Source organism: Amycolatopsis vancoresmycina, assembly GCF_000716785.1.
Taxonomy (GTDB): Bacteria; Actinomycetota; Actinomycetes; order Mycobacteriales; family Pseudonocardiaceae; genus Amycolatopsis; species Amycolatopsis vancoresmycina.
Genome location: NZ_JNYY01000003.1, coordinates 343,586 through 398,740, shown reverse-complemented (window position 1 = coordinate 398,740; position 55,155 = coordinate 343,586). Strand labels below are relative to the sequence as shown.

Annotated in this window: 61 protein-coding genes (2 of these 61 only partly in view); 23 read left to right on the top strand and 38 right to left on the bottom strand. The window is 70.8% G+C overall.

The window, feature by feature from the left end:
- Positions 1-97 carry the 5' end (the start) of a class F sortase gene (locus tag OO60_RS09375; protein WP_003094861.1) on the bottom strand. It extends 545 nt beyond the left edge of the window, so only the first 97 of its 642 coding nucleotides appear in the window; its start codon is at positions 95-97; its stop codon lies beyond the left edge, outside the window.
- Positions 98-1,186, bottom strand: a complete 1,089-nt coding sequence (locus OO60_RS09370; protein ID WP_033261191.1) for a hypothetical protein — start codon at positions 1,184-1,186, stop codon at positions 98-100. It lies immediately after the preceding gene.
- Between the two features lie 267 nt (positions 1,187-1,453).
- Between OO60_RS09370 and OO60_RS09365 the strand changes: the two genes are divergently transcribed.
- Together OO60_RS09365 and OO60_RS09360 are read left to right on the top strand one after the other, a co-directional pair.
- Positions 1,454-1,810 (top strand): ArsR/SmtB family transcription factor, encoded by a 357-nt coding sequence (locus OO60_RS09365; protein WP_004560924.1) that lies wholly within the window; start codon positions 1,454-1,456, stop codon positions 1,808-1,810.
- Positions 1,810-2,223: a Fur family transcriptional regulator gene (locus OO60_RS09360; protein ID WP_004560925.1), complete on the top strand. Its 414-nt coding sequence runs from the start codon at positions 1,810-1,812 to the stop codon at positions 2,221-2,223. Before OO60_RS09365 ends, OO60_RS09360 begins: the two co-directional genes overlap by 1 nt.
- Positions 2,224-2,363: 140 nt before the next feature.
- Here the strand turns inward: OO60_RS09360 and OO60_RS09355 are convergent, their stop codons facing one another.
- The 20 genes from OO60_RS09355 to OO60_RS09260 all read right to left on the bottom strand — a co-directional run bounded on the left by OO60_RS09355 (position 2,364) and on the right by OO60_RS09260 (position 20,716).
- Positions 2,364-3,080, bottom strand: a complete 717-nt coding sequence (locus OO60_RS09355) for a TIGR03943 family putative permease subunit (protein ID WP_004560926.1) — start codon at positions 3,078-3,080, stop codon at positions 2,364-2,366.
- Positions 3,077-4,084: a permease gene (locus tag OO60_RS09350; RefSeq protein WP_162146257.1), complete on the bottom strand. Its 1,008-nt coding sequence runs from the start codon at positions 4,082-4,084 to the stop codon at positions 3,077-3,079. The genes OO60_RS09355 and OO60_RS09350 overlap by 4 nt, the downstream gene beginning before the upstream one ends.
- Before the next feature lie 126 nt (positions 4,085-4,210).
- The gene (locus OO60_RS09345; protein ID WP_004560928.1) at positions 4,211-4,636 is read right to left on the bottom strand and encodes a YbjN domain-containing protein; all 426 of its coding nucleotides are present in this window, start codon (positions 4,634-4,636) and stop codon (positions 4,211-4,213) included.
- Positions 4,633-5,448, bottom strand: coding sequence for an isoprenyl transferase (locus OO60_RS09340; protein WP_004560929.1), 816 nt, complete (start codon positions 5,446-5,448; stop codon positions 4,633-4,635). Before OO60_RS09340 ends, OO60_RS09345 begins: the two co-directional genes overlap by 4 nt.
- Before the next feature lie 41 nt (positions 5,449-5,489).
- Positions 5,490-6,251, bottom strand: a complete 762-nt coding sequence (recO, locus tag OO60_RS09335) for a DNA repair protein RecO (protein ID WP_004560930.1) — start codon at positions 6,249-6,251, stop codon at positions 5,490-5,492.
- A gap of 57 nt (positions 6,252-6,308) precedes the next feature.
- Entirely contained in the window at positions 6,309-6,785 is a 477-nt protein-coding gene (locus tag OO60_RS09330) for a CD225/dispanin family protein (RefSeq protein ID WP_004560931.1), read from the bottom strand.
- A gap of 64 nt (positions 6,786-6,849) precedes the next feature.
- Complete coding sequence (locus OO60_RS09325; RefSeq protein ID WP_004560932.1) at positions 6,850-7,890, bottom strand: RDD family protein; 1,041 nt, start codon at positions 7,888-7,890, stop codon at positions 6,850-6,852.
- A 114-nt stretch (positions 7,891-8,004) separates the two neighbouring features.
- Positions 8,005-8,460, bottom strand: a complete 456-nt coding sequence (locus tag OO60_RS09320; protein WP_004560933.1) for a DUF2752 domain-containing protein — start codon at positions 8,458-8,460, stop codon at positions 8,005-8,007.
- Positions 8,460-8,813, bottom strand: coding sequence for a CD225/dispanin family protein (locus OO60_RS09315; RefSeq protein WP_004560934.1), 354 nt, complete (start codon positions 8,811-8,813; stop codon positions 8,460-8,462). Before OO60_RS09315 ends, OO60_RS09320 begins: the two co-directional genes overlap by 1 nt.
- A 26-nt stretch (positions 8,814-8,839) precedes the next feature.
- Entirely contained in the window at positions 8,840-9,211 is a 372-nt protein-coding gene (locus OO60_RS09310) for a CD225/dispanin family protein (RefSeq protein WP_004560935.1), read from the bottom strand.
- A gap of 189 nt (positions 9,212-9,400) precedes the next feature.
- Positions 9,401-10,297: a GTPase Era gene (gene era / locus OO60_RS09305; RefSeq protein ID WP_004560936.1), complete on the bottom strand. Its 897-nt coding sequence runs from the start codon at positions 10,295-10,297 to the stop codon at positions 9,401-9,403.
- On the bottom strand, positions 10,294-10,632 hold the full coding sequence (locus tag OO60_RS09300) for a hypothetical protein (protein ID WP_004560937.1): 339 nt from the start codon (positions 10,630-10,632) through the stop codon (positions 10,294-10,296). Before OO60_RS09300 ends, era begins: the two co-directional genes overlap by 4 nt.
- Complete coding sequence (locus OO60_RS09295; protein WP_033261189.1) at positions 10,625-11,968, bottom strand: hemolysin family protein; 1,344 nt, start codon at positions 11,966-11,968, stop codon at positions 10,625-10,627. Before OO60_RS09295 ends, OO60_RS09300 begins: the two co-directional genes overlap by 8 nt.
- Positions 11,969-11,977: 9 nt before the next feature.
- Positions 11,978-12,541: an rRNA maturation RNase YbeY gene (gene ybeY, locus OO60_RS09290; protein WP_003091162.1), complete on the bottom strand. Its 564-nt coding sequence runs from the start codon at positions 12,539-12,541 to the stop codon at positions 11,978-11,980.
- Positions 12,538-13,605, bottom strand: coding sequence for a PhoH family protein (locus OO60_RS09285; RefSeq protein ID WP_003091160.1), 1,068 nt, complete (start codon positions 13,603-13,605; stop codon positions 12,538-12,540). The genes ybeY and OO60_RS09285 overlap by 4 nt, the downstream gene beginning before the upstream one ends.
- An 86-nt stretch (positions 13,606-13,691) precedes the next feature.
- Entirely contained in the window at positions 13,692-14,054 is a 363-nt protein-coding gene (locus OO60_RS09280) for a histidine triad nucleotide-binding protein (RefSeq protein ID WP_003091158.1), read from the bottom strand.
- A 450-nt stretch (positions 14,055-14,504) separates the two neighbouring features.
- The gene (locus tag OO60_RS09275) at positions 14,505-15,257 is read right to left on the bottom strand and encodes a 16S rRNA (uracil(1498)-N(3))-methyltransferase (RefSeq protein WP_003091156.1); all 753 of its coding nucleotides are present in this window, start codon (positions 15,255-15,257) and stop codon (positions 14,505-14,507) included.
- A 2-nt stretch (positions 15,258-15,259) separates the two neighbouring features.
- On the bottom strand, positions 15,260-16,426 hold the full coding sequence (gene dnaJ, locus OO60_RS09270; protein WP_003091147.1) for a molecular chaperone DnaJ: 1,167 nt from the start codon (positions 16,424-16,426) through the stop codon (positions 15,260-15,262).
- Positions 16,427-16,457: 31 nt separating this feature from the next.
- Complete coding sequence (gene hrcA, locus OO60_RS09265) at positions 16,458-17,483, bottom strand: heat-inducible transcriptional repressor HrcA (protein ID WP_003091142.1); 1,026 nt, start codon at positions 17,481-17,483, stop codon at positions 16,458-16,460.
- Between the two features lie 323 nt (positions 17,484-17,806).
- A complete protein-coding gene (locus OO60_RS09260) occupies positions 17,807-20,716 on the bottom strand; it encodes a tetratricopeptide repeat protein (protein ID WP_033261188.1) in 2,910 nt (969 codons plus the stop codon).
- Between the two features lie 165 nt (positions 20,717-20,881).
- On the opposite strand from OO60_RS09260, the gene OO60_RS09255 reads away from it, so the two are divergent.
- Positions 20,882-21,376: a hypothetical protein gene (locus OO60_RS09255; protein WP_003091138.1), complete on the top strand. Its 495-nt coding sequence runs from the start codon at positions 20,882-20,884 to the stop codon at positions 21,374-21,376.
- Between the two features lie 68 nt (positions 21,377-21,444).
- Here OO60_RS09255 and OO60_RS09250 read toward each other — a convergent pair whose 3' ends face one another.
- Positions 21,445-22,488: an aldo/keto reductase gene (locus tag OO60_RS09250; protein WP_003091136.1), complete on the bottom strand. Its 1,044-nt coding sequence runs from the start codon at positions 22,486-22,488 to the stop codon at positions 21,445-21,447.
- A gap of 114 nt (positions 22,489-22,602) precedes the next feature.
- Between OO60_RS09250 and OO60_RS09245 the strand changes: the two genes are divergently transcribed.
- A complete protein-coding gene (locus OO60_RS09245) occupies positions 22,603-23,442 on the top strand; it encodes a helix-turn-helix transcriptional regulator (protein WP_003091134.1) in 840 nt (279 codons plus the stop codon).
- A 26-nt stretch (positions 23,443-23,468) separates the two neighbouring features.
- On the opposite strand, the gene OO60_RS09240 is transcribed toward OO60_RS09245, so the two are convergent.
- A complete protein-coding gene (locus tag OO60_RS09240; protein WP_003091132.1) occupies positions 23,469-24,959 on the bottom strand; it encodes a CoA-acylating methylmalonate-semialdehyde dehydrogenase in 1,491 nt (496 codons plus the stop codon).
- Between the two features lie 132 nt (positions 24,960-25,091).
- Between OO60_RS09240 and OO60_RS09235 the strand changes: the two genes are divergently transcribed.
- Positions 25,092-26,729, top strand: a complete 1,638-nt coding sequence (locus OO60_RS09235; protein ID WP_003091130.1) for a PucR family transcriptional regulator — start codon at positions 25,092-25,094, stop codon at positions 26,727-26,729.
- A 58-nt stretch (positions 26,730-26,787) separates the two neighbouring features.
- Positions 26,788-27,120, top strand: coding sequence for an SSI family serine proteinase inhibitor (locus tag OO60_RS09230; protein WP_003091128.1), 333 nt, complete (start codon positions 26,788-26,790; stop codon positions 27,118-27,120).
- Between the two features lie 92 nt (positions 27,121-27,212).
- On the opposite strand, the gene OO60_RS09225 is transcribed toward OO60_RS09230, so the two are convergent.
- From OO60_RS09225 to OO60_RS09215, 3 genes are all read right to left on the bottom strand, one after another.
- Positions 27,213-28,727: a DUF4153 domain-containing protein gene (locus tag OO60_RS09225; RefSeq protein ID WP_033261187.1), complete on the bottom strand. Its 1,515-nt coding sequence runs from the start codon at positions 28,725-28,727 to the stop codon at positions 27,213-27,215.
- A 343-nt stretch (positions 28,728-29,070) separates the two neighbouring features.
- Positions 29,071-30,060 carry a HAMP domain-containing sensor histidine kinase gene (locus tag OO60_RS09220; protein WP_003091123.1) on the bottom strand — a complete coding sequence of 330 codons (990 nt, stop codon included), beginning with the start codon at positions 30,058-30,060 and terminating at the stop codon, positions 29,071-29,073.
- Positions 30,057-30,728: a response regulator transcription factor gene (locus tag OO60_RS09215; protein WP_003091121.1), complete on the bottom strand. Its 672-nt coding sequence runs from the start codon at positions 30,726-30,728 to the stop codon at positions 30,057-30,059. The genes OO60_RS09220 and OO60_RS09215 overlap by 4 nt, the downstream gene beginning before the upstream one ends.
- Positions 30,729-30,969: 241 nt before the next feature.
- On the opposite strand from OO60_RS09215, the gene OO60_RS09210 reads away from it, so the two are divergent.
- The 6 genes from OO60_RS09210 to OO60_RS09185 all read left to right on the top strand — a co-directional run bounded on the left by OO60_RS09210 (position 30,970) and on the right by OO60_RS09185 (position 38,614).
- Positions 30,970-32,526, top strand: a complete 1,557-nt coding sequence (locus OO60_RS09210; protein ID WP_003091120.1) for an NCS1 family nucleobase:cation symporter-1 — start codon at positions 30,970-30,972, stop codon at positions 32,524-32,526.
- Between the two features lie 10 nt (positions 32,527-32,536).
- Positions 32,537-33,319 (top strand): nitrilase-related carbon-nitrogen hydrolase, encoded by a 783-nt coding sequence (locus tag OO60_RS09205; RefSeq protein WP_003091118.1) that lies wholly within the window; start codon positions 32,537-32,539, stop codon positions 33,317-33,319.
- Positions 33,319-34,701, top strand: coding sequence for a dihydropyrimidinase (gene hydA, locus OO60_RS09200; RefSeq protein WP_003091110.1), 1,383 nt, complete (start codon positions 33,319-33,321; stop codon positions 34,699-34,701). The genes OO60_RS09205 and hydA overlap by 1 nt, the downstream gene beginning before the upstream one ends.
- A 7-nt stretch (positions 34,702-34,708) precedes the next feature.
- A complete protein-coding gene (locus tag OO60_RS09195) occupies positions 34,709-35,707 on the top strand; it encodes a TIGR03842 family LLM class F420-dependent oxidoreductase (protein ID WP_003091108.1) in 999 nt (332 codons plus the stop codon).
- A 71-nt stretch (positions 35,708-35,778) separates the two neighbouring features.
- Complete coding sequence (locus OO60_RS09190) at positions 35,779-37,200, top strand: alpha/beta fold hydrolase (protein WP_033261186.1); 1,422 nt, start codon at positions 35,779-35,781, stop codon at positions 37,198-37,200.
- A gap of 244 nt (positions 37,201-37,444) precedes the next feature.
- Positions 37,445-38,614: a type I restriction endonuclease gene (locus OO60_RS09185; RefSeq protein ID WP_033261185.1), complete on the top strand. Its 1,170-nt coding sequence runs from the start codon at positions 37,445-37,447 to the stop codon at positions 38,612-38,614.
- Between the two features lie 74 nt (positions 38,615-38,688).
- Here OO60_RS09185 and OO60_RS09180 read toward each other — a convergent pair whose 3' ends face one another.
- The 4 genes from OO60_RS09180 to OO60_RS09165 all read right to left on the bottom strand — a co-directional run bounded on the left by OO60_RS09180 (position 38,689) and on the right by OO60_RS09165 (position 41,546).
- Positions 38,689-39,918 (bottom strand): serine hydrolase domain-containing protein, encoded by a 1,230-nt coding sequence (locus tag OO60_RS09180; RefSeq protein ID WP_003091104.1) that lies wholly within the window; start codon positions 39,916-39,918, stop codon positions 38,689-38,691.
- A 9-nt stretch (positions 39,919-39,927) separates the two neighbouring features.
- On the bottom strand, positions 39,928-40,740 hold the full coding sequence (locus OO60_RS09175; protein WP_033261184.1) for a siderophore-interacting protein: 813 nt from the start codon (positions 40,738-40,740) through the stop codon (positions 39,928-39,930).
- Between the two features lie 63 nt (positions 40,741-40,803).
- Positions 40,804-41,139, bottom strand: coding sequence for a hypothetical protein (locus OO60_RS09170; RefSeq protein WP_240490723.1), 336 nt, complete (start codon positions 41,137-41,139; stop codon positions 40,804-40,806).
- A complete protein-coding gene (locus OO60_RS09165) occupies positions 41,136-41,546 on the bottom strand; it encodes an SgcJ/EcaC family oxidoreductase (RefSeq protein ID WP_033261183.1) in 411 nt (136 codons plus the stop codon). Before OO60_RS09165 ends, OO60_RS09170 begins: the two co-directional genes overlap by 4 nt.
- Before the next feature lie 80 nt (positions 41,547-41,626).
- Here OO60_RS09165 and OO60_RS09160 point away from each other — a divergent pair, with 80 nt between their 5' ends.
- On the top strand, positions 41,627-42,328 hold the full coding sequence (locus tag OO60_RS09160) for a TetR/AcrR family transcriptional regulator (RefSeq protein ID WP_003091100.1): 702 nt from the start codon (positions 41,627-41,629) through the stop codon (positions 42,326-42,328).
- Here the strand turns inward: OO60_RS09160 and OO60_RS09155 are convergent.
- From OO60_RS09155 to OO60_RS09145, 3 genes are read right to left on the bottom strand one after another with little or no spacing between them, the layout of a single operon-like run.
- Complete coding sequence (locus OO60_RS09155; protein ID WP_033261182.1) at positions 42,325-43,245, bottom strand: NADP-dependent oxidoreductase; 921 nt, start codon at positions 43,243-43,245, stop codon at positions 42,325-42,327. The two genes, OO60_RS09160 and OO60_RS09155, sit on opposite strands and share 4 nt — an antisense overlap.
- Before the next feature lie 60 nt (positions 43,246-43,305).
- Positions 43,306-44,538, bottom strand: coding sequence for a radical SAM family heme chaperone HemW (gene hemW, locus OO60_RS09150; RefSeq protein WP_081911172.1), 1,233 nt, complete (start codon positions 44,536-44,538; stop codon positions 43,306-43,308).
- A 46-nt stretch (positions 44,539-44,584) separates the two neighbouring features.
- Positions 44,585-45,001 carry a VOC family protein gene (locus tag OO60_RS09145; protein WP_003091096.1) on the bottom strand — a complete coding sequence of 139 codons (417 nt, stop codon included), beginning with the start codon at positions 44,999-45,001 and terminating at the stop codon, positions 44,585-44,587.
- A gap of 147 nt (positions 45,002-45,148) precedes the next feature.
- On the opposite strand from OO60_RS09145, the gene OO60_RS48400 reads away from it, so the two are divergent.
- From OO60_RS48400 to OO60_RS09115, 7 genes are all read left to right on the top strand, one after another.
- Positions 45,149-45,259, top strand: a complete 111-nt coding sequence (locus OO60_RS48400; protein WP_420835565.1) for a putative leader peptide — start codon at positions 45,149-45,151, stop codon at positions 45,257-45,259.
- Positions 45,260-45,365: 106 nt separating this feature from the next.
- Positions 45,366-47,054 carry a nitrite/sulfite reductase gene (locus OO60_RS09140; protein WP_003091095.1) on the top strand — a complete coding sequence of 563 codons (1,689 nt, stop codon included), beginning with the start codon at positions 45,366-45,368 and terminating at the stop codon, positions 47,052-47,054.
- Positions 47,051-47,206 (top strand): eL43 family ribosomal protein, encoded by a 156-nt coding sequence (locus OO60_RS47730; RefSeq protein ID WP_003091094.1) that lies wholly within the window; start codon positions 47,051-47,053, stop codon positions 47,204-47,206. Before OO60_RS09140 ends, OO60_RS47730 begins: the two co-directional genes overlap by 4 nt.
- Positions 47,203-47,898, top strand: a complete 696-nt coding sequence (locus OO60_RS09130) for a phosphoadenylyl-sulfate reductase (RefSeq protein WP_003091093.1) — start codon at positions 47,203-47,205, stop codon at positions 47,896-47,898. Before OO60_RS47730 ends, OO60_RS09130 begins: the two co-directional genes overlap by 4 nt.
- 11 nt (positions 47,899-47,909) lie before the next feature.
- Positions 47,910-48,830, top strand: coding sequence for a sulfate adenylyltransferase subunit CysD (gene cysD / locus OO60_RS09125; RefSeq protein WP_003091092.1), 921 nt, complete (start codon positions 47,910-47,912; stop codon positions 48,828-48,830).
- Entirely contained in the window at positions 48,830-50,092 is a 1,263-nt protein-coding gene (locus tag OO60_RS09120; RefSeq protein ID WP_003091091.1) for a sulfate adenylyltransferase subunit 1, read from the top strand. The genes cysD and OO60_RS09120 overlap by 1 nt, the downstream gene beginning before the upstream one ends.
- Positions 50,089-50,826 (top strand): sirohydrochlorin chelatase, encoded by a 738-nt coding sequence (locus OO60_RS09115; RefSeq protein WP_003091090.1) that lies wholly within the window; start codon positions 50,089-50,091, stop codon positions 50,824-50,826. The genes OO60_RS09120 and OO60_RS09115 overlap by 4 nt, the downstream gene beginning before the upstream one ends.
- Here the strand turns inward: OO60_RS09115 and OO60_RS09110 are convergent.
- Entirely contained in the window at positions 50,823-52,232 is a 1,410-nt protein-coding gene (locus tag OO60_RS09110) for an RICIN domain-containing protein (RefSeq protein WP_033261180.1), read from the bottom strand. The two genes, OO60_RS09115 and OO60_RS09110, sit on opposite strands and share 4 nt — an antisense overlap.
- 282 nt (positions 52,233-52,514) lie before the next feature.
- On the opposite strand from OO60_RS09110, the gene OO60_RS09105 reads away from it, so the two are divergent.
- Both OO60_RS09105 and OO60_RS09100 read left to right on the top strand, forming a co-directional pair.
- Entirely contained in the window at positions 52,515-53,144 is a 630-nt protein-coding gene (locus OO60_RS09105) for a hypothetical protein (protein ID WP_003091087.1), read from the top strand.
- Between the two features lie 85 nt (positions 53,145-53,229).
- Positions 53,230-53,997, top strand: coding sequence for an enoyl-CoA hydratase family protein (locus OO60_RS09100; protein WP_003091086.1), 768 nt, complete (start codon positions 53,230-53,232; stop codon positions 53,995-53,997).
- A gap of 56 nt (positions 53,998-54,053) precedes the next feature.
- Here the strand turns inward: OO60_RS09100 and OO60_RS09095 are convergent, their stop codons facing one another.
- Genes OO60_RS09095 through OO60_RS09085 form a run of 3 tightly spaced genes read right to left on the bottom strand, consistent with a single transcriptional unit; the run spans position 54,054 to position 55,086 of the window.
- The gene (locus OO60_RS09095) at positions 54,054-54,419 is read right to left on the bottom strand and encodes a barstar family protein (protein WP_003091083.1); all 366 of its coding nucleotides are present in this window, start codon (positions 54,417-54,419) and stop codon (positions 54,054-54,056) included.
- Positions 54,416-54,874, bottom strand: coding sequence for a guanyl-specific ribonuclease (locus OO60_RS09090; RefSeq protein WP_003091082.1), 459 nt, complete (start codon positions 54,872-54,874; stop codon positions 54,416-54,418). The genes OO60_RS09095 and OO60_RS09090 overlap by 4 nt, the downstream gene beginning before the upstream one ends.
- A gap of 11 nt (positions 54,875-54,885) precedes the next feature.
- A complete protein-coding gene (locus tag OO60_RS09085) occupies positions 54,886-55,086 on the bottom strand; it encodes a hypothetical protein (protein WP_003091081.1) in 201 nt (66 codons plus the stop codon).
- Between the two features lie 59 nt (positions 55,087-55,145).
- Between OO60_RS09085 and OO60_RS09080 the strand changes: the two genes are divergently transcribed.
- Positions 55,146-55,155 carry the 5' end (the start) of a quinone oxidoreductase family protein gene (locus OO60_RS09080; RefSeq protein WP_003091080.1) on the top strand. Its footprint extends 956 nt past the window's final position, so only the first 10 of its 966 coding nucleotides appear in the window; its start codon is at positions 55,146-55,148; its stop codon lies off the right edge, out of view.

The following is a 55,155-nucleotide window of genomic DNA, read 5'->3' as shown; positions in this document are numbered from 1 at the left end:
TGGTGGCCGGCGGCAGCCAGGTCAGCACGATGATCCCGGCCGCGAAGGCGGCCACGGCCAGCGCCGCCGAGACGGCGGCCAGCGCGGTGCGCAGCACCTAGTCCGTCCCGGACTTGCGCCGCCGGCCGAGCAGCAGGGCGACCGCGGCGAAGAACACCCCGCCGAAGAGCAGGCCGAGGCCGAGCGGGATGCGGGAGCCGTCGCCGTCCGTGGCGGGCGCGGCCGCGCCCAGGTACCCGGCCGGGACCTGGGTCGGCACGGGGGCCTGCGTGGCGGTCGCGCCGCCGGTGGGACCGGCGGCCTTCGCGACGAACCCCTTCGGCACCGAGCAGCTGACCCCGCCGAGGACGATGGTGGTCCGCACGTCCTGCAGCGCGGCACCCTGGGCGTCCTTGACGTGGGTGGTGATCTCGATCCGCCAGCCGGCGACCGCGGTGAAGTCGCCGCCGCGCCAGCCGTCCTGGCGGATCAGCTGGTCGAAGGCGGCGACGCGGGTCAGCTTGACGTCGGAGACCGTCGTCGCCCGGTCGGCGTTCGCGATGTCGCCGGGCGGGCCGAGCCGGAGGTTCGACAGCTGGAGGCCGGCGGTGCCGCCGGGCATCGGGACGATGCCGAGCCCGCCGCCGGCCTGGCGCACCCACAGCCGCGTCACCGTGCCGGCCGAGGAAAGTTTCGCGGGGCCGGTGCAGTCGACCGAGGTCTTGGCGCCCTCCAGGACGAGCACGGTGTTGTCGACCGGCCGGGCGCCGCCCTGCCAGTTGTCGCGCAGCGCGTAGTTCGTTTCCGCGACGGCGTTGGGGACGGTGGTGGCCTGCAGCGCGGCGAAGACGTTGTGGTCCCGGCTCGGGACGCCCGGCGGGTACGGGTTCTGTGACGCGCTGTAACGGCCGAGGTCGATCTGGTAGTGCCCGCCGAAGGTGGCGCGCTCGCCGTCGTCCTTGGGCACCGAGACGCGGTCCGCGCCGAGCTTCGACTGGCCGGGCAGCAGCGGCGACCGTTGCGTTTCGGTGATCAGGGCGCCACCGCGCTGGCCTTCGGCCCCGATCCGCACCGAGGCGATGTTCGCGAACGAAACCGGGCCGGTCTTCTCGTCGACGGCCTGGCTCTGCGCCCCGGCGACACCCACTCCGGCCAGCGGAAACACGACGGCCGTCACGGCGGCCGCTCTCGTCACGAAACGCCTCATGTCTCCCCACTGCTCTGCTCAGGCGGGTCGTCAGCGTACGAGAAGCGACGAAACTCTCCGCGACAACCTTGCACCGTCGGCCACCGCATGCGAAGCGGAAGGGCCAATATCCCACGAACTCACCCGGATGGGGTAATACGACCGGCCGTACCCCGCAGCTCGGCGCCGAGGCGGAGGTCACGGCCGGGGGAACACTAGGATGGGCGGCGCCGTTATCGGCAATGACTACGGAATTCATGGTCGCGGACGAGCGCGTGGGAGGCGGGAATGGCGACGGTGACCGGCAGCGACGGCCGGCCGGGGCTCGCGGAGTGCACCCCGGCGTCCCCGGCCCGGCTGTCGCCCGCGGTCCTCGGCGACGCCGGTGACCTGCTGCGCGCCCTCGCGGCGCCGGTCCGGATCGCGATCGTGCTGCAGCTGCGCGAGGGCGACCGGTGCGTGCACGAGCTGGTGGACGCCCTCGACGTCGCGCAGCCGCTGATCAGCCAGCACCTGCGGGTGCTGAAGACGGCCGGGGTGGTCCAGGGCGAGCGCCGCGGCCGCGAGGTCGTCTACCGGCTCGCCGACGACCACCTCGCGCACATCGTGGTCGACGCCGTCGCCCACGTGCAGGAAGGAAAGTGATGAACACGGCCCCGTCGCGCAGCCAGGCCCCGGTGCCCGGGCGCCGATCCACCCGGCAGCGGGCCGCGGTCGTCGAGCTGCTCAGCACCATCGACGACTTCCGGTCGGCCCAGGAACTGCACGACGAGCTGCGCAAACGCGGCGACGGCATCGGCCTGACGACGGTGTACCGCACCCTGCAGTCCCTGTCCGAGGCCGGCGAGATCGACGTGCTGCGCACGGACTCGGGCGAGGCGATCTACCGCCGGTGCTCGGCCCACCACCACCATCACCTGGTGTGCCGGCTGTGCGGGCGCACGGTCGAGGTCGAGGGCCCGGCGGTCGAGCGCTGGGCCGAGAAGATCGCGGCCGAGCACGGCTTCTCGGAGATCTCCCACACGGTGGAGATCACCGGCACCTGCGCCGAGCACTGACCCACCGGACGACACGCGTACCTGCACGGACGACACGCGTACCTGGGCGGACGACACGGCCCCCAGCACCCCGGCCAGCTCGTGTCGTCCATCGAGGTACGCGTGTCGTCCTTCTGGGTACGCGTGTCGTCCGGCTGGGTTCAGTATTCGTACGGGTCTTTGGGGGTGGGGACCGTGGTCACCGAGGCCGGGGTGAAGTCGGGGGTGTAGTTGTTCGCCTTCGTAGCCGTGCCCGGGACCACCTGGCCCGTCACCTGGATCCAGGCGTCGCTCGCGAAGTGGTCGGCTTCGCCGCCGCGGAGGCGGACCGTCACCGGGAACGCGTCCGCCGCGCAGCAGCTGATCACCAGGCGGGCCAGCAACGTCCGGCCTTCCGCGTGCACGACGAACCCCGTCAGCGACACCGTGCGGCCGTTCAGCGTGCCCGCCGCGTCCCAGCCCGCGCGGCTGACGAAGTCGTTCACCGGCAACGGGACCACGTTCCCGGCCGGCAGCGGCGGGAACGCCGCCGCGTTGGCCGCGGCCGCGCTCGCCGGGACGCGGGCCTCCGTGCGGATCACCGAGTCCGCGCCCAGGGCCGGCGGCGCGACCAGGAACACCGCCAGCACCGGCACCAGCAGCAGCCAGGCCGGCCGCGCCGAGTGCGAGTGGCCGTCGTGCTCGTCCGGGACAGCCCGCCGGGCCAGCAGGTCGCGCACGATGGCGACCGCGCCCAGCAGCACCATCACCGCGCCGCCGGCGATGATCCACGGCTGCTGCGCCGGCTTGACGTACCGCAGGTAGTCGCCGTTGAGCGCGATCTTGACCAGCGCCCCGCCGAGCAGGATCAGCAGGATGTTCTGGGTCTCCCGTTTCACGCGACCCCCACCAGGAATCCGGCGCCGAGGGCGCACACCACCGCCACCACGAACGTCACCGGCGCGAACCGGGCCGCGAACGACCGGCCGAACGTCCCCGCCTGCAACGCGAACAGCTTGACGTCGATCGCCGGCCCGACGACCAGGAACACCAGCTTCGGCAGCAGCGGCAACGCCGTCAGCGACGCCGCCACGAACGCGTCCGCCTCGCTGCACAGCGCCAGCACCACCGCCAGCACCGCCATCACCACCACGCCCAGCACCAGCTGACCGCCCAGCACGCCGAACCAGCGAGCCGGCACCAGCACGTTCAGCGCCGACGAAATCAACGCCCCCAGCACCAGGAAACCGCCCGCCTCCACCAAATCCGTGCGCGCGGTCTCGGCGAACACGCGCCACCGCCGGCCACCCGCCACGTCCGGCAGCCGTTGCAGGGCACGGGAAGTGATCCACTCGAGCTTGCCCCAGCGGGCCCACAGCCAGCCCATCACCATCGCCGTGGCGAGCGAGCCGGCGAACCGCGCGAACACCATCTCCGGCTTGCCGGGGAACGCGACCGCGGTGGCCACCAGCACCACCGGGTTCACCGCCGGCGCCGCGAGCAGGAACGTCAGCGCCGCCGCCGGGGCCACGCCCTGCCCCATCAGCCGCCGCGCCACGGGCACCGAAGCGCACTCGCAGCCCGGCAGGGCGACCCCGGCCAGCCCGGCGACGCCGACGGCCGCACCGGCCCGGCGCGGCAGCACCTTCTCCAGCACGCGGGCGGGCACGAACGCGGCGATGGCCCCGCTGATCAGCACCCCCAGCACCAGGAACGGCAACGCCTGCACGCAGACGGCGACGAACACGGTCGAGCCGGTGCGCAGCGCGGGCACGTCGAACACCTGCTGCAGCCAGCCCTGCGCGAGGATGGCGACCAGCAGGATCGCGCACAGCACTTCGACCGAGCTGATCCGGAACCGGCGCGTGCGCCGGCCGGGCTCGGCCGCGGTGTCGGAAACGATGTTCACGACGGCGATGATGCCAGGGCCGTCCGACACCGGACGACCCGCACGGGCCGCGAACGGAGGATCACGGTCCGTTTCGGTACGGAATCCTCCGTTCGCGGCGGAAAATCCACCCCGGACGGGTCAGTCGCCGGGCACGATTCCGGGCAGATCGGTCCGCAGCTGCGACGCCGTCGACACGACCAGCATCAGCAACGTCCCGAGCGCCGCCTCGTCCAGCCCGGCCGCGGGGAACGCGTACCGCAGCGTCACGTCTACGCCGTTGTCCGAGTGCCCGATCCCGAGCGTCCCGAACAGCCCCTGCCCGGCCCGCTCGGCCACGGCGATCGAAAGCGCGGGCTCGTCCGCGAGGTCCCAGCCGACCACGCACGTCAACGTGAGCACGGTGAGGCCCTCGCCGAGCCGGGTCGCCTGGATCACGCACGGGACGCCGCCGTGGGAGAACGTCAGTGCGCCGTCGTCGTCGACGTGCACCTCGAGGTAGCGCTCCAGGGCCTCCCGGGCCCGCGTCAGCAGTTCCGCGGTCTCGACCGCTTCGGTGGCGCTCACGAAGAAGCCGCCTGGTCGACCGCGCCACCGAAGCGGCGGTCCCGCTTCGCGAACTCCAGGCAGGCCCGCCAGAGGTGGGTCCGGTCGAAGTCCGGGAACAGCGTGTCCTGGTAGACCATCTCCGCGTAGGCCGACTGCCACAGCAGGAAGTTCGACGTCCGCTGCTCGCCGGAGGGCCGCAGGAACAGGTCCACGTCCGGCATCTCGGGCTGGTACAGGTACTTCCCGATGGTCTTCTCGTTCACCTTGCCGGGATCCAGCTTGCCGGCGGCGACGTCCTGCGCGATCCGCTGCATCGCGTCACCCAGCTCGGCGCGGCCGCCGTAGTTGACGCACATGGTCATGTTCAGCGCCGTGTTGTGCTTGGTCTTCTCCTCGGCCGCCTGCAGCTCCTTGATCACCGACGCCCACAGCTTCGGCCGCCGCCCGGCCCAGCGGATGCGCACGCCGATCGAGCCGAGGTAGTCGACCTGGCGGCGGATGGTGTCGCGGTTGAAGCCCATCAGGAACCGCACCTCTTCGGGGCTGCGCTTCCAGTTCTCCGTCGAGAACGCGTACACCGACAGCCACTTGACGCCGAGCTCGACCGCGCCGCTGGCCACGTCGATCATCACGGCTTCGCCGCGTTTGTGGCCTTCGATCCGCGGCAGGCCGCGCTGGTTGGCCCAGCGCCCGTTGCCGTCCATGACCAGCGCGACGTGCTTGGGCACCAGCTCGCGCGGGATCTCCGGGGGTTTCGCGCCCGACGGGTGCGGATCCGGGGCCCGCAGCTCGTATCGCGACGCCTTGTTCTCGCGTCCCCTGCGCAGCACTGCGAGCCTCCCTGGATGGGTGAAACCGGTCGGGCCCGACCCTACTGCCCGGGCACCACGCTCTCCCGGGCGCGTCGCTCGACCAGGGGCAGCGACCTCAGCTGCCGCTCCAGGTGCCACTGCAGGTGGGCCGCGACCAGGCCGCTCGCGTCACGGCGGGTGCCGGGCAGGGTCGACTCGGCCAGCAGCCATTCGCCGTGCAGCAGGGCGGTGAGCAGGTCCAGGACCTCGGGCGCCGGGTGCACGGACCCCGGGACGCGGCAGTCCTGGCACATCGAGCCGCCCGCGGCGACGCTGAACGCGGTGTGCGGACCGGGCAGGCCGCAGCGGGCGCATTCGGTGAGCGCGGGCGCCCAGCCGGCGTAGGACATCGCGCGGAGGAAGAACGCGTCGAGCACGAGGGAGCAGTCGCGCTGCCCCTCGGCCAGCGCCCGCAGCGCGCCGACGACGAGGAGGTACAGCTTGAGCACCGGCTCGCCCTCTTCGGCCGAGAGCCGGTCCGCGGTTTCGGCGATCGCGCTGGCCGCGGTGTAGGCCTGGTAGTCGGCGACCAGCGGCAGCTGGAACGCGTCGACGGTCTCGACCTGCGTGATCACGTCGAGCGTGCGCCCGGTGTAGAACTGCACGTCGACGTGGCCGAACGGCTCCAGCCGCGCCCCGAAGCGCGACGACGTTCGCCGTACGCCCTTCGCCACGGCGCGGACCTTGCCGTGCCGCCGGGTCAGCAGGGTGACGATCCGGTCGGCTTCACCCAGCTTGTGCGTGCGCAACACCACCCCGGTGTCGCGGTAGAGGTTCACCACCCCGACATCGTCCCACTTCCGGGCGATGCCGGGGTGGAGCGCCCCGCGTGAACCGGCTCAGGAAACGCCGTACGCGATCAGCGGGATGAGGAACGCGAACAGCACCAGGACGCAGCTGAGGCCACCCAGGATCGAGGAGACCAGGCAGAGCGTCTTGGTCGTCCGCGACGCCTGCTCCGCCATCATGTAGTTGCCCTGCATCTTGTACGTGCCGACCTCGTTGGACTTCATGATCGCGAAGATCCCGAGGATGATGCCGCCGAGGAACAGCGAGGCGATCGCCCAGCCCTTGTAGTCCTTGATCTGGTTGATGTCGCCGCCGCCGGGCATGCCGTACCCGGGGGTGCCGTAGCCCGGCGCGCCGAAGCCGCCGGTGGGCGGCTGGCCGTAGGGCTGCTGCTGCCCGTACGGCGCGGGCTGCCCGTACGGCGCCGGCTGGCCGTAGGGCGCGGGCATGCCGCCGGACGGCGGGCCGTAGCCGGGCTGCTGCGGCTGCTGGCCGTAGGGCTGCTGCTGGCCGTAGGGATTGGTCATGACGTTGTACCCCAACTATTCGTGAACTTCCGCCGGGAGGCCCCGGCGGTGGTGCGGAAAGCTGTCAGCGCTGCTCGTTCGGCGGCTGCCCGAACTGGCCCGGCTGGATCTTCTGGGTCGCCTCGGGTTCGCCCGCCGCGTCCGGGCGCAGCATCTGCGTCCGCTCGGCCTGCTCGTCGAAGGCCGGGCCGCTCCCGGCGCCCGGGCGCAGCATCTGGGTGCGCTCGGCCTGCTCGTCGAACGCCCCGCCACCCGGCGGCGGGGCCAGCGGCTGCGGCGGCTGGGCCCCGAAGCCTCCGGAGGACGGCGGCTGGCCGAACCCGCCCGGCTGCGGCTGGCCGAAGCCACCCGGTGCGGGCTGCTGCTCGAACCCGCCGGAGGGCGGCTGGGCCCCGAAGCCACCGGACGGGGGCTGCTGCGGGAACCCGCCGGAGGACGGCTGGCCGAACTGGCCCGGCGGCGGGAAGCCGGCGGCGGACGACGACGCGCTCTGCTGCCCGAACGGCGCGGCCGCGTCGTCGGCGTTGACCACGACGGTGCCGATGATCTTGTCGGCGAGGGTCTGGCTCTTGTCGTCCCAGAGCGGCCACAGCCAGCCGACGTAGCAGATGACGTTGTCGACGATGTGGGCGAGATCGCGCACGAACGCCATGCCGGGGCCGACCGGCTGCCCGGTGTCCTCGCGGACCAGCTTGATCTTGGCGACCCGCTTGCCGATCGACTGACCGGTGTTGCCCTGCTGGATCCACCGGTTGTAGACCGACCAGCCGATCCAGGCCAGCGCGACGAGCAGGCTCAGCATCGAACCGCCGTTCCCGCTGAACGACAGCGGGATGATGATCGCGTACAGCAGGACGACGGGCCCGAAGTCGATGAGCGCGCCGAGCGCGCGCTGGCCCCAGCTCGCGTAGTTGCGCGGCGGCCCGAAGGGGTTGCCCTGCTGGCCGAACGGCGCGGGCTGGCCATACGGCGCCGGCTGCCCGTAGGGCGTCGGCTGGCCGTAGGGCGTGGGCTGCCCGTACGGCTGCCCCGGCTGCGGCTGCCCGAACGGCTGCTGGCCACCGGGCTGCTGCCCGAACGGCTGCTGACCGTAGGGATCGGTCATGGGTCTCCCCCTCGCTGGTCACTCCGCCGCACGGCCCGTGCAGGACCCGGACGTACGGCACGGTCCGCGGGAGCGTACTCGGTTCGCCCCCGCCCGCGCTGCTCAGGCTGCAGCTCAGACGCGCAGGCCGGTGAACGGGGCGAACGGGAGGTTGCGGATGACGAACCAGACGACGAACACGACGGTGAACGCGAGGGGCGTCCACTTCCAGTGCAGCCAGCTGTTCATCGCGCGGCCGCGCAGCCGCCCGAGGGTCCACGCGGCCATGCTCCACACGAACAGGAGCACGAAGACGAACGACACGGCGTTGTAGTGCAGGGCCGCCGGGATGTTCCCGTGCATCAGGCTGTACGCCATCCGCATGCCGCCGCAGCCCGGGCAGTCGATGCCGAGCAGGGCCTTGGTCGGGCAGAGCGGCAGGAAGCCGCCGGGGGTGGTCGGGTCGCCGACCCAGACCACCACGCTGCAGACGCCGAGCCCGGCCACGACGGCCAGCGGCGGGGCGAGCGCCCGCAGCTTCTCCCGGGCGCCGTGCGCGGGGACTCCCGTGTAGACGGTCGGGGCCGTCACTACCGGAACCCCGCCGAAGAGACGCCGATGCCCAGGATGACGACGAAAACGACGATGTAGAGCAGCAGGAGGACCCCGGTCGAGATGGCCGACCACATCGCCCACTTGCGGGCGTCGTCGGCCGCCTTCTGCGCCTCGGCGTGGAAGCCCTGGAACCACAGCGAGTTCACCTGGCTGGACTTCACGATCGCGACGACGCCCAGGGGCAGGCAGCACAGCACGGTGCTCAGGATCGCCCACACCATGCCGTTCTCCGGCGGCGGCCCGTAGTTGGGCGGGTAGCCATAGCCGTAGCCGTAGCCGGGTGGCGGTCCGCCCGGGGGCGGGTACGGCGGCGGGTACTGGTCGGTCACCGGGTTCCTCCTGCTGCTCGGTTACGTCAGTATCGCGAAGGCACCGTCGCGTTGAACGTGAACGCGCCCGCGATCAGCAGGATGATCCACAGCACGTTGAGCACGACACCGACGATCGCGGCGATGATCGCCCACTTCTTGGCTGAGTCGGCGGCCTCCTGCGCGGCCGCGGTCTGACCCTGCGCCCACAGGCCGTTCACCTTGGTGGCCTGCACGATCGACACGATGCCGAACGGGAGGCAGCAGAGGATCGTGGTGAGGATCGCCCACACGAGGTAGTTGCTCGGGGGCGGGCCCGGCTGGTAGCCACCCGGCTGCCCGCCGGGGTAGTGCGGCTGCCCGCCGGGCTGGTTCGGCTGGTCGCCGGGGTAGTTGGGCATGCCCTGGCTGTCGGTCATGATCGGTTGTTCCCCTTCGTCGTGCTCCAGAGACGACCACCGGGTCCGCTGCCTCCCCGACCGGCCGCGGTGTGGTCGAAGCCGCGACTGTAGGGGGCGGCGTGGCCGCGCGTCCGGTGATTGCTCCCGCCGCGACCGAATCGAGACCGAGAATTCCGCTGATCCTCCCCCGCGCGGTGAACGCGCCGGTCAGAAGCCCAGGCGACGCAACTGACGGGGGTCGCGCTGCCACTCCTTGGCCACCTTGATGTGCAGGTCGAGGTAGACCTTCGAGCCGAGCAGCCGCTCGATGTTCCGGCGGGCGGCGGCGCCGACCTCGCGCAGCCGTTCGCCCTTGTGCCCCAGGATGATCCCCTTCTGGCTGGGCCGTTCCACGTACAGGAACGCGTGCACGTCGATGAGGTCGTCGCGGCCTTCGCGGGGCAGCATCTCCTCGACGGTGACGGCGATCGAGTGCGGCAGCTCGTCGCGGACGCCTTCCAGCGCCGCCTCGCGGATCAGCTCGGCGACCAGGGTCTGCTCGGGCTCGTCGGTGAGCTCGCCGCCCGGGTAGAGCTGCGGGCCCTCGGGCAGCCGCTGGACCAGCAGGTCGGCCAGGGTGGCGACCTGGAAGCCGTCCACTGCGGACACCGGGACGAGCTCGGCGAACTCCATCACTTGCTGCAGGGCAAGCAACTGTTCGGCGACCTGCTGGGGCTGGACGAGGTCGGTCTTGGTGACGATGCCGATCACCGGGGTTCGCTTGGCGATCTTCTGCAGCTCGGCGGCGATGAACTTGTCGCCGGGGCCGATCTTCTCGTTCGCCGGGACGCAGAAGCCGACGACGTCCACTTCGGACCACGTCGTGTGCACGATGTCGTTGAGCCGCTCGCCGAGCAGGGTGCGCGGGCGGTGCAGGCCGGGCGTGTCGATGAGGACGAGCTGGGCGTCCTCCCGGTGGACGATGCCGCGGATGGCGTGCCGGGTGGTCTGCGGCTTGCTGGAGGTGATCGCGACCTTGGTGCCGACGAGGGCGTTGGTCAGCGTCGACTTGCCGGCGTTGGGCCGGCCGACGAAGCAGGCGAAGCCGGAACGGTGCTCGCTCATCGCTCGAGCACCTCGAGCACCGTGCCGTCCGGGCCGGCGAGGATGATCGGCGCGTACTTCGCGATGTCGCGGACCGCGTGCACGGACGCGCCCTTGAGCAGCCCCTCTTCGCTGACGACGGCGGCGGCTTCGATGCCCTCGGCGCCGCTGGACAGCGCGGCGGCGACCGCGGCCTGGAGCGCGGTGAGCTTGAACGACGGCTGGTCGACCGTGCCGGCGGCGTAGGTGCGGCCGTCGGTGTCGCGGACCGCGGCGCCCTCGGGGGCCTGGATGCGGGCGCGCGAGGACCGGGCCAGCGTGACGAGTTTCTGGTCCTCGGCCTCGAGGTCAGGCATGTTCGACGCTCCTGTCGCGTTCGTCGGGGTGGGGCAGGCGCGTGCGGCGGCGCGTCCGGTCGACGGGGTCCGTCATGGCCTCGGCGTCGGCCGGGTGCACGACCACGGAGGTGATCCGCATGCGGCCGCGCCGGTCCTTGCCCCCTTCGGCGAACAGCCGAAGGCCGGCGACCTCGGCTTCGGCCCCCGGCAGCGGGACCCTACCCAGTCGTTCCGCGAGCAGCCCGCCCACCGTCTCCACGTCGTGGTCTTCGAGGTCGATGCCGAACAGTTCGCCCAGGTCGTCGACGGTCATCCGGGACGAGACGCGGACCGCGCCGCCGTCGAGCTCCTCGACTTCGGGGCGCTCGTCGGCGTCGGACTCGTCGGTGATCTCGCCGACGATCTCTTCGAGAACGTCCTCGATGGTGAGCAGGCCCGCCGTGCCGCCGTACTCGTCGACCGCGATCGCCATGTGGTTGTGCGAGCGCTGCATCTCCTTGAGCAGCTCGTCCAGGCGCTTCGAGTCGGGGACGAAGGACGCCGGGTTCATCACCGAGTCGACGACCGTGCTCGGCCCGTCCGGGTCGAGGTAGCCGGTCATCAGGTCCTTGATGTTGACGACGCCGACGATGTCGTCGACGGACTCGTCGATCACCGGCAGCCGGGTGAACCCGGTGCGCAGGGCGAGGGCGAGGGCCTGCCGGACGGTCTTGGTGCGTTCGATCCAGACGATCTCGGTGCGCGGGACCATGACCTCGCGGGCGACGGTGTCGCCGAGCTCGAACACCGAGTGGATCATCTCGCGCTCGGAGTCCTCGACGACGCCGCGTTCCTGGGCCAGGTCGACGAGCTCGCGCAGCTCGACCTCGGAGGTGAACGGACCTTCGCGGAAGCCCTGGCCAGGGGTGATCGCGTTACCGATGAGGATGAGCAGCCGGGACAGCGGGCCGAGGACCGAGCCGAGGACGCGGACGGGCCCGGCGACGTACCGGCCGATGCGGTAGGGGTGCTGGCGGCCGAGGGTGCGGGGGCCGACGCCGATGAGGACGTAGCTGACGACGACCATCACGACCGCCGCGACCAGCACGGCGAGGCCGAGCGGCGCCAGCCGGGTGCCGACGAACACCGTGACCAGCACGGTGGCCGTGAGCTCGCAGCCGAGGCGGAGCAGGAGCAGCAGGTTGATGTGCCGCCGCCGCTCGGCGACGACGGCGGCGAGGTGGCGGGCGCCGGGCAGCCCGAGCCGGGCGAGGCCGTCGGCCCGGGCCTGCGAGACGGTGCTGACGGCCGCGTCGGCCGCCGCGAACACGCCGGCCAGGAGGACGAGCGCGATCGCGAAGAAGAGCTGTTCCATGGCTGGCGCCTAGGGCGTTTCCCCGGCGGCGGGTGGTTCGGCGGGGGCCTCGAGGCCGGCGATGCCGAGGACGCGGTCGTCGGTGCTGCGCTGGGCGTCCCGCTTGTCCAGGGCGGCGACGGCGTCCTGGTACTCGCCGAGGATGCGCTTCTGGAGCGCGAACATCTCGCGTTCCTCGGCGGGTTCGGCGTGGTCGTAGCCGAGGAGGTGGAGCACGCCGTGCACGGTGAGCAGGTGCAGCTCGTCGATCAGGGCGTGGCCCGCGGTCTTGGCCTGGTCCTTGGCGAACGCCGGGCAGAGCACGATGTCCCCGAGCAGGGCCGGCGACGCGTCGGGCGCGTCGGGGCGGCGGGAGGAGTCGAGCTCGTCCATCGGGAAGGCCATGACGTCGGTGGGGCCCGGGAGGTCCATCCAGCGTTCGTGCAGGTCTTCCATGACGTCGAGGGTGACGAGCAGGATGGACAGCTCGGCGAGCGGGCTGACCTCCATCTTGTCGAGGGCGTAGCGGGCGGCGGAGACGATGGACGTCTCGTCGACGTCGACGCCGGACTCGTTGGCGATTTCGATGCTCAACGCCGGTTGCCCTTCCAGCCGTCGTTCTGCTGGGCGTCCTGCACGGCCTGCCACTTCTCGTAGGCGTCGACGATGCTCGCGACGAGCCGGTGCCGGACGACGTCCTGGCTGGTCAGTTCGGCGAAGTGGAGGTCGTCGACGCCGGTGAGGATGTCGCGCACGACCCGCAGGCCGCTGCGCTGCCCGCTGGGCAGGTCGACCTGGGTGATGTCGCCGGTGACGACGATCTTGGACCCGAAGCCGAGCCGGGTGAGGAACATCTTCATCTGCTCGGGCGTGGTGTTCTGGGCCTCGTCGAGGATGATGAAGGCGTCATTGAGCGTCCTACCGCGCATGTAGGCCAGTGGGGCGATTTCGATCGTCCCGGCCTGCATGAGCCGCGGAATCGACTCCGGCTCGACCATGTCGTGCAGGGCGTCGTAGAGCGGCCGCAGGTAGGGGTCGATCTTCTCGTTCAGGGTGCCCGGCAGGTAGCCGAGCCGCTCGCCCGCCTCGACGGCGGGGCGGGTCAGCACGATGCGGGTGACCTGCTTGGCCTGCAGGGCCTGGACGGCTTTCGCCATGGCCAGGTACGTCTTGCCGGTGCCGGCGGGGCCGATGCCGAAGACGACGGTGTGCTTGTCGATGGCGTCGACGTACCGCTTCTGGTTCAGCGTCTTGGGCCGGATGGTCTTCCCGCGGCGGGAGACGATGTTGAGGCTGAGCACCTCGGCGGGCGAGGCGTCGCCGGTGGAGAGCATGCCGACGGTGCGGCGCACGGTGTCCGGCCCGACCTGCTGCCCGCCGGCGGCGAGCTGCACGAGCTCGGCGAAGACGCGCTCGGCGAACGCGACGTCGGCGGGGGTGCCGGTCAGGGTGACTTCGTTGCCGCGGACGTGCACGTCGGCGGCGAGGAGTTCCTCGGCGACCCGCAGGTTCTCGTCACGCGAGCCGAGCAGGCTCAGCGCGGCGGCGTCGGGAATGGGAAACCGGGACTGCGCGGCCTGGACGGAGGCATCCTCGGTCTTGGCGACGTCCCCGGGGACGTCGGGTCGGGCGGCACCACCCGGTACGGTTCCGGCCACGTGGCCTCAGGCCTGCTTTCTCGGTGAGGGAGAACGGACCCCACCGATGCTACTGGCACCCACCGACAGGACGCAGGCCGGTTTCCCTAGTCCTCCTCGGGAGCCCCGAACAACCCCAGCGGCTCGCCGCCGAGCACATGGGCATGAACGTGGAAGACGGTCTGCCCGGCATCGGAGTCGGTGTTGAAGACAACCCGATACCCACTCTCGAGGATCCCCTCACGCTCCGCAACCTTCCGGCAGGCAAGAGCAACATCGGCCAGAAGCTGCGGATCCCCGGCAGCAAGCTCCCCAAGATTCCGGTACCGCTTCCGGGGCACAACAAGCACATGAACCCGAGCCTGCGGCCGAATATCCCGAAAGGCAAAGGTAGAAGCATCCTGATGGACGACATCAGCAGGGATCTCCCCACCAATGATCCGCTCGAAGAGAGTCTCATCCTCACTCATGACCAAACCCTACCGACCCACCCCAACCGACCCAACGGACCCAACCGACCCAACGGACCCAACCCAACCGAGCGAGAAGGCCGAAGGCCGCCGAGCAGCCAACACGCCGAACGCAAAGCACCCACAGCGGCAGCCGCGGGGGTCCGGGGCTCGCCCCGGCTGGGGGTCTGGGGGTTTGACCCCCAGAAAACACAACGAACGCGAAGCGGCATCTGAGACCCGAGCGAAGCGAGGGGCTGAAGATGCCGCGGCGCGGTAGACCCTGGGGGTCGATCTACCGCAACCGCGGCGGCCGCCGGACCGAGGGGGGAGGTGCCCGGCGGGGTCCGTGTTCTTCCCAGTGGCGCGCCGAGAACGGTGTGTGGCGCGTTAGTAAACGAGAGTAACGGGTCGGAGTGTGATCGCGCCATAACTGGGCGCAAAATCAGGGGGTCTTTTTTAGGTGATCTTTCACCGCCAGCGGGTGGTGAGGGCTCCCAGCGCGCCCAGGGCCACCGCGGCGGCCGTCGAGGTGCGCAGGACGGTGGTCCCGAGGCGCACGGCCCGTGCCCCGGCGTCTTGCAGGGTGCGGAGTTCCTCGTCCGTGATGCCGCCCTCGGGTCCGACGACCAGCAGGACGTCTCCGGTGTCGGGCAGGGGCAGGTCCGTCAGCCGCTCGGGGACGTCGGACTCGAGCACGATCGCCAGCGACATCGTGGCGACGAGCCCGGCGAGTTCGCGCGTGGTCACCGGTTCGGTGACGTCCGGGATGTGGGCGCGCCGGGCCTGCTTGGCGGCTGCCCGGGCGGTGGCGCGCCAGCGGGCGAGGGCTTTGTCGCCGCGGCCGCCGTCCTCCCACTTGGCGACGCTGCGGGCCGCGCGCCACGGGACGATCGCGTCGGCCCCGGCTTCGGTGGCGAGCTCGACGGCGAGTTCCCCGCGGTCGCCCTTGGCCAGTGCCTGCGCGACCAGGACCCGCAGCGCGGGTGGCTCCTCGGTCCAGGACGACTCGACCGCCAGCGTCAGCTGCGGGTCCCGCCCGGCCTGGACGCCTTCGACGACGCACCGCGCCATCGCGCCGGCGCCGTCGGACAGCACCAGCCGCTCCCCCGCCCGCAGGCGGCGCACCGTGGCCGCGTGCCGGGCTTCCTCGCCGTCGAGGACCGTGCGGCCCGACGCCGGGACCGACGCGGCGAGGAAGACCGGCAGGGTGGTGTCGGGCACGGTCAGCGGTGGTTCTTGGCGCGGAGCTTGGAGAACAGCCCGCCGTGCTTGCTGCCGTTGGACGCCAGCGTCGGGACCTCTTCGCCGCGCTGCTGGGCGAGCTCGACGAGGAGCTCGCGCTGGGCGTCGTCGAGCTTGGTCGGGACCACGACGTCGATGTGGACGTGCAGGTCGCCGCGGCCGTCAACGCGGCCGGAGGACCGCAGCCGGGGCATGCCCTTGCCGGTGAGCACGAGCTCGGCGTTGGGCTGCGTGCCCGGTTCGACGTCGAGCTGGTAGTCGCCGTCGACGAGGGTCGAGATGGGCACCGTGGCGCCGAGCGCGGCGGTGGTCATCGGGATCCGGAAGTTGCAGTGCAGGTCGTGGCCCTGCCGGACGAAGACCTCGTGCGGGGTTTCGTCGATCTCGACGTACAGGTCGCCGGCGGGACCGCCGCCGGGGCCGACCTCGCCCTGGCCGGAGAGCCGGATGCGCATGCCGTCGCCGACGCCCGGCGGGATCTTCGCCGTGACGTTGCGGCGGGCGCGGATGCGGCCGTCGCCGCCGCACTGGCGGCAGGGGTCGGGGATGACCTCGCCGAAGCCGCGGCAGACCGGGCAGGGGCGGGCCGTGACGACCTGGCCGAGGAACGACCGCTGGACGGACTGGACCTCGCCGGCGCCGCCGCAGGTGTCGCACGTCTTGACCGAGGTGCCCTCGCTGGTGCCCGCGCCGCGGCAGAGGTCGCAGACGATCGCCGTGTCGACCGCGATTTCCTTGTCGACGCCGGTCGCGCACTCCTCGAGCGTCACGCCGAGCCGGATCAGGGCGTCGGAGCCGGGCTGGACGCGGCTGCGCGGGCCGCGCCCGCGACCGCCGCCACCGCCGGCCGCGCCGAAGAAGGCGTCCATGATGTCGCCGAGGCCGCCGAAGCCGGCGAACGGGTCGCCGCCACCGCCGCCGCGCGCGCCACCGTCCATCGGGTCGCCGCCGAGGTCGACGATCTTGCGCTTCTGCGGGTCCGACAGCACCTCGTAGGCCGTCGTGACCTCGCCGAACTTGTGCTGCGCGTCTTCCGACGGGTTGACGTCGGGGTGCAGCTCCCGGGCCAGCTTCCGGTACGCGCGCTTGATCTCCTGATCGCTCGCGTTCTTGGCCACCCCGAGGATGCCGTAGTAGTCCCTCGCCACCGTCTCTGCTTCTCCTTCTGCTCTGCCCGGCTCAGCGGCCGTGCAGGATCTGCCCCACGTAGTTGGCGACCGCGCGCACCGCGGCGATCGTGCCCGGATAGTCCATCCGGGTCGGGCCGACGACCCCCATGCCTCCGAGCACGACGTCGTCGCGGCCGTAGCCGATCGAGACGACCGAGGTGCTGCGCATCTGCTCGTCCTCATTTTCCTCACCGATGCGCACCGTGATCGCACCGGGGTTGCGCGCGGCGGCCAGCAGCTTGAGCACGACGACCTGTTCCTCGAGCGCCTCCAGGACCTGGCGCAGCGAGCCGGGGAAGTCGGCGACGTTGCGCGTGAGGTTGGCGGTGCCGCCGAGCACCAGGCGTTCTTCGGGGTGTTCGGCCAGCGACTCGACCAGCACGGTGGTGACGCGGACGAGCGCGTCCCGCAGCTCACCGGGCGACTTGTCGGGCAGCTCGGCGACGCGGGCCGCGGCGTCGTTGAGCCGCCGCCCGGACATGGCCGCGTTGAGCACGGTGCGGAGCCGCGCGACGTCCTCCTCGGTGACGACGTCGCCGAGGTCGACCGTGCGCTGGTCGACGCGCCCGTTGTCGGTGATCAGCACCAGCATCAGCCGCGCCGGGGTGAGCGGCACCACTTCGAGGTGGCGCACCTTGGCGTTGGTGAGCATCGGGTACTGGACGACGGCGACCTGCCGGGTCAGCTGCGCGAGCAGCCGCACCGAGCGCTTGAGGACGTCGTCGAGGTCGGTGCCGCTGTCGAGGAAGGTGGTGATGGCCCGGCGCTCGGCGGCGCTCAGCGGCTTGATCTCCGACAGCCGGTCGACGAAGAGGCGGTACCCCTTGTCGGTCGGGACCCGGCCGGCACTGGTGTGCGGCTGGGTGATGTAGCCCTCTTCTTCGAGCGTCGCCATGTCGTTGCGCACGGTGGCGCTCGACACACCCAGGTTGTGCCGCTCGACGATCGCCTTGGACCCGACGGGCTCCTGGTTGGACACGTAGTCGGCCACGATCGCGCGCAGCACGTCGAAGCGGCGCTCCTCCGCGTTGGCCACCGGTTCCTCACCTACCTCGCTCGCTGCTGGATCCGAGTTTACGGAAGCCTGAGCCGGTCGCGCTCAACACGGGCGTCCCGAGCCCGTCGCAGCCACCTCCCGCCCCTCCGTCGGGCCTCATCCCGGACCCTCCCCGCTCGCCCGGCGTCCCACCTCCGCGGGGGACGATCGGGAATCGCCTTCGGACCGCGTCCCGGCGAGCTGCTACCGCTCAGTCGGTCCAGGCGGCCCTGACCGCGGCGAGGCGTGCCCGGATCGATACCACCCAGCAGCCCACCGGCATCGTGGCACCGGCCATCGATGAGACCGGGTCTGCGGCCGGACTACCGAACACCGTCCTGCCTGCGAGATTGCCGGAGTTGCTTCATCGCGTCGCGAGTCCTACGGACCAGCGGGTGCCGTGGACCCAATAGCCCGATCCGCGCCTGCAGCACGTGCGCGTAAGTACCTAGCGCCTCTTCCGTTTCTCCCTGGGCTCCGAGGACCTGAGCCAGGTCGAAAGCCACCTTGAGTGTGTTGACGTGGCATGGACTGAACCGCGACCGGTACTGGTCTTGGATCGCGCGGAGTTCGGCTGCCGATCCTGAGTTGTCACCCTGCTGTGCCGCAGTCCAGGCCAGCCCGTGCCGGGCGGACAGCCGATGGCTCGCGCTGGGGTCCGTCTCCGATTCGATGACCTGGGTGAAGTGCCCGGCGGCCTCGGCGTACCGCTCTTGCGTGGTGATCGCCCAGCCGAGCTCGCAGACTGTGCACAGTGTGTCCCGGTTCCCCCGGCCCAGGAGCCTGTCCTGGACAACCAAGATAGAACGGAGAATCTCTTCAGCGGCGCCGGACTCTCCCCTTGACCGGGCGACAACGGCCATGGTGTGCCGCACGGCGAGCGTCGAAAGATGCGTCGCTCCCAGGTTGTTCGTTGCAGTTTTGAGAAGGATGCCGAGGAGGCGCTCGGCTTCGTCGAATCGCTCCTGACGAAATTCCAGCTCGGCGAGCCAGAAGCGGCAATCGATTTCGTCTTCGATGATCGGGTGCGTGAGACTCTCGTAGTCCGCGAGTAGTCCATCGAGTCCGTCTTTCGCTGCCTGCCATCGTCCTTGTTCGACGGCCAGCCGAGCCAGGTTGAAACGGGCGGACAGCGCCCGCCGAGACTTCGCTCCGTCGGCCTTGGTACTCGTCGCGAGCATCCTTTCGAACAGGCCGGTGGCCTCGCCGAATCGCCCCTGGTGCTCGACCGTCCACGCCAGATGGCTCAGCGTTCCATGTGCCTGACTAACCGCTTCGCCGTGCGCCTCGAGGATATCCGAGTAGACTCCACGGAAGCCGTCTTCGGCCGCCTCCCATTTTCCTTCTCTTGCCTGCACCCAGGCGAGGCAGTGGCGCAGCTGCAGGGTCCATAAATCTGTGTTCCCGTAAATCTTGACCGTTTCGACGAGCGCCTGAGCGAGGTGTGACCTGGCTTCCGCCCACCTCCCCTGATGCCCGACAACCAATCCGAGGCCGTGGCGGGCATCGAGCGTATCTCGATTCTCTCCTCCGACAAGCCGAGCGTACCCATGCAGCGCTTTTTGATAGGCGATCTCCGCTTCTGCGGTATGCCCAGCACAGAAAAGGGCATCACCCAAGGCGCTTTCGAGTTTGCAAGTGGTGACGTGTTCGTCGCCCAAACGGACCGCCTCGCGCAAAGCATGACGGACGAGCGCCTCCATCTGATAGGGAACGGACAGCTGCCCGTACAATATCTTCACCGCTCGGGATATCGAATTCAGCAATGCGACCAACTCGTCACCCGAGATAAAGGAGCCAGCGGTGTCGAGGATCGCCCGAAGGTGAGTGAGTGTGTAATCGGCGAGGTCGGCCAGTAGCTTCTGCCGGCATGAATCTGCCAAATTTGCGGCAACGCCGGCGGCGGCGCGGAAGATCGCTAGATCCGATGTCCGGCGAGCGTGCTCGGCCGCTTGGATGCGGCACGAATCCACGACCACCGGGTGAAGGGTCAGCGCGGCCTGGGTTTTGCCGGAAACCGTGATCGGCTGGACGTCGAGCAGAGCGGCCCCGGCCAGACTGCGCAGCACTGACTCGACGCGAGCCGCTGTCTGTTCGCCAAGCGCCGGGGCGAGTAGTGAGGGATCGAGCGCCGACACGGGTATGGCTGTCCACGGTGCGAAGCACGACAGGATGCGCAACATCGCGCGAGCTTCGGGACAGCCTTGAACGGCCAGGCCGTCAAGGGAAATTTCGAAGGTCTGCGTGACAGTCTCGCGTGGCTCGGCGGGTCCGGGGGCCGTTGGCGCAAACGTCGAACCAGTGTCCAGTGCCCGCACGTATTCGGCGAAGGAGGCGACCTGGGCGAAATCCGAAGCGAGGTAGGTGGCTGCCGTTTTGAGGGCGAGTGGCAACCCACCCAATCTGGCAGCTAGCCGTTCGGCCGTCACGGCGTCGCCGGCCTCGGGAGCGAGGTCCAGCAGGATCCGGGCCGCGTCCGGATGCGCGACCGGAGACAACCGGTGCAGCCGCGCAAAGCTGCCCCACGTCGCCGGATCACTGGTACGGGTCGTGACCACGGTGATGCCTCGTCGGCTCGTGCGCACCCAGCCGTTGCCATCGCCGACTCGGCCCGTAGCGAGAACCGAGACGTCGTCCGCGTTGTCGACGACCAGCAGCCAGCGTCGTGGTGCGGCGTCGAGCAGCGACCACACCCGATCGGCACCGTCCGGCGCTCCTGCGCCGATGGCGGTGAGATCGGCTTGGCTGCTCCCCAAGGCACGGGCGACGCTCACCATTCCGCCGAGGAAGCTGGTGCGATCCGCGGCCGAAACCCACCACGTGGCTCTCGCCTGCCGAAACCGCCTCCGGCGCTCCAGCGAGCTCACCAGGGAAAGGGCGATCGTCGACTTGCCCACCCCGCCCATGCCGGCGAGCACGTGAACTTGGTTCGCGCCGTTGTCAACAGATCTGCCCAGCGTATCGAGAAGCTCACCCCGGCCCCGAATCTCCCGTGGCAGTCTGCCGAGCGGTGCGCTGACGGACATGCCGGGAGTCACAGGCGACACCGGGGTGGAATTCTCCGCAAGGCCGGACAGGAAGGTGCCCAGCGCTGGATCTTGGGGCGCAACTTCCTGCTTGACCATGATGTGCACCCCGCCGGAGATGGCCCCAGCCTGAACAACGTTTCCGATCGACTCGGCGGACAGCTGATTGACCGATGTGGCGGTGTCCGGATGCTGAGGTGTGTTCATCTCGCTCGACTCTGCCGGCCTGGAGGGGGGGATCGAGAGTAGTTCGGCTGGGCCGACGGGTCCAAGCAGCCGAGCGCACATTCACTGAATATGGTCACCAGGCAAGGACCGCTACCACGAGGCCCAGGATGCCTACGAGAAGGAACACCCGGAGGGTGAGGGCGAGTGAACGACCGGCCCGAGGTGGAGCTGGCCAACCGCAACGGCCGGCTCCACCCCGCGCAGCGCGGCACGCTGCTCGACCTGACCTTCTGGCTGACCGCGGCCGTGGTCGTCGCCGGTCTCGCCGTGACGGTGAGCCTCGCCCTCGTGGCGGAGACCTCCGGCGAGGTATTGGGCACCGTGGTCCCGCTCGGCGCGGTCACCGGCTGGTTCGCGTTCGTCTGCTGGCGCCGCCTCGCCGACGCCTTCGGCGGCCGGCTGGTCGCGGTCACCGGCTGGACGCACGACTTCGACAGCGCCCACCTCACCGACGAGTACCCGATCGGCCTGCACCGCAGCCCGGAGGGGTTCAAGAGCCTCGAATCGTTCAGCCTGCGCGCCGGCGGCCGGACCTACCCGCTGGAGCGCAAGCTCCGCGAGCGGATCCAGCCGGAGCGGGTCAACACCGTCCTGATCGCGCCGCGGTCCAAGCTGCTGGTCAACGTCCTCCCCGCTTGAGCGGCCTGCCGCGGCTGTCGTGAGTGGTAAGGCGGGTTAGAACCCTCCTTACCACTCACGACACCGGGTCAGCGGCGGGCTTGGATCACCAGGTCACCGCGAGTGACCGCGCGGAGGTGGTCGCCGCCGAGCAGGTCGTGCGGGTAGCCGAGCTCGATCGCGCTCACCTCGTCGACGCGGGCCAGTTGTTCGGGCGTGAACTCGACGTCGAGGGCACCCAGGTTGTCTTCCAGCTGGGCGAGCGTGCGGGCGCCCAGGACCGGCGCCGTCACGGCCGGGTTCCGCAGCGTCCAGGCAAGCGCGACCTGCGCGGGCGTGTGCCCCGCTTCGGCCGCGACCTCGGTGACGACGTCGGCGATGGCGAGCGTGCGGTCGGTGACCATGCCCAGTCGTGCGTTGAAGCTGCGGCGGGTGCTCTCCCCGGACCCGGCGCCGCGGTACTTGCCCGACAGCACGCCCCCGCCCAGGGGCGAGTACGGCGTCACGCCGAGGCCGAGCTCGCGCGCCATCGGGAGCAGGTCGCGTTCGGCGTCCCGCCGGCTCAGGCTGTACTCGACCTGCAGCGCGATCAGCGGGGACCAGCCCCGCAGGTCGGCGATCGCCTGCATCCGCGAGACCTCCCAGGCCGGGACGTTCGACATCGCCACGTACCGGACCTTGCCCTGGCGGACCAGGTCGTCGAGGCCGCGCAGGATCTCCTCGACCGGTGTCGTGAAGTCCCAGACGTGCAGGAAGAGCACGTCGAGGTAGTCCGTCCCCAGCTGCCGGAGGCTGGCCTCCACGGACCCGAACAGGCTCTTGCGGTGCGGGCCGCCCGAGTTCGGGTCGCCGGGGCGGCGCAGCGTCGTGTACTTCGTCGCCAGCACCAGGCGTTCGCGGTGCTCGCGGGCGAACTCGCCCAGCAGCCGTTCTGAGCTGCCGTCGGTGTACGTCGGTGCCGTGTCGAGGAAGTTGCCGCCGCGCTCGACGTAGGTGTCGAACAGCTTGCGCGCGTCGGCCGCTTCCGCGCCCCAGCCCCACTCGGTGCCGAAGGTCGCCGTGCCCAGCGCCAGCGGGGACACCCGCAGCCCGGACCGGCCCAGCAGCCGGTAGGTGTCGAGGGTGAGGGACATCAGGTCCTCCTGTGCTCGTGATCGGTCGGGCACCAGCCTCCGATCACCGCGGGCCGGGGGTAAGGGAAGGGACATCCTGGGAAGACGAGTCCCCCTCCGGCGGTTGCACCGGGCATGATCACCGCCACCGTGGAGCTGGCCGCGTTCCTGCGGACCCGGCGGGAACGCCTGGACCCGCGCGACTTCGGCCTGCCGGTGCGCCGGTCGCGCCGGACGCCGGGACTGCGCCGCGAAGAGGTCGCCGAGCTGGCCGGGGTCAGCGTCGACTACGTCGTGCGCCTGGAGCAGGCACGCGGGTTGCGCCCTTCGGCGGCCGTAGTGGAGGCGCTTTCGGGCGCCCTGCGCCTGACCCAGGACGAACGCGCGTACTTCTTCGACCTGACCGGGCAGCGTCCCCGCGGCACCGGCGAGCCCGCCACCACCGCGGAGCCGTCGCTCGCGCGGCTGGTCGAAGACCTGTCGCCGCTGCCGGTCATGCTGCTCAACCACCGCTTCGACATCCTCGCCTGGAACGCGGAGATGGCGCACCTGCTGCTGGACTTCGCCGAGCTGCCGACGTCACGGCGGAACGCGATGTGGCTGTGCCTGCTGCACCCGGAGATCCGCGAGTACTACGTCGACCGCGAACGCGTGGTGCGGGAGGGGATCACCCACCTGCGCACCGCGTGGGCCGCGCACCCGGACGACCCGGTGCTGACCGAGCTCATCGCCGAATGCACCGGCGGCGACGAAGAGTTCGCGCGGTTGTGGGCGGCAGGGGACGTCCGGGGCACCGGCCGCGGGAGCAAGGTGCTGCGCCACCCCGGCGCCGGGGTGATCGCCGTCGACTTCGAGGTCCTCGTGCCGCAGCGGGACGCCGGCCAGCGGCTGCTGGTCGGCCGTCCCGCGGACGACGCGAGCCGGGCCGCGCTCAGGAGTCTGCCGCAGCCTGTCGTGAGTGGTAAGGCGAGTTAGAACTCGCCTTACCACTCACGACCGGGTCAGGAGTTGCGCGGGAAGCCCAGGTTGACCCCGGCGTGCGAGCGGTCCGGCCAGCGGGACGTGACCACCTTCGTGCGCGTGAAGAAGTGGAACCCTTCCGGCCCGTACGCGTGGCTGTCGCCGAACAGCGAGTCCTTCCAGCCGCCGAACGAGTAGTACCCGACCGGGACCGGGATCGGGACGTTGACCCCGACCATGCCGACCTCGACCTCGTTCTGGAACTTCCGCGCGGCCGCGCCGTCGCCGGTGAAGATCGCCGTGCCGTTGCCGTACGGGTTGGCGTTGATCAGCTCCAGCGCCTCGTCGTACGAAGCCGCGCGGGCCACCGACAGCACCGGGCCGAAGATCTCGTCGGTGTAGATCGACATCGACGGGCGGACGTGGTCGAACAGCGTCGGGCCGAGCCAGAAGCCGTCCCCGGCCACCTCGATCCCGCGGCCGTCGACCACCAGGGAGGCACCCTCGCCCACGCCAGCGTCCACATAGGACGAAACGCGCGCGTGGTGGGCCTTGGTGACCAGCGGCCCCATCTCCGACTCCGGGTCACGGCCGTCGCCGACGCGCAGCACGGACATCCGCTGGGTGATCTTGCGCACCAGTTCGTCGCCGATCGGGTCGACGGCGACGACCACCGACACCGCCATGCACCGCTCCCCCGCCGAGCCGAACCCGGCCGACACCGCGGCGTCGGCGGCCAGGTCGAGGTCCGCGTCCGGCAGCACCACCATGTGGTTCTTCGCCCCGCCGAGGGCCTGGACGCGCTTGCCGTGCCGGGTGCCGGTCTCGTAGACGTACCGCGCGATCGGCGTCGACCCGACGAACGAGATCGCCTTGACGTCGGCGTGCGTCAGCAGCCCGTCCACGGCCACCTTGTCGCCGTGCAGCACGTTGAGCGCGCCCGCGGGCAGCCCGGCCTCGGCGAACAGCTCCGCGATGAACACCGCCGCCGACGGGTCCTTCTCGCTCGGCTTGAGCACGACGGTGTTCCCGCAGGCCAGCGCGTTGGGCACGAACCACAGCGGCACCATGGCCGGGAAGTTGAACGGCGAGATCACGCCGACCACGCCGAGCGGCTGGGCGATCGAGTAGACGTCGACGCCGGTGGAGGCGTTCTCGCTGAACCCGCCCTTGAGCAGCTGGGCGGCGCCGCAGGCGAACTCGACGTTCTCGATCGCGCGGGCGATCTCGCCCGCCGCGTCGGACTCGACCTTGCCGTGCTCGCTCGTGATGATCTTCGCCAGCTCGTGCTTGCGGGCGGACAGCAGCTCGCGGAAGGCGAACAGCACCCGCGTCCGGCCGGCCAGCGACGTCCCGCGCCAGCCCGGCAGCGCCGCCTTGGCCGCGGCGACGGCGGCTTCGACCTCGGCGTCCCCGGCGAAGTCGACGTGCGCCCGGACCTGGCCGGTGGCCGGGTCGAAGACCTCGCCGGTCCGCGCAGGGGTCCCGCTGAACGGCTTGCCGTCGATCCAGTGGCTGATGCGGTCGGTCACGGCGGGCACTCCTTCGCTGGCGGCAACGTCCCCCCAGAGTCTCCGTGCGGGCGCCACGCCAGGCCATCGGCAACGTGTACGGACTCGCCGTCGCGGCCGTACAGTCTGTCCCTGCCGATCATCCGAGGAGCCATGTACCCGACCGTCGCCGAGGTCCTCGCGCTGCCGGTGCTGCGCCACGGCCGCCCGCACGTCGTCGCCGGTGCCGCCGGTCTGGACGCGCCGGTGCGCTGGGCGCACGTCGCCGAGGTCGCCGACATCGCACACCTGCTGCGCGGCGGCGAGCTGGTGCTGACCACCGGCGTCGCGCTGCCCGACGACGGCCCGGCGCTCGCCCGGTACGTCGCCGACCTGGCCGGGGTCGGCGCGGCCGGGGTCGTGGTCGAGCTGGTCCGGCACTGGAGCGACCGGCTGCCCGCCGCGCTGGTCGAGGCGGCCGAGGAGCACGGGCTCCCCTTGGTGACGCTCTCGCGCGAGACGCGGTTCGTGAGCGTCACCGAAGCCGTCAACGGCCAGATCGTCGACGCCCAGGTCGCCGAGCTGCGTGCGGCCGAGCGCGTGCACGAGACGTTCACCGCGCTGACGGTCGCGGGCGCCGAACCCGGCGTCGTCCTGGGCGAGGTCGCCCGGCTGACCGAGCAGCCGGTGGTGCTGGAGACGCTGTCGCACGAGGTCCTCGCCTACGACGCGGCCGGCACCGACCCGGCCGAGCTGCTCACCGGCTGGCCGGCCCGGTCGCGGGTGGTCCAGGTCGGCGAGCGGACCGGCTACCACCCGGGTTCGGGCTGGCTGGTGACCGTGGTCGGCGCGCGCGGGCACGACTGGGGCCGGCTGATCGTCGTCTGCGCCGACCAGCCGCCGCACCGCCACCGGGTGGTCGCCGAGCGGGCCGCGTCCGCGCTGGCCGTGCACCGGCTGGTCGCCAAGGACGCCGACGGTCTCGAACGCCAGGCCCACCGCGCGCTCCTCGCCGAGCTGCTCGCGTCGCCGGCGCCGACGGCGGAGCTGCTGGCCCGCGCGTCGGCCCTGGCCGTGCCGCTGACCGGGCGGCAGCTGGTCGGGCTGGCGGTGCGGCCGCGGCTGACCGGCACGTCCCGGCCCGCGCTGTCGACGCCGCCGGTGTTGCGCGAGCTGGCCGAGGCGACGGTGCTGGCGGCGCGCCGCGCGAAGGTGTCGGCGCTGGTCGGGACGGACGACCTGGGTGTGCGGGCGCTGCTCGCGCTGTCCCCGGAGGCGAACGCCGACGCGGTGCTGCACCGCCTCGCCACCGACGTCCACGAGGCCCGCGGCAGCGCACCGGCCGTGCTCGCGGTCGGCACGACGGTGACGTCACCGGCCGAAGCGCGCCGGACGCTCTTGGAGGCGAGCCAGGTCGCCGCGGCGGCGCTGGGGACCGGGGCGGACCGGGTGGTGCACCGCCTGTCGGACGTCCGCCTGCGCGGCCTGCTGCACCTGCTTTCCGGCGACGAGCGCGTGACGGCGTTCGCTTCCCGCGAGCTGGGCCCGTTGCTGCAGCGCGACGCCGCGACGGGCAGCCGCTTGCTACAGGCGTTGCGGCACTACTGCGAGCAGGGCGGCAACAAGTCGGCGGCGGCCGCGGCGGCCCACACGTCGAGGACGGCGTACTACCAGCAGCTCGCCCGGATCGAGCAGGTCCTCGGCGTCCGGCTGGAGGAACCGGAGACGATGCTCTCGCTGTACGTCGCTTTGCTGGCGTGGGACCTCACCCGGACGAGCGAAGAAGACTCACCCGGACGTGCAGCACAGTGATCGGCTTCGGCGTGCCGATGGAACCGATATGGCCATAATCCCCCTCGCAGCATGCTTGATGAGCCTCAGCTGTCTCGCGCCGGCGCAACCCCCGGCCTCGACGCTGCAGCTGACCAGCCACGACACCGCCAACCGCATCGGTTCGGTCCTGCTGACGTGCGAGCCGACCGGCGGCACGCACCCAAAGCGCGACAAGGCGTGCGCGGTGCTGTCCGGCGCGGGCGGCGACTTCTCGCGGATCACCGCACGGCACCAGGCGTGCACGCTGATCTACGCCCCGGTGGACGTGACGGCGATCGGCACCTGGCACGGCAAACCGGTGTCGTACAGCACGACGTACCCGAACCGGTGCGAAGCCGATCGTGATTCGGACGGCGTGTTCGCGTTCTGACGCTTTGCGCGCGCGGAAGCCGCCGGGTCGCCCCCACGACGGCCCGGTGGCTTCCGCGTAACTCTTAACCACGCGCTGCCCGCCGGTCCGGTTCAGCCGCAGGCGGCCGCCGGGGCGAGCGGCACGTCCCGGGCCGTCGAACGGCTCAGGTTCCAGGCGGGCCAGCCGTCCGCCGTGCCGGCCGCCAGGACCTGCCGGAGCACGCACGTGCGCAGCGGTTCCGGCAGCCTCGCCGAGACGGCCGGGACCACGTCGGCGGAGAAGCCGGCCAGGTAGCGGTGGTCGAGGGGTTTGCCGGCCGCCGCGCGGTCGAGGTTGGCGTCGGCGATGAGGCGTTCCGGGTCGAGGACCGCCAGCACCAGCAGCGCCCCCGCGGCCGTGGCGACCGCCGCGCGGGGCAGCCACGCCGGGCGCAGGCGGACCAGCGCCGCCAGAACCAGGACGAACAGCCCGCCGAACCACAGTTCGCAGACCTCGACCAGCAGCCGCAGCACCGTGAAGCCGTACGCCTCCTGGTACGTCCACATGCGACTCAACGCGGACCCGACCAGCACCAGGCTCAGTGCGCTGAGGGTGCCCAGCAGGACGCGCTGCCGGAGCCGGTCGGCCTTCGTCGCGTCCGGCGCCCACCGCAGCGCCGCGGCGACGATGGCGAGCGTCAGCACGGTGACCGCGCACAGCTGCCAGAAGCCGCCGCGCGCGTACTCGGCGGACGTCAGGTTGCTGGTGCGCAGGACGTACTCCGTACCGCCGAACAGCACGACCAGCCGGACCCCGACGAACACCCCGAACACCAGGATCAGCACCACGAGCGGGACCGTCCACTCCAGACCGTATCCCGTCCGGTGTGGACGATCGCCCGACGCGCGTCGCGGTGGCGCGGCGAGGAAGTAGCACGCCCCGGCGACGACCGCCATGACGACGGCGAAGACGGCGCACCACCGGACGAGCGTCGCGACGCTGAGATCGGGCACCAGAGCGTCGACGACGGCGGCGAAGGCGGCATCGGCACTGGCGAGCAGCGGCACGAAGACCCCGACGAGCGCGGCGGCGGCGAGCACGGCGAGCGCGATCCGCCGGGCGACCCCGTCACGCCGGGCGGCGAAGCGCCCGACGCCGCGCCCGACCCACGGAAGGGCGAGGAGCGCCTGGACGGGCAGGGCGAACATGTCGTGGAGAACGGAGTTGACGGTCCGTGCGCCGACCACGGCCAGCGACCCGGCCACGACGGCGGCGAGAACGCACAGCGCGAACAGCCACCCGGACGCCCGCACGGTGCCCATGGCGAGCAGCGCGAGGGCGAGCCCGGTCCAGGCGGCATTACGCCAGGTGAAAGCGCTTGGCTCGCCGTCACGGGACCGCCGATCGGCCACGACGACACCGGCGGCCACTGCCAGCCCGCTGAGCAGCCACCCGATGCCGGGCCGGTCGACGGGCAGCACTAGGGCGGCGGCCGTTCCGGCAAGCCCGGCAGCGGGCAGGACGGCGGGCGGCATGGGCACGACGGCGGACTTCGGCGGCGGGAGGTGCCGCAGGAGAACGGGCGGAGCAGCAACGGCCACACCGCCGGCTCCCGGCGCGCCGGCGGCAGGTCCTCCACCCGCCATCGGCGCACCGGAAGCCGTTCCGACCCCCGGCCGGTCTCCGCCCCACTCGGCCACCCCCAGCGGCCGCTTCCCCCGCGGGACCCGCTCTCCCTTCCCCGGCCCGTCCGCCGCCGACGTGCCGGGGGCAGGCTCCCCACCGGTCCCGGGCCCACCCCCAGCCGGCTCCGCCCCGATCTCCCCGGCCCTCGGCCCGTCCCGACTCTCGCCAGCCACCACCGGCCGCTTCCCCCGCGGCACCGGCTCCCCGGGCACACCCAACCTGTTCTTCGGCATCCCACCGCTCCCACGTTCGCTTCTGCAAATACCGCAGCCCGCCATCCCGCGAACCACCCCGGAACAAGACCTAAGCCGGCAGCGTCACCCGGATCCGGCTGCCCACCCCCGCCGACGGATCGACCACCCCGATCGTCCCCCCGTGCAGTTCCACCGCCCAGCGCGCGATGGCCAGCCCCAGCCCCGTCCCGCCGCCGGACGGCCGCTCGCCGCGGGTGAACCGCTCGAACACCCGCTCGCGGTCCGCCGGGGCGATCCCCGGTCCCTCGTCGCACACGTCGATGCGCACCTCGCCCGGCCGCACCTCGGCCAGCACCCGCACCGAACCGCCCGCCGGACCGTGGCGGGCCGCGTTCTCCAGCAGGTTCGCCACCACCTGGAACAACCGGCCGCGGTCGGCGACCACCACGGCGTCGGCGGGCGTCACCGACACCGAGAAACTGACCCCGCGCACCAGCGCCGCCTCCGACACCGCCTCGGAAAGCAACGCCGCCACCGGGAACGAGGTCCGGTGCAGCGGGATCGCCCCCGCGTCCAGCCGGGACAGGTCCAGCAGCTCGTCCACCAGGGCCGCCAGCCGCTCGGTCTGCTGCAGCGCCGTCTTCAACGTCGCCGGGTCGGCGTCCTCCACCCCGTCGACCAGGTTCTCCAGCACGCCGTTCAGCGCCGTGATCGGCGTGCGCAGCTCGTGGGACACGTTCGCGATCAGCTCGCGGCGCTGCCGGTCCGCGTCCCCGAGGTCGCCCGCCATCTGGTTGAACGCCAGGGCGAGCACCCCCACCTCGTCGCGTGTGGTCGCGCGGATCCGGCGCGTGTAATCGCCCTTCGCCATCGCCCGCGCCGCCGCCGTCATCTCGCGCAGCGGCCGGGTCATGCCGTGGGCCAGCACCTGCGACAACACCAGCGCCAGCACCATCGCGGTGATCGTCGTCTTCGGCGGCAGCCAGCCGATCTGCCAGTTGAAGAACGCGAACGCCACCCCACCGGACGCCACCATCAGGATCGCCAGCTTCAACTTGATCGACCGGATCCGGTCGAGGGGCCGCGGCACCAGGTTCACGATCCCGCCTCCAGCGCGTAGCCGACGCCGTGCACGGTCCGGATCAGATCCGCGCCGAGCTTCCGCCGCAGTGCCTTGATGTGGCTGTCCACCGCCCGCGTCCCCGCGGAAGTGCCGTGGACGTCCCAGTCCCACACCTCCGACAGCAGCCGTTCCCGCGGCTGCACCACCCGCGGCCGCCGCGCGAAGTGGACCAGCAGGTCGAACTCGATCGGCGTCAGCTGCGCCGCGACCCCGGCCCGGGCGACGCGCCGCTGGTCGACGTCGATCTCGAGGTCGCCGAGCACGATCCGGGTGCCCGGCACCGAAGCCGAGCGTTCGACGCGGCGCAGCAGCGCGTGCACCCGCGCGGTCAGCACCCGCATCGAGAACGGCTTCGTGAGGTAGTCGTCGGCGCCGACGCCGAGCCCGATCAGCAGGTCCGTCTCGTCGGCCCGCGCGGTCAGCATCAGCACCGGCACCGGCCGCCGTCCCTGGATCCGGCGGCAGACCTCGAGGCCGTCGAACCCCGGCAGCATGACGTCGAGCACGACCAGGTCCGGCTCCCCGGACGCCTCGGCCGAGACCGCGGCCGGCCCGTCGTGGGCGATGTCCACGGTGAACCCCTCGGCCCGCAGCCGGGCCGCGATCGACGCGGCGATCGTGACGTCGTCCTCGACGACGAGCACCCGCCGCCCTCCCTGTTCCATGGCCACGACCCTAAGCACCTCCGGTGGAGACGGTTCGCGCGAAGTGTGAAGATCCTGTGGAGACGTTTCAGGCGCTTTGCCGGTTCGTGACGGCCGGATGTGTGACGCAGGTCATGCACTCCGGAGCCCGTTCGCGCAATCGACAGACTGCACTCCTGATCAGCGAACAGTGAACAGTCTGCCGTTGCCCCGGCGCTGACCAGGCGCGCAGGATTCCGCAATGGCGCCGACACCCGCAGACCAGCGCGTGCACGACGACGGCCGGGTCGAACTCGACCCCGCCGCCGCCGGGTCTCTCGAAGGCAGCCGGTTCTTCAACGAGGAACTGGCCCCTGTCCCGGTCGAGAAACGGACCTGGACCACCTACAACTACTTCGCGCTCTGGATGGGGATGGCGCACAACATCCCCAGTTACGCACTGGCCGCATCGCTGATCGCACTCGGCATGAACTGGGTGCAGGCGCTGATCACGATCACCATCGGCAACCTGATCGTGCTGGCCCCGATGCTGCTCAACAGCCACGCCGGCACCAAGTACGGCATCCCGTTCCCGGTGTTCGCCCGCGCGTTCTACGGCCTGCGCGGCGCCAACCTGGCCGCGCTGCTGCGCGCGTTCATCGCCTGCGGCTGGTTCGGCATCCAGACGTGGGTCGGCGGCGAGGCCATCTACGTCATCCTCGGCCGGCTGCTCGGCTCGTGGTGGCGCGACTCCGCCGTCGTCGCCGGGCAGCACTGGACGCTCTGGCTGTCCTTCGTGGTCTTCTGGATCGGCCAGATGCTGATCATCTGGCGCGGCATGGAGGCGGTCCGCCGCTTCGAGAACTGGACGGCGCCGCTGGTGTCGGTCGGCTTCCTGATCATGCTCGGGTACGTGCTGGTCAAGGCGGGCGGGCTCGGCCCGATCCTGTCCGACGGCGGCAAGCTCGGCTGGGGCCCGGACTTCTGGAAGGTGTTCGCGCCCGCGCTGATGGCGATGATCGCGTTCTGGTCGACGCTGTCGCTGAACATGCCGGACTTCACCCGTTTCGGCGGCAGCCAGCGCAAGCAGGTCCGCGGCCAGATCCTCGGCCTGCCGACGACGATGACGTTCATCGCGATCGTGGCCATCCTGACGACGTCGGGCGGGCACGTGCTCTACGGCGAGGACATCTGGGACCCGGCGAAGCTGGCCGACAAGTTCACCAGCCCGGCCGTGGTCGTCGTCGCCCTGGTCGCGCTGGTGCTCGCCACGATCTCGGCCAACCTCGCGGCCAACGTCGTCAGCCCGTCCTACGACTTCTCGAACGCGTTCCCGAAGAAGATCACGTTCGCGGTCGGCGGCGGGATCACCGGCGTCATCGGCGTCCTCATCCAGCCGTGGCGGCTGTACTCCGACCCGAACATCTACATCTTCGCCTGGCTCGGCTTCTACGGCGGCCTGCTCGGCGCGGTCGCCGGGGTGCTCGTCGCCGGCTACTGGGTCGTCAACCGCACGAAGCTGCGGCTGAAGGACCTCTACACACCCGATGGGGTGTATTGGTTCAGCGGCGGCTGGAACTGGCGGGCCCTGGTCGCCACGCTGGTGGGAGCGGTGCTGGCGGTCGGCGGCGCCTACGGCGGGCCGTTCCCGGACGCCGGTCTCATCCCGTTCCTCAAGCCCCTTTACGACTACAACTGGGTGATCGGCCTGGTCGGCGCGTTCGTCGTGTTCACCGCCCTCGCCCTGCCCGCAACGAAGAAGGAGGAGATCAGTGAGCGTGGTTCGAGCCGGATTGATCCAGCAGCGGTGGACGGGTGACAAGGAGTCCATGATCAAGGCGGCGGTCGACCACATCGCCACCGCCGCCTCGCAGGGCGCCCAGGTCGTCTGCCTCCAGGAACTGTTCTACGGGCCGTACTTCTGCCAGGTGCAGGACGCCGACTACTACTCCTACACCGAGGCCATCCCGGACGGCCCGACGACCAAGCTCATGCAGGAGGTCGCCGAGCGGCACGGGATCGTGCTGATCGTGCCGATGTACGAGGTCGAGCAGCCCGGCGTCTACTACAACACCGCCGCGGTGATCGACGCCGACGGCACCTACCTCGGCAAGTACCGGAAGAACCACATCCCGCAGGTCAAGGGGTTCTGGGAGAAGTTCTACTTCCGTCCCGGCAACCTCGGCTACCCGGTGTTCGACACCGCCGTGGGCCGCATCGGCGTCTACATCTGCTACGAGCGGCACTTCCCGGAGGGCTGGCGCGCGCTCGGCCTGGCCGGGGCGAAGATCGTGTTCAACCCGTCGGCGACCAGCCGCAGCCTGTCGCAGTACCTGTGGAAGCTGGAGCAGCCGGCGGCCGCGGTGGCGAACGAGTACTTCGTCGGCGCGATCAACCGCGTGGGCGTGGAACCGCTGGGCGACAACGACTTCTACGGCCAGACGTACTTCGTCGACCCGCGCGGCCAGCTGGTCGACGAAGCCGCGTCCGACACCGAAGACGAGGTCGTGGTGCGCGACCTCGACATGTCGCTGCTCGAAGAGGTCCGGAACACGTGGGCGTTCTACCGCGACCGCCGCCCGGACACCTACGGCCCGCTCGCGGAGGCCTGATGACCACGCTCATCAGTGGTGGCCAGGTCGTCTCGCCGTCGGGCGCGCTGCCGGCGGATGTGCTGGTGGACGGCGAGACCATCGCCGCCGTCGGGGCACCCGGGACGCTGACCGGCGACGAGACGATCGACGCCACCGGCAAGTACGTGCTGCCCGGCGGGATCGACGCCCACACGCACATGGAGATGCCGTTCGGCGGGACGCACTCGGTCGACACGTTCTCGACCGGAACGACGGCGGCGGCCTGGGGCGGCACCACGACGATCATCGACTTCGCCGTGCAGGCCAAGGGCACGTCCCTGCTGTCCACTTTGGACAAGTGGCACGCCAAGGCGGACGGCAACTGCGCGATCGACTACGGCTTCCACATGATCGTCTCCGACGTCAACGACCAGTCGCTGAAGGAGATGGAAGCCTGCGTCGACGGCGGTGTCGGCAGCTTCAAGATGTTCATGGCGTACCCGGGGGTGTTCTACTCCACGGACGGGGAAATCCTGCTCGCGATGCAGAAGGCCCGCGAAATCGGCGCTACGATCATGATGCACGCGGAAAACGGCATCGCGATCGACCAGCTGGCGGCGCAGGCGGTGGCGGCCGGTAACACGGACCCCGTGCAGCACGGCCTCACCCGGCCGCCGGAACTGGAAGGAGAAGCGACATCGCGGGCGATCCAGCTCGCGAAGGTGACCGGCGCACCGTTGTACATCGTGCACCTTTCGGCGTCGCAAGCGCTCGCGGCGGTGGCGGAGGCGCGCAACGACGGCCAGAACGTCTTCGCGGAGACGTGCCCGCAGTACCTGTACCTGTCCATTGAGGACCTGGCAAAGCCGGACTTCGAGGGCGCGAAGTATGTCGCTTCGCCGCCGCTGCGGGAGAAGTCGCACCAGGCCGACCTGTGGCGCGGGCTGCGGACGAACGACCTGTCCGTGGTGTCCACCGACCACTGCCCGTTCTGCTTCAAGGACCAGAAGGAACTGGGCCGCGGCGACTTCCGGGCCATCCCGAACGGGATTCCCGGCGTCGAACACCGGATGGACCTGCTGCACCAGGGCGTCGTCGCCGGCGAGCTGACCCTCGGCCGCTGGGTCGAGACGTGCTCGGCGACGCCGGCGCGGATGTTCGGGCTGTACCCGAGGAAGGGGGTGATCGCGGCGGGATCGGACGCGGACATCGTGATCTACGACCCTTCGGCGTCACAGACGCTGTCGGCCGAGACGCACCACATGAACGTCGACTACTCGGCGTACGAAGGGTTCGAGCTGACCGGCCGGGTGCACACGGTGCTGTCGCGTGGGCGCGTCGTGGTGTCGCCGTCCGGTTTCTCGGGGTCGACGTCGCACGGCAAGTTCCTGTCCCGTTCGCTGAACCAGTACCTGAACTGAGGACGCCATGGACTTCGGGATCGTGCTGCAGACGGACCCGCCGGCGCGGGACGTCGTGCGGCTGATGAAGGACGCCGAGGACTGCGGGTTCCGCTACGGCTGGACGTTCGACTCCTGCGTGCTGTGGCAGGAACCGTTCGTCATCTACTCGGCGATCCTCGCGGCGACGTCGTCCCTCGTGGTGGGGCCGATGGTGACCAGCCCGGGAACGCGGGACTGGTCGGTGATGGCATCGACGTTCGCCACGCTCAACGACATGTACGGCAACCGCACGGTCTGCGGCATCGGCCGCGGCGACTCGGCCCACCGCGTGGTCGGGAAGCCACCGTCCACTTTGGCCACGGTCCGCGACTGCATGCGCGTGGTGAAGGACCTGGCCGAAGGCCGCCCGGCGACGATGAACGACAAGACCGTCCAGATCCCGTGGATCCGCAACGGCCGCCTCGAGATGTGGATGGCCGGCTACGGACCCAAGGCCCTGCAGACGGTCGGCGAGCACGCCGACGGTTTCATCCTCCAGTGCGCAGACCCGGCCATCGCCCGCTGGACGATCGGCGCGGTCCGCGACGCAGCCCGCGCAGCCGGCCGCGACCCGGGCGGCATCACGATCTGCGTCGCAGCCCCAGCGTACGTCGGCGAAGACCTGCCACACCAGCGAGAGCAGCTGCGCTGGTTCGGCGGAATGGTCGGCAACCACGTAGCGGACCTGGTGGCACGGTACGGCTCATCCGGCGCGGTCCCCCGCGAGCTGACGGACTACATCCGCGAGCGCGAAGGCTACGACTACAGCCACCACGGCAAGGCGGGCAACCCGTCAACGGAGTTCGTCCCGGACGAGATCGTCGACCGCTTCTGCCTCCTGGGCCCGCCGGCATCCCACGCCGAGCGGCTGCAGGAGCTGGCGGAGCTGGGTGTGGACCAGTTCTCGCTGTACTTGATGCACGACGACCGCGAGGCAACCCTGGCGTCCTACGGGACGCAGATCATCCCGAAACTCACCGCGTAGGGCCCGCCCTACCCCGGTTCCGGGGGCGCGCACCAGCGCGCCCCCGGTCCCGGTGCCGGGACGATCGGGCGATGAACCTTCGTGTTGTGCTGGCCTTGGGGACGGCTGCTCTCACGGCGGGCGCCCTCGCGCCCCCAGCCATGGCCGGTCCCGCCGGGATCGTCTGGGAAGACTCCTGCACCGCCGGGTACGAATGCGGCCACCTCGACGTCCCCCTGTCCTATCAGGACGCTGCCCTGGGCACCGTGCGGCTGGCGATCGCACGGCTACCTGCCACCGACCAAGCCCACAAACTGGGAACGATCTTCTTCAACCCAGGCGGCCCGGGCACGTCCGGCCGGTTCGCGCCGGCGTTGACCCCGGCCCTGCACACGCGCTTCGACATCGTCGGGTTCGACCCGCGCGGGGTCGGGGCGAGCTCGAAGATCCACTGCTTCACCGACCCGTCCCAGGTGGCAATGCTGCAGCGAGCGCTCGGCACGTTCCCGCTGACGCGGGCGGCCGAGCAGCAGCAGACCACGGACACGCGCACGGTCACCGACCTGTGCGAACAGAACGCGGGCCCGCTGGCGAACCACCTGTCGACCGGGACGATCGCCCGCGACCTGGACCGCCTGCGCGCGGCGTTCGGCGAGCCGAAACTGCGGTACTACGGGAAGTCCTACGGAACGTACCTCGGCGAGACGTACGCGAACCTGTTCCCGGGCCGCGTCGGCACGCTCGCCCTCGACGCGGTCGACGACCCGGCACGCTGGTCCACCGGCCCGGGCCCGATGAGCTATCGCCTGCAGGGCTTCTCGGACGCCCCACGAGCCCTGCAATCCTTTTTGGACAATTGCGCTTCACGCTGCATGTTCGACTACAACGCCATCCTGAACCGGCTCGAACGCGGCCCGATCACGGTGACCGACACGGCCGGCAAGCAGGTCACCATCACCTACCAGAGCGCGATCAGCCGGATCCACACCTACCTGACCGACGCCGGGTCCGCACCTGCTCTCACGGCGTTCCTCCAGGCTCTGGCCGACCCGGCCTCTCCTGCACCGCCTTCGCCGGGCGGCCCACCGGACATCGACTCCCTGCTCGGCGGCGGCGCCACCCTGTGCTCGGACTCGGCGAACCCCCGTGACCCAGCGGTTTGGTGGGCCTACGCCCGGCGAGCCGACCGGGTGAGCCGCGGTTTCGGGCCGTACGACGTGTACAAAACGCTGCCTTGCGCAACATGGGAGGTCACGGACACGGGTCGCTACGCGGGACCGTGGAACCACCCAACGGCCCCGATCCTCCTCATGGCCAACCGCCAGGGCGACCTGGAGACCCCGTACGCGGGCGCGCAACGCACAGAGCACCTGCTCGGCAACGCCCGCCTGCTGACCCTCGACACGTACGGCCACGGTTCCCGCGGCAAGAGCGCCTGCATCGACGCGTGGCTGAACGGCTACTTCACCACCGGCGCGGTGCCTGCCCAGGGGACGCTCTGCGCGCCGGACTGAGCATCAGCGGAAGGCGGCGCTTCCCTGCAGAAGGGACTCGGAAGCGCCGCCATGACACGCGACCGCGAGTGATGGCGGTCGACATTTTCCGTCCCGTCACGGCCACCGTGGAACAGTTCCGAGATTTTCTTTTCCGCGGCCGGTAACAGACGGAACGAGGTAACCGATCTAGGCAAGGCATCACCTCGACCGGACGACTTCCACCTCGAGATCCGGACTGATTCCCGCACAGAACGGCACCGGCATGGACATCGCGGAGCGCGCACAAGCACTCGCATTGAAGATCCGCAAGCACAAGGAGGGCATCGAAACCGAAGAGGCGACCAAGAACGCCTTCGTGATGCCGTTCATCAGCACCGTGCTCGGCTACGACGTGTTCAATCCGGCCGAAGTCATCCCCGAATTCACCGCCGACGTCGGCACCAAACGCGGCGAGAAGATCGACTACGCGATCGTGCACAACGGTCAGGTACAGGTTCTCGTCGAGGCCAAGAAAATCAACGATCCGCTCCGGATCGAGCACGCTTCCCAGCTGTTCCGCTACTTCGCCGTGACGAACGCCCGCATCGCCGTCCTGACGAACGGGCAGGTGTACGAGTTCTACACCGACCTCGACGCCCCGAACCGGATGGACGCCAAGCCGTTCCTCGTGCTGGACTTCGCCGACATCGACGACACCCTGCTGCCGGAACTGGCCAAACTCACGAAGGAATCCTTCGATCTCGACTCGGTCATCAGCGCCGCGGGCGAGCTGAAGTACATCGGGCAGCTGAAGCGCATCCTCGCGGCCCAGTTCAAGGAGCCCGAGGACGAGTGGGTCAAGTTCCTGACCTCCCGGGTGTACGAAGGCGCGATCACCCAGCGGGTCCGCGACCAGTTCGGCCCGCTGGTGGCCAAGGCGGCCCGCCAGTTCCTGAACGAGCAGGTCAACGACCGCCTGAAGAACGCGCTCGGCGGCCCCGATTCCTACGTGAGCGTGTCGAGCGGCAGTGTCGTCCAACCCGAGCAGCAGGAGCCGGCGCAGGTCGTCGGCGCCGGTCCGGCCGAGGAGGCCGAACGAGTCGTCACGACCGAAGAGGAACTCGAGGGCTATCGGATCGTCCGCGCCATCGTCTGCGCCGAGGTGCCCGCCGCGAGGATCGCCGCCCGCGATACCCAGACTTACTTCGGCGTCCTTCTGGACGACAACAACCGGAAGCCGATCGCCCGGCTGTGGTTCAACCGGTCGAAGAAGTACCTCGGCGTGTTCGACGAGAACAAGGTCGAGACCCGGCTGCCGATCACCACGGTCGAAGACATCTACCAGCACGCGGACCACCTGAGGAACACGGTGGCGAGATACCTCACCACCGCACGCCCGCAGGCCGCCGCGGCTGAACCGGTTCCGCCCGCCCAGGCGGCCGGCGCCTGGTAGTTCCGGGCTGCCGCGGGAGCCGGCAAGGACAGCGTTCTCGGTGCTTTCCGGCCTGTGGTGACCGCAGATCCGGGTCAGTCCACCATGGCCTGGTAGACCAGCTGCCGCAGCTGGGACCTCAGCCGGTAGGTGCTTGATGGCAGCAGCTGTGTGTAGAAGCCCACCGTCAGGTCCTCGTCCGGGTCCACCCAGAAGGCCGTTGATGCCGCTCCTCCCCAGGCGAACTCGCCGGCCGAAGACAGCGTGCGGGCCTTTACCGGGTCCTCCAGGACCGAGAAGCCCAGGCCGAAGCCGTGGCCGTCGAAGGGCATCTCGGCGAACAGGGGGCGGCCGAACTGCTCCAGGTCCACGTGGCCTGGCAAGTGGTTGCTGGCCATCAACGTCACCGTTCGCGGAGACAGCAAGCGCACGTCGTCCAAAGCTCCGCCGCGCAGCAGCATTTCGGTGAATCGCCAGTAGTCCTGGGCCGAGGACACCAGGCCGCCTCCTCCGGAGAGGCAGTCCGGGCGGGTTGTGCCCAGGCGGCCGAATGCGTCGTTGCGCTTTGCGCGGCCTGATTCCGGGTCGCGGACGTACATTGCCGCCAGGCGGTCGGGTGATGATGCCACGAAACCCGTGTCCGTCATGCCCAATGGCGTGAAGATGCGGGACGCGAAGAACTCGTCCAGGGGCATGCCGGACACCACCTCGACGAGGCGGCCGAGCACGTCCGTGGCCACCGAGTAGTTCCACTCCGTTCCCGGCTGGAACAACAACGGCAGGGACGCCCACTTCTCCGAGCACGCCGCCAGGTCGAGGCCCGGGGGTGTGCCCCACTCGAAACCCGCCGCCCGGTAGATCGCGTCCACCGGGTGGCCGTGGTGGAAGCCGTACGTCAGGCCTGCCGTGTGGGTCAGCAGGTGCCACACCCGGATGGGCGCCGTCGCCGGCTCGGTCGCGGGGGCCAGTGCCGATCCCTTGACGTACACCCGTGGGGCCGCGAACTCCGGGAGCCAGCGGGAGATCGGGTCGTCCAGCTCCAGCAGGCCCTCTTCCGCCAGCATCATCGCCGCGACCGAGGTGACCGGTTTGGTCATCGAGAAGATCCGCCACAGCGTGTCCGGCTCCACCGGCAGCGCTGCTTCGAGGTCGCGGTGGCCGCCGCGGGCCAGGTGCACTATGCGGCCGTGCCTGCTCACCACCGCGAGCCAGCCCGGCAACCGTCCAGTGTCGACATACCGGTCGAAATGCGCGTCGATCCGGGACAGTCGCGCCGCGTCGAAGCCGGCTTCGGCCGGGTCGACGTCCACCTCGAAATCCGCCATACGGCGAGGCTACTTCTCCCGCGCCCGCTCGGCCGCCTTCTCCTCGCGCCAGGCTTCGTCGTTCTTGCCGTAGCGCCAGTACCCCGAGATCGACAGCAGCTCGCGCCGCACCCCGCGCTCGTCGAGCAGGTAGCGCCGCAGGTCGCGGACGAACCCGGCCTCGCCGTGCACGAACGCCTGGACGATGCCCTCCCGCCACGGCAGCTCGCGCACCGCCGCGGCAACGTCGCCGCCGGATGCGCGGTGCAGCCAGGTGATCTGCGCGTCCGCCTTCGTGACCAGTGGCTGCTGCTCGTCCACGTTCTCGACCAGGATCACCGCGTGCGCCGGGACGCCGGCCGGGAGCGCTTCGAGCGACGCGGCGATGGCCGGCAACGCGCTTTCGTCGCCCGCCAGCAGGTGCCAGTCCGCCTCCGGGCCCGGCGCGTACGCGCCACCCGGCCCCAGCAGGAACAGCTCGTCACCGGGCTGGGCCGTCGCCGCCCACGGGCCCGCGATGCCCTCGTCGCCGTGGTGGACGAAGTCGAGGACGAGCTCGCCGGCCTGCGGGTCGAACGCCCGGACGGTGTAGGACCGCTGCCGCGGCCAGTGCTCCCGCGGCATCGTCGCCCGGCACTCCTGGACGTCGAACGGCTCCGGGTACTCGACGCCGGGCACCTTGAACAGCACCTTCACGTAGGCGTCGGTGAACGCGTTGGGCTCGAACCCGGCGATACCCTCGCCGCCCGCGACGATCCGGATCATGTGCGGGGTCAGGCGTTCGGTGCGCAGCACCCGCAGCGCCACCGCGGGACGCCCGGACCGCCGGGGTGCTTCAGCCATCGGCCACTCCAACCATCGCTAAGGCTTACCTAAGTCAGCCTACGCGCCGGAAACGGCCCGCGGCTACTCAGGTGTGCCCAGTTCCGCCAGCAACCTTCCGAAGCCGATCGCCACCCGGCCGCGAAACCCGATGAAGAACCGGTTGGCCAGCGGCACTCCCCACCGCCCCCAGGAGGCCGCGTTGACGACCTGGTGCTCGACGCGGGCACCGCCGGGATCCGCCGTGACGCGGTACTCACCGCGGTACCACCAGCCGCCCTGCACCGCGACGAACCCCCGTGCGCGGTCGGCCTCCAGCCGCATCGCGTGGGCTCCGCCGGCGAGCCGGAGACGCAGCCGTTCGAACACCTCCTCCGGTGGCCGCGCGACCACCCCCGACGCCTCCGCAAGCGCTTTCACCCGCGCGGATCCGAAACCCGCGTGTTCTGGAACGCCGTGATCAGCCATTCACCTCCCTCCCGGACCAGCACGAAGGACACGGTCGACTCGCGCCCTTCGTCCGCCACTTCTCCCCCGGCCAGCGACGAGCCACCACCGACGACGACCACGGCGACGTCCGGCCGCACGAACCGCACCTTCGCCGCCACACCCAGCGACCCGGTGAGCTTCGACCCCTTCAGCGGCCCCTCGAACAGCGCACGGTGCGAGCTCTCGATCGCCTCCCGGCCCGGGAAGTTGAGCCCGAAGAACGTGACGTAGTCCGCGTCCTCGGTGAAGAGCCGCCCGTACGCGGCGGCATCACCGCCGTTCCACGCGTCGGTGAGCCGGCCGAGCACACCACGGACTTCGGCTTCGGCAGTAGTCATCGCATCCCCCTTCGAACAGCGTTCGCCCTACGAACACCGTTCTACTCTCGAACGGTGTTCGCGTCAAGTACAGTGTTCGGGTGACCGTGCCCCCGCCGCCGTGGCGCAGCGCTCCCCGCCGCCGCGCCGCGAAACCCGTCCTCTCCCAGGCCTCGATCGTGCGAGCGGCCCTGATCGTCCTGGACGACGAGGGGTTCGACGCGGTCACCATGCGGCGGATCGCCCAGGAACTGGAGACCGGGCCCGCGTCGCTCTACGCGCACGTCTCGAACAAGGACGAACTGGCGGAGCTGATGCTCGACACCGTGCTCGCCGACATCCGGATCCCCGAACCGGACCCGGCGCGCTGGGACGAGCAGGTCAAGGAGCTGGTCCGCGACCAGATCCAGGTGATGGCCGCGCACCGCGGCATCGCGCGCATCGCGTGGGACATCGCGGTGCCGGTCACGCCCAACTCGCTGAAGCAGGGCGAAGCGATGCTCGCCCTCCTGCGCGCAGGAGGACTGAGCCTCAAGCAGGCCACCTTCGCGGGTGACGCCCTTTCCCTCTACGCCAAGGCGTACGCCTACGAGGCGAGCGGCTGGACCTGGGGCGAGATCGACCAGGCCGAGGCCGGCGAGCGCGGCAGGCAGATGGTGGCGTACATGCGGTCGCTGCCCGCCGAATCGTTCCCCAACTTGCTGCAGGTCGGCGAGTTCTTCTCCGCGGAAACGGCGAAGGAACGCCTCGAGTTCGCGCTCGAGGCGTTCGTCGCCGGACTGAAAGCGATGGCCGGGAACTAGGGCCGCAGCACGAGCTTGCCGCGCGTGTGCCGCCGCTCCAGCTCGCGGTAGGCGTCCCGGACCTCGTCCAGCGGGTAGACACCGGCGATCGGCAGCGTCAGCAAGCCCTTGTCCAGCAGCAAAGCCAGCTCGTGCAGGACGTCGGCCGACGCGCCCGCCGCGTTGCCGTCGGTCTTGACGTTGTACTTCTCCGCCGCGGCCCAGTCGATGATCGTGTCGATCCGGCCCGGGTGGATGCCCAGGTGCAGGGCCAGTTCCACGTACCCGTCGCCGAAGGTGTCGACGAACGCCTGCACGCCGGAAGGCGCGGCTTCGCGGATCCGCTCGAGAACGCCGTCGCCGTACGCGACCGGGATGACGCCGAGCTCGCGCAGCCAGTCGTGGTTCGCCTCGCCCGCCAGGCCGATCACCGTCGCGCCGGCCAGCTTCGCCAGCTGCACCGCGAGCGAACCGACGCCGCCCGCCGCACCCGAGACGACGACCGTGTCACCCTCCCGGGGGCAGACCGCGGCCACCGCGGCGTACGCGGTGGTACCGGCTACGAACAGCGAACCGGCGACCTCCCACGGGACGCCGTCCGGCCGCGGCGTGAGGTTCGCGGCCTCCGCCACGACGAACTCCGCGTGGCTCGACCGCGTGTCGACGAACCCGATCACCTCGTCGCCGACAGCGACGTCTGAGACGCCTTCACCGAGCGAAGCGACAACCCCGGCGAAGTCGCTGCCCTGTCCGGACGGGAACGTCGCCGGGAACCGCGAGTGCAGCAGTCCCTCCCGGATGGACGCCTCGCCCGGGTTGATCCCGGCGGCGCGCACCTCGACGAGCACCTGGCCCGCTCCCGGGACCGGCCGCGGCACGTCCTCGACCCGCAGGACCTCCACGCCGCCGTACTCGTCGAACCTGATCGCGCGCGCCATGGGGCCTCCTCGAAAGTCGTTGCTGAATACAAGCAACGACCCGGTCTCGGGTTTTAATCCCTAGCCGGCGAGGCGGCGGACCACCCCGTCGGCCAGCAGCCGCCCGCGGTCGGTGAGCACCGCGCGGCCCCGGCTGTCCAAAGCGGACGGATCGAGCAGCCCCTCGGCCGCGGCCGCGCGGGCCTCGGCGAGCCCGGGCTCGTCCAGCACGTCGAGCGGCAGCCCTTCGGCGACGCGCAGCTCCAGCATGATCCGTTCCAGGTGCTGGTCGTCGTCGGTGAGCACCTCGCGCCCGCCCGCGGGCGAGTGGCCGTCGGCGAGCAACGCCGTGTAGCGCGCCGGGTGCTTGACGTTCCACCAGCGCACCCCGCCGACGTGGCTGTGCGCGCCTGGGCCCGCGCCCCACCAGTCGGCGCCCCGCCAGTAGCCGAGGTTGTGGCGGCAGCGGGCCGCGTCGGAGGCCGCCCAGTTCGACACCTCGTACCAGCGCAGCCCCGCCGCCGACAGCGCCGCGTCGATCATCTCGTAGTCCGCCGCCAGCACGTCGTCGTCCGGGGCGGGCAGCTCGCCGCGGCGCACGCGGCGGGCCAGCGCCGTGCCCTCCTCGACGATCAGCGCGTAGGCCGACACGTGGTCGACGCCGGCGGCCAGCACCGCGTCGAGCGTGGCGAGGAGGTCGTCGGGACGTTCGCCCGGCGTGCCGTAGATCACGTCGAGGTTCACGTGGTCGAACCCGGCCGCGCGCGCTTCGGCGACCGCCCGGCCTGGCCGGCCCGGGGTGTGCACGCGGTCGAGGATCTTCAGCACGTGCGGCGCGGCCGACTGCATGCCCAGCGAAACCCGGGTGTAGCCGGCCTCGCGGATCCCGGCGAAGAACTCCGGCGACGTCGACTCGGGGTTCGACTCGGTCGTCACCTCGGCGCCGGGGGCGAGCCCGAAGACGTCGCGGACGGCGTCGAGCACCGATCGCAGCCCGTCCGCGCCGAGCAGCGACGGCGTGCCGCCGCCGACGAACACCGTGTCGGCGGCGGGCGGGACGACCAGCACCCGCGCGGCGAGTTCCAGCTCGCGCCGCAGCCCTTCGAGCCAGGACTGCGGCGACGAGCCGGTGTCGAGCTCCCCCGCGGTGTAGGTGTTGAAGTCGCAGTAGCCGCAGCGCGTGGCGCAGAACGGGACGTGCACGTACACCCCGAACGCTCTGCTGCCGAGCCCCTTCAGCGCGCTTTCCGGCAACGCCGGATCGATCGGTGTGGCGGGGTCGGGACGCAGCACGGGCACACCGGAATTCTCCACCCCGTCACGCCCGGTCGCCTCAAGGGGCCGATCGGGTTAACACCCGTTACGACGCCGGGAGGTTGGCCGCCGCCCAGTCCGGGTCGACCGGGATCATCTCGATGACGTCGAGCAGCACGCCGTTCGGGTCGGCGAAGTAGAAGTGCCGCTGCCCGTAGACCTCGTCGACGACCGGGGCCACCAGCTCGATCCCGGCTTCTTCCAGCCGCTTCGCCTCGGCGCGGGCGTCTTCGACGACGAGCCCGAACGACAGCCCGGACACTTCCTGTGTGCGGTGGCCGGCCGGGATCGACTCGTGCCCGCGCTGCACGAAGCTGATCTCGAACCCCGGCGCACCGGCGTTGACGCTGGCGAACCAGTCGAGCTCGACCGTGACCGGCAGGCCGACGACGTCCGCGTAGAAGCGGGTGGTCGCGGCGACGTCGTCGACCAGGTAACCCGCCCCGAAACCCTTGACCTGCATCCCCAGTTCCTCTCTGCAAACCACTGTGCGTGAAGTACTCTACATGTAGTGGTTTGTTGAGACAAGAGAGCGTACACAAGGCGGTTGACACGGTTTTCGCAGGTAAGTGACCCTTCTCCCACCATCCGGGCACCCCTGGACCACATTGTGGACGCGTGGCACGCTGACGCCGTGACTCATGCCGGTGTTCTGCTCGTGGCCCGCCGCCACGTCGACCTCCTGCGGGTCGCGAGCGCCCTCTGCGCACCCGTTCGCTGACTGCCGTCGCCACCACCTGCCACGAAATCTGGACAGCCGGCGCCGGAGGAGACCGGCGAGCCGGTGGTCCTCCGCCGCCACGAAAAGCCTCTCGGAGGACGCCGCCATGGCCACGCCCCAAACCCCAGCCCGCCCCGCGCGCGCCAAGCAGAAGCGCGGTGAAGGGCAGTGGGCGCTCGGTTACCGGGAGCCGCTGAACCCGAACGAGCGGTCGAAGAAGGACGACCACCCGCTCAACGTGCGGGCGCGGATCGAGAACATCTACGCCCACCGCGGGTTCGACGCGATCGACCCGGGCGACCTGCGCGGCCGGTTCCGCTGGTTCGGCCTCTACACCCAGCGCAAGCCGGGGATCGACGGCGGCCGCACCGCGACGCTCGAGCCCGAAGAGCTCGACGACCGTTACTTCATGCTGCGGGTCCGGATCGACGGCGGCGCCCTGACCACCGCCCAGCTCACCGTGCTCGGCGAGATCTCGCAGGCGTACGCGCGCGACACCGCCGACATCACCGACCGGCAGAACATCCAGTACCACTGGATCCGGATCGAAGACGTCCCGGCGATCTGGGCCAAGCTCGAGAACGCCGGCATGACGACGATGGAGGCGTGCGGCGACAGCCCCCGCGTCATCCTCGGCTCGCCGGTCGCGGGCATCGCCGCCGACGAGGTGATCGACGGCACCCCGGCGATCGAGGAGATCAAGCGCCGCTACATCGGCAAGCCCGAGTACGCGAACCTGCCCCGCAAGTTCAAGACCGCGATCTCCGGCCAGCCGGACGTCGCCCACGAGATCCACGACGTCGCCTTCGTCGGCGTCGACCACCCCGAGCACGGGCCCGGCTTCGACGTCTGGGTCGGCGGCGGCCTGTCGACCAACCCGATGCTCGGGCAGCGCCTCGGCGCCTGGATCCCGCGCGACGAGGTTCCGGACGTCTGGGAAGGCGTCATCTCGATCTTCCGCGACTACGGCTACCGGCGGCTGCGCTCGCGGGCCCGCATCAAGTTCCTGGTCAAGGACTGGGGCGCCGCGAAGTTCCGCCAGGTGCTGCAGGACGAGTACCTCAAGCGCGAGCTGATCGACGGCCCGCCGCCGGCCGACCCGGCCGTCCCGATCGACCACGTCGGCGTGCACCCGCAGGTCGACGGCAAGTTCTACGTCGGCGCGGCACCGATCGCGGGCCGGTCGAGCGGTGGCACGCTGGTCGCCGTCGCCAAGGCCGCCGAGCGGGCGGGCTCGGGCCGGGTGCGGCTCACCCCGCAGCAGAAGCTCGTCGTGCTCGACGTCCCCGAGGACCGGGTCGCCACGCTGTCGGCCGAGCTGGCCGAGCTGGGCCTGGAGACCAAGCCGTCGCCGTGGCGGCGCGGGGTGATGGCCTGCACCGGGCTGGAGTTCTGCAAGCTCGCCATCGTCGAGACGAAGGCCCGCGCGCAGCAGCTCGTCGCCGACCTCGAGAAGTCCCTCGCCGACATCCAGGACGGCCTCGACACGCCGGTCACCGTGCACCTCAACGGCTGCCCGAACTCCTGCGCGCGGATCCAGACCGCGGACATCGGCCTCAAGGGCCAGATCGTCACCGACGCCGACGGCAACCAGGTCGAAGGCTTCCAGGTGCACCTGGGCGGCGGGCTCGGCCTCGACGCCGGGTTCGGCCGGAAGCTGCGTGGCCACAAGGTGACGTCCGGCGAGCTGACCGGGTACGTCGAGCGGGTCGTGCGCAACTACGTGACCGGGCGCGAAGCCGGGGAACGGTTCGCGCAGTGGGCCGCCCGCGCCGAGGAAAGTGCCCTCCAGTGACGTCCGACGAGCGCGCGGCGCCGTACTACTGCCCCTATTGCGGCGACGAGGACTTGCGGCCGGAAGAGAACGGCGGCTGGCTGTGTTCTGCCTGTCGCCGGGTTTTCTCGGTCAAGTTCCTCGGACTGTCCCTTCCGGAGGTGTCCCGATGACCGCCACTGCCGACTACAAGACCCTCGCCGAGCGCGCGTCGAAAGAACTCGCCGACGCCACCGCCGAGGAGGCGATCCGCTGGACCGTCGACACGTTCGGCGACGACTTCATCGTCGCGTCCAACATGCAGGACGCCGTGCTGATCGACCTCGCCACCAAGGTGAAGTCCGATGTGGACGTTCTGTTCCTGGAGACCGGCTACCACTTCCCGGAAACCATCGGCACGCGCGACGCGGTCCAGACGGTGTACCCGGACGTCCGCATCGTGAACGCCCAGGCCGAGCAGAGCGTCGCCGAGCAGGACGCCGAGTACGGCGCCAAGCTGCACGACCGCGACCCGACGCTCTGCTGCAACCTGCGCAAGGTCGTGCCGCTGCGCAAGACCCTCGCCAACTACTCGGCGTGGGTGACCGGCGTCCGCCGGGTCGACGCGCCGACCCGCGCGAACACCCCGATCGTCACCTGGGACGACCGCAACGGCCTGGTCAAGATCAACCCCATCGCGGCGTGGACCGACGACGAGTTCAACGGCTACATCCGCGAGCACGGGATCCTCGAAAACCCGCTGGTCTCGATCGGGTTCCTGTCGATCGGCTGCGCACCCTGCACCGCGCGCGTGGAGCCGGGGCAGGACCCGCGCAGCGGCCGGTGGGCGGGGCAGAGCAAGACCGAGTGCGGACTGCACGGCTGAGGAAGGGACGCATGACGACCTTGGAGCCCGCGACCGATGCGGCACAGGACAACCTGGCAGCCTTGGAATCCGAGGCCATCCACATCTTCCGGGAGGTGGCGGGCGAGTTCGACCGGCCGGTGATCCTGTTCTCCGGCGGCAAGGACTCGACGCTGCTGCTGCACCTGGCGATCAAGGCGTTCTGGCCGGCGCCGGTGCCGTTCCCCCTGCTGCACGTGGACACCGGCCACAACTTCGACGAGGTCCTCGAGTTCCGCGACCGCGTCGTCGAAAAGCACGGCCTTCGCCTGGTCGTCGCGAAGGTGCAGGACTGGATCGACGACGGACGCCTGGAAGAGCGCGCGGACGGGATGCGCAACCCGCTGCAGACCACGCCGCTGCTCGACACCATCGCCGAAAACAAGTTCGACGCAGTGTTCGGCGGCGGCCGCCGTGATGAGGAACGCGCCCGGGCGAAGGAGCGGATCTTCAGCCTCCGCAACGCCTTCGGCCAATGGGAGCCGCGGCGCCAGCGGCCCGAGCTGTGGAACCTCTACAACGGCAGGCACCGCCCGGGCGAGCAGGTCCGCGTCTTCCCGCTGTCCAACTGGACCGAGGCCGACGTCTGGAACTACATCGCGCGCGAGAAGGTCGAACTGCCGTCGATCTACTACGCGCACAAGCGGAAGGTGTTCCGCCGCGACGGCATGTGGCTGACCGAGGGCCCGTGGTTCGGCCCCCGGCCGGACGAGGACATCCACGAGCTGAGCGTGCGCTACCGGACCGTCGGCGACGGCTCCTGCACCGGCGCGGTGGAGTCCGCCGCGGCCACCGTCGAAGAGGTGATCGCCGAGGTGTCGGCGTCCCGGTTCACCGAGCGCGGCGCCACCCGCGCCGACGACCGGATGTCCGAGGCGGCCATGGAAGACCGCAAGCGTGAGGGGTACTTCTGATGAGTTCGCTGCTGCGCCTGGCCACCGCCGGGAGCGTCGACGACGGCAAGTCCACCCTGGTCGGCAGGCTGCTGTACGACACGAAGTCGGTGCTCGCCGACCAGCTGGACGCCGTCACCCGCGCGTCCGTCGACAAGGGATTGTCCACTCCGGACTTGTCGCTGCTGGTCGACGGCCTGCGCTCGGAACGCGAGCAGGGCATCACCATCGACGTCGCCTACCGCTACTTCGCGACGCCGAAGCGGTCGTTCGTGCTGGCCGACACGCCGGGGCACGTGCAGTACACGCGCAACACGGTGACCGGCGCGTCCACCGCGCAGCTGGCCGTGCTGCTGGTCGACGCGCGCAAGGGCGTGATCGAGCAGACCCGGCGGCACGCGGCCGTGCTGGCCCTGCTCGGCGTGCCGCAGCTGGTACTGGCGGTGAACAAGATCGACCTGGTCGGCTACGACGAGGCGACGTTCACGGTGATCGCCGAGGAGTTCGCTTCGCACGCGGAGTCACTGGGCTACGCGCGGGGTTCCGTGCTCGCCGTCCCGGTGTCCGCGCTGGAAGGCGACAACGTCGCGACGCGCTCGGAGCGGACGCCGTGGTACACCGGCCCGAGCCTGCTGGAGCACCTGGAGGACGTGCCGGTCGCGCCGGATCCGCACGACTCGGCGCTGCGGTTCCCGGTGCAGTACGTGATCCGCCCGCGCACCCCCGAGTACCCGGACTACCGCGGCTACGCGGGCCAGATCGCCGCGGGCACCGTACGCCCGGGGGACGAGATCGTCGTGCTGCCGCAGGGCATCCGCAGCCGCGTCGAGCGCATCGACACCGCGGACGGGCCCCTGGACGAGGCCGGCGCCGGGACGTCGGTGACGCTGCTGCTCACCGACGACATCGACATCTCCCGCGGCGACCTGATCGCCGCCGCGGACGCGCCACCGCGGGTGACCGACGAGATCACCGGCACGGTGTGCTGGCTGTCGTCCAAGCCGCTCAAGCCGGGTGCGCGGGTGCTCGTCAAGCACGGCACCCGCACGGTGCAGGCGCTGGTCGGCGAGTTGCACGCCCGCTTCGACGAGCAGACACTGTCCAGTGTGGACTCACCGGCGTCGCTGGAGCTCAACGACATCGGCCGCGTCACCCTGACGCTGGCCGAGGAGCTGGGCGTCGACGACTACGGCGTCAGCCCGCGCACCGGCGCGTTCCTGGTGATCGACCCGAAGGACGGCGACACCCTCGCCGCGGGCCTGGTGGGTGAACGCTTCTCGTGACGCCGCCCCTGGTCGCCGTCGCGCACGGCAGCCGCGACCCCCGCTCGGCGGCGACCGTGCGGGCACTCGTCGACGTCGTGCGCGCCCAGGCCCCGGGCGTTCCGGTACACGAGTCCTTTTTGGACCTCTCGGCACCGTTGGTGACCGACGTGCTGCGGGGGTTGTACGCGGACGGCCACCGGACGGCGATCGTGGTGCCGCTGCTGCTGGGCAGCGCGTTCCACGCCCGGGTCGACCTGCCGGCACTGATCGCCTCGGTGACAGCGTCGTGCCCGGGTTTCGTCGTGCGCACGTCCGACGTGCTGGGCGCGGACCCGGCACTGGAGGCCGTCGCCCTCGACCGGCTGGCGGCGGCCCCGCGGCACCGGGACACGGGTGTGCTGGTCAGCGCGGTCGGCTCGTCGAACGCCGAAGCGAACGCGATCGTCGCCTCGCTGGCTGCGCGGTGGGAGGACCGGCTGGGGCTGCCGGTGAGCGAGGCGTTCGCGAGCGCCACCCAGCCGGACATCCCGGCGGCGGCCGAGCGGCTGCGCGCCCGCGGCGTCCGGCACCTGGTGGTGGCGTCGTGGTTCCTGGCCCCGGGCCTGCTGCCGGACCGCATCGCGCGGCTGGCCCGCGAAGCCGACCCGGAGGCGTTCATCGCGGCACCGCTGGCGGACGACCCGCGGGTGGCGGACGTCGTTGTGGCGCGGTACGCCACCGCCGTCAGCGGGCTGCTCCGGCAGTACGCCTAACCGGCGGCCACGATCCGCCACCGCTGGTTCGCGCTGCCGCTGTCGGCATACTGGCCCAGGTCGGCGCCGCTGCCCGTGCGGCCCGCGCCGTCCAGGTACTCGCCCGTGGCGGCGTTCCTGATGCGGACGTTGTTCGCGTCCGTCACCACCGTCCACTGCTGGTTCGCGCTGCCGCTGTCGCCGTACTGGCTCACCGCCGCGCCGTTGGCCGTGCGGCCCGCGCCGTCCAGGTACAGGCCCGTCGCCCGGTTCTTGATGCGTACGCGGTTGCCGTAGTTTTCGACCGTCCACCGCTGCTCGGGCCGGCTTGCGTCGCCGGTTGCCTGGCCCGCGGTGGAGCCGGTGGCCGTCCGGCCGAGGCCGTCGGCGTACAGGCCGGTGGCCGCGTTGACGATCCGGACGTCCGTGCCGCCGCCGTCACCGATGCCCCACGCGTACTGCAGGCGGGTCAGGCCGGTCGGGTTCACCAGGGACAGCTGGGTGCCGGACCGGGTCGTCAGGCTGTACCAGTCGCCGTCGCGCAGGCCCGGCCAGTACACGCTGCCCACGCCGAGGCTCCGCAGCTTCGCGCTGACACCCCGGATGTAGTCGGCGAAGAACGACCCGCTCGGGATGCTGTAGTCGATCGTGTCGTAGTGGACGCCGTTCTTGCTGCCGGGGCCCATCGGGCCGCCCCACTCGGTCACGATCGTCCGGTCCGCGTACCCGCCGATGTACCTGCCGATGTGGTTCGCCCACTCCGTTTCGCTTTCGTAGCCCGCGAAGAACGAGTAGTCGTGGGCCGCCAGCAGCGTCCCGTCGAGGCGGTGGTCGGCGCCGACCGCGGGCACGTTCTGGGCGTACCCGGTCCCGTCGAGGACCACGCGGCCGCGCGGCACGCTCGGATACCGCGTCAGCCAGGCGTTGTAGAAGTTGTTCAGGTCGCTCGCGCCGTAGCTGTACGGCTCGTTGATGACCTCGAAGTAGGCGTTCGGGTTGCTGCCGTACCGGGCGACGACCTTGTCCCACATCTGCTGGAACCCGGTGGTGCTCGCCGGTTTCCCGCCGCTGTAGGCCCAGTACGCGAGGATCACCCGGCCCTTGCCCAGCGCGGTGTCGATCGCGCCGGTGTAGGTGTCCCAGTAGCCGGCGACCGTCGGCTCGTTGATCGGCATCCGGACCGTGTCCGCGCCGGTGAGCGCGTACATCCGGCCGACGAGCTGGTCCGCGGTTGCTGCGGCCGACGCGTGCGTGTCGGCCGAGCTCAGCCCGGACACGTACAGCACGCCGTTGACGAAGTTGTCCCGCGCATCGGCCCAGTTCACGCCCCGGAACCCGGCGGTCGACGCCTGGGCCTGCGGCGGCCCGGCGCTCAGCAGCCCGCCGGCCAGCACGACCACCGCCAGCACCCTGGAGAACAGACTCATCGTCGCGTCCCTTCCCTGCTCGACGTGACACAGGTAACAGAGGGACCGCGAGCCGGACCAGGGTTCCGAAAGGAAGCGGTCAGGATCGATCGGAGAAGAACACGGCCGCGGTCACGCAGCGGCACCACCACCGCCAGAAGGTGACAAACATTCACATTTTGTTGTCACCGTGCGCGCATGGGAACAGTGAATCCTTGACGCGTTACTTAACTTGCCGGTAACAATCTGAATGCTGCGCAGCTTTCGCCCTCCCCTCGTGAAATCGCAGGCAGGTGGACACAGATGAAAGCTCTTCGCCTTTCTCGGCTCGCCGCGCTGACCGCGGCCGCGACCCTTCCGATCGCCCTCGCCGCCCCGGCTTCGGCGGCCACTTCGGTGACCTTCGACTGCCAGGCCAACTCTCCCATCATCGGGCCGCAGCACGTGGCGCTCACCCAGGACGCCGTCGTGACCGCGCCGCCGGCCGTGGCCCCCGGCGCCGCGTTCGACGTCGTCATCGACCCGGCACCGAACACCGTGCCGGGCACGGTGAGCGGCAACAAGGTCAAGAACATCAACACGTTCGCGCTGAAGATCCCGATCCCGGCCAACTCGTCCTACGTCGGCGCCGCGCTGTCCGGCGGCTCCGGCCTCGGCTCGACGCCGCCGGTAATCACTGTCGCGAACAACGTGGCGACGCTGAGCTTCCCGGGCCCGATCGCCGGCGGCGCGACGTTCGAACTGCCCACCGTCACCGCGCACCTGAAGGCCGGTCAGTCGGGCACCATCCAGACCAAGCTGGCCGGCACCAGCTACAGCGATCCCGGCCTGACGTTCAAGGCGGTGGCGAGCACCATCATCGGTGACCTCACCGCGCCGACGGCCTGCTTCCCCAACCCGAGCCCGGTCTTCACCACCACGACCATCGGCTGAGTGCCGGGCCACCCCGCGGGCCGCCACCCGCGGGGTGGCCCGCGTAACACCGGCCGGGCGCGGCGCATGTGCAAGGGTGTCGGACATGGCTGACGAACTGGTGCACTACGACGTGGTGGGCGGCACCGCCACGATCACCCTGGACTCCCCGCACAACCGCAACGCGCTGTCGGCGCAGCTGCGCCGCGAACTGTCGTCCGCGCTGGCGTCGGCGGCCGCCGACGACGCCGTGCGCGTGATCGTGCTGACCCACACCGGGCCGGTGTTCTGCGCGGGGATGGACCTCAAGGAGGCCCGCGGCGCCGGCGCGGGCGACCAGGGCGTGAACGAGTTCCCGCGCATCCTCGAGCAGCTGTGGACCAGCCCGAAGCCCGTGGTGGCGCGCCTGGCGGGCCCGGCCCGGGCGGGTGGCATCGGCATGGTGGCGGCGTGCGACATCGCGGTGGCGGTCCCGGAAGCGACGTTCGCCTTCTCCGAAGTCCGCATCGGCGTGGTCCCGGCGATCATCTCCCTGACGGTCCTCCCGCGGTTGAACCCGCGCGCGGCCCACGAGCTGTTCCTGACGGGCGACACGTTCGACGCCCGCCGGGCGGTCGAGATCGGCCTGCTGAACTCGGCCACCCCCGACCTCGACGCCGAGGTGGCCCGGTTCGTGAAGGCCCTGGCGGCGGGCGGCCCGAAGGCGCTGGCCGAGACGAAGGCCCTGCTGAGCCGCCCCCGCCCGGCCACCCCGTCGGACGGCTTCGAGGAGATGCTCGGCCTGTCGGCGAAGTTCTTCGCGAGCGAAGAAGGCCAGGAGGGCATCCTGGCCTTCGCCCAGAAGCGCAAGCCGAGCTGGATCCCGCAGGACTGACCCGCCGGTCGTGAGTGAGAAACAGTGTTCTAACGCTGTTTCTCACTCACGACGGCTCAGGCGTCCGGCAGCACCACCGTGAGCCGCCACGAACCGGCGCTGCGGCCGCTCGGGCCGAGCGCGCGCTGCGCGTCGGAAAGCACGCTGCGGATGGCCAGGTACGTCTTGGGCTCCGCCTTGCGCAGGGCGTCCGAACCCGGCCAGATCAGCACGTGCTCCCCCGGCGGCAGCCACGACAGGTCGGTCAGGCAGTCGTAGAGCGCGTCCAGGTTGTGGCCGAAGTAGTCCGGAAAGGACAGTGCGTCGGCGAACGCGGTCAGCGTGCTCGCCTTGTCCACGGTCGGCCGGGAGTTGACCAGGTGCGGGTACGCACCGCGGGCGAACGCCTCTTCCGCCGCCGCCTTCGCGTCGCCGGCGCTCATCGGGCCGGGTCCACGACGACGAACGACGCGTAGTGGTCGCCGGTGTAGTACAGCTCGTGCGCCTGCCCGGTGATCAGCCGCCGCGCGCCGCGGTCCGGGCTGCCCGGCGTCTTCACCGTGTACTCGTGGTAGTAGCCGGACTTCTTGCCGGGCAGGCGTTTCTCGCGGTTCTCGAACACGACGTCGTCGTTGCGCGGGTAGGGGTACGGGCCGCCCGCCTCGATCAGTTTCCAGGTGTCCGACGCCTGCGGCGGCAGCGCGGAAAGCGCCTTCACCGGCAGGCCGGAGTCCGTGCCCGGCACCGCGGCGCCGCCCTTGGCGGGGGCACCGGCGGAAGTGCTCGACGGGGTTCCCGGCGATGACGAGCCGCCGAGGTTGTCCTTGACCAGCCAGCCCCCCAGCACCAGCACGAGGAGCCCGATCAGCGCGGCGGTGATCCGCCTTCGGTTGAACATGGTGCGCGAGCCTATGCCGAGGAGTCGGAGTCGTCGTCACGCCCCGGAGCCAGCCGCCCGGCGAACAACCCGACCACCTTGTCGAGCACCCAGGCGGCGGCCAGGCACAGCGGCACGACGACCACCATGACCAGCACGAACTGCACCGGGAACCAGGCCTGGGCGAGCCACAGCTCGACCCCGTCCCACCAGTCGGCCAGCCCGTTGAACACGGTGTGAGCCTACGCGCGCCCTGCTGCCCCCGCGCCCCAGGGGCGGTACGTTGCAGGACATGTTCGCCG

Bases quoted from the DNA above. Each gene is read 5' to 3' on its own strand.
- OO60_RS09370 (WP_033261191.1), bottom strand. From the start codon at position 1,186: ATGAGGCGTTTCGTGACGAGAGCGGCCGCCGTGACGGCCGTCGTGTTT.
- OO60_RS09365 (WP_004560924.1), top strand. From the start codon at position 1,454: ATGGCGACGGTGACCGGCAGCGACGGCCGGCCGGGGCTCGCGGAGTGC.
- OO60_RS09360 (WP_004560925.1), top strand. From the start codon at position 1,810: ATGAACACGGCCCCGTCGCGCAGCCAGGCCCCGGTGCCCGGGCGCCGA.
- OO60_RS09330 (WP_004560931.1), bottom strand. From the start codon at position 6,785: ATGACCAATCCCTACGGCCAGCAGCAGCCCTACGGCCAGCAGCCGCAG.
- OO60_RS09325 (WP_004560932.1), bottom strand. From the start codon at position 7,890: ATGACCGATCCCTACGGTCAGCAGCCGTTCGGGCAGCAGCCCGGTGGC.
- OO60_RS09310 (WP_004560935.1), bottom strand. From the start codon at position 9,211: ATGACCGACAGCCAGGGCATGCCCAACTACCCCGGCGACCAGCCGAAC.
- era (WP_004560936.1), bottom strand. From the start codon at position 10,297: ATGAGCGAGCACCGTTCCGGCTTCGCCTGCTTCGTCGGCCGGCCCAAC.
- OO60_RS09300 (WP_004560937.1), bottom strand. From the start codon at position 10,632: ATGCCTGACCTCGAGGCCGAGGACCAGAAACTCGTCACGCTGGCCCGG.
- OO60_RS09295 (WP_033261189.1), bottom strand. From the start codon at position 11,968: ATGGAACAGCTCTTCTTCGCGATCGCGCTCGTCCTCCTGGCCGGCGTG.
- OO60_RS09280 (WP_003091158.1), bottom strand. From the start codon at position 14,054: ATGAGTGAGGATGAGACTCTCTTCGAGCGGATCATTGGTGGGGAGATC.
- OO60_RS09260 (WP_033261188.1), bottom strand. From the start codon at position 20,716: ATGAACACACCTCAGCATCCGGACACCGCCACATCGGTCAATCAGCTG.
- OO60_RS09250 (WP_003091136.1), bottom strand. From the start codon at position 22,488: ATGTCCCTCACCCTCGACACCTACCGGCTGCTGGGCCGGTCCGGGCTG.
- OO60_RS09245 (WP_003091134.1), top strand. From the start codon at position 22,603: ATGATCACCGCCACCGTGGAGCTGGCCGCGTTCCTGCGGACCCGGCGG.
- OO60_RS09235 (WP_003091130.1), top strand. From the start codon at position 25,092: ATGTACCCGACCGTCGCCGAGGTCCTCGCGCTGCCGGTGCTGCGCCAC.
- OO60_RS09230 (WP_003091128.1), top strand. From the start codon at position 26,788: ATGAGCCTCAGCTGTCTCGCGCCGGCGCAACCCCCGGCCTCGACGCTG.
- OO60_RS09225 (WP_033261187.1), bottom strand. From the start codon at position 28,727: ATGGCGGGTGGAGGACCTGCCGCCGGCGCGCCGGGAGCCGGCGGTGTG.
- OO60_RS09210 (WP_003091120.1), top strand. From the start codon at position 30,970: ATGGCGCCGACACCCGCAGACCAGCGCGTGCACGACGACGGCCGGGTC.
- OO60_RS09205 (WP_003091118.1), top strand. From the start codon at position 32,537: ATGATCAAGGCGGCGGTCGACCACATCGCCACCGCCGCCTCGCAGGGC.
- hydA (WP_003091110.1), top strand. From the start codon at position 33,319: ATGACCACGCTCATCAGTGGTGGCCAGGTCGTCTCGCCGTCGGGCGCG.
- OO60_RS09195 (WP_003091108.1), top strand. From the start codon at position 34,709: ATGGACTTCGGGATCGTGCTGCAGACGGACCCGCCGGCGCGGGACGTC.
- OO60_RS09190 (WP_033261186.1), top strand. From the start codon at position 35,779: ATGAACCTTCGTGTTGTGCTGGCCTTGGGGACGGCTGCTCTCACGGCG.
- OO60_RS09185 (WP_033261185.1), top strand. From the start codon at position 37,445: ATGGACATCGCGGAGCGCGCACAAGCACTCGCATTGAAGATCCGCAAG.
- OO60_RS09180 (WP_003091104.1), bottom strand. From the start codon at position 39,918: ATGGCGGATTTCGAGGTGGACGTCGACCCGGCCGAAGCCGGCTTCGAC.
- OO60_RS09175 (WP_033261184.1), bottom strand. From the start codon at position 40,740: ATGGCTGAAGCACCCCGGCGGTCCGGGCGTCCCGCGGTGGCGCTGCGG.
- OO60_RS09165 (WP_033261183.1), bottom strand. From the start codon at position 41,546: ATGACTACTGCCGAAGCCGAAGTCCGTGGTGTGCTCGGCCGGCTCACC.
- OO60_RS09155 (WP_033261182.1), bottom strand. From the start codon at position 43,245: ATGGCGCGCGCGATCAGGTTCGACGAGTACGGCGGCGTGGAGGTCCTG.
- OO60_RS09145 (WP_003091096.1), bottom strand. From the start codon at position 45,001: ATGCAGGTCAAGGGTTTCGGGGCGGGTTACCTGGTCGACGACGTCGCC.
- OO60_RS09140 (WP_003091095.1), top strand. From the start codon at position 45,366: ATGGCCACGCCCCAAACCCCAGCCCGCCCCGCGCGCGCCAAGCAGAAG.
- OO60_RS09130 (WP_003091093.1), top strand. From the start codon at position 47,203: ATGACCGCCACTGCCGACTACAAGACCCTCGCCGAGCGCGCGTCGAAA.
- cysD (WP_003091092.1), top strand. From the start codon at position 47,910: ATGACGACCTTGGAGCCCGCGACCGATGCGGCACAGGACAACCTGGCA.
- OO60_RS09120 (WP_003091091.1), top strand. From the start codon at position 48,830: ATGAGTTCGCTGCTGCGCCTGGCCACCGCCGGGAGCGTCGACGACGGC.
- OO60_RS09110 (WP_033261180.1), bottom strand. From the start codon at position 52,232: ATGAGTCTGTTCTCCAGGGTGCTGGCGGTGGTCGTGCTGGCCGGCGGG.
- OO60_RS09105 (WP_003091087.1), top strand. From the start codon at position 52,515: ATGAAAGCTCTTCGCCTTTCTCGGCTCGCCGCGCTGACCGCGGCCGCG.
- OO60_RS09100 (WP_003091086.1), top strand. From the start codon at position 53,230: ATGGCTGACGAACTGGTGCACTACGACGTGGTGGGCGGCACCGCCACG.
- OO60_RS09095 (WP_003091083.1), bottom strand. From the start codon at position 54,419: ATGAGCGCCGGCGACGCGAAGGCGGCGGCGGAAGAGGCGTTCGCCCGC.
- OO60_RS09090 (WP_003091082.1), bottom strand. From the start codon at position 54,874: ATGTTCAACCGAAGGCGGATCACCGCCGCGCTGATCGGGCTCCTCGTG.